At 62.3% G+C, this 51055-nt stretch carries 44 protein-coding genes and 1 tRNA gene (1 of these 45 running past the window's edge); 28 read left to right on the top strand and 17 right to left on the bottom strand.

The window, feature by feature from the left end; translation table 11 throughout:
- The 3 genes from D0T11_RS10320 to D0T11_RS10330 form a co-directional block, all read right to left on the bottom strand.
- On the bottom strand, positions 1 to 2212 hold the 5' portion of the coding sequence (locus D0T11_RS10320; protein ID WP_119655712.1) for an FtsX-like permease family protein. Its footprint begins 149 nt before the window's first position; the window shows 2212 of its 2361 coding nt (coding positions 1–2212); its start codon is at positions 2210 to 2212; its stop codon lies beyond the left edge, outside the window.
- A 112-nt stretch (positions 2213 to 2324) separates the two neighbouring features.
- Entirely contained in the window at positions 2325 to 3008 is a 684-nt protein-coding gene (locus tag D0T11_RS10325) for an ABC transporter ATP-binding protein (RefSeq protein WP_119655713.1), read from the bottom strand.
- A gap of 39 nt (positions 3009 to 3047) precedes the next feature.
- Positions 3048 to 4307, bottom strand: a complete 1260-nt coding sequence (locus D0T11_RS10330) for an efflux RND transporter periplasmic adaptor subunit (protein WP_119655714.1) — start codon at positions 4305 to 4307, stop codon at positions 3048 to 3050.
- Between the two features lie 384 nt (positions 4308 to 4691).
- Here D0T11_RS10330 and D0T11_RS10335 point away from each other — a divergent pair, with 384 nt between their 5' ends.
- The 9 genes from D0T11_RS10335 to D0T11_RS10375 all read left to right on the top strand — a co-directional run bounded on the left by D0T11_RS10335 (position 4692) and on the right by D0T11_RS10375 (position 13857).
- Positions 4692 to 5663, top strand: a complete 972-nt coding sequence (locus D0T11_RS10335) for a S41 family peptidase (RefSeq protein WP_119655715.1) — start codon at positions 4692 to 4694, stop codon at positions 5661 to 5663.
- A 75-nt stretch (positions 5664 to 5738) separates the two neighbouring features.
- The gene (locus D0T11_RS10340; RefSeq protein ID WP_119655716.1) at positions 5739 to 7112 is read left to right on the top strand and encodes a sigma-54-dependent transcriptional regulator; all 1374 of its coding nucleotides are present in this window, start codon (positions 5739 to 5741) and stop codon (positions 7110 to 7112) included.
- Complete coding sequence (locus tag D0T11_RS10345; RefSeq protein WP_119655717.1) at positions 7102 to 8514, top strand: sensor histidine kinase; 1413 nt, start codon at positions 7102 to 7104, stop codon at positions 8512 to 8514. Before D0T11_RS10340 ends, D0T11_RS10345 begins: the two co-directional genes overlap by 11 nt.
- 400 nt (positions 8515 to 8914) lie before the next feature.
- Positions 8915 to 9556, top strand: coding sequence for a glycerol-3-phosphate 1-O-acyltransferase PlsY (gene plsY / locus D0T11_RS10350; RefSeq protein ID WP_119655718.1), 642 nt, complete (start codon positions 8915 to 8917; stop codon positions 9554 to 9556).
- A 27-nt stretch (positions 9557 to 9583) separates the two neighbouring features.
- Entirely contained in the window at positions 9584 to 10528 is a 945-nt protein-coding gene (locus tag D0T11_RS10355; protein WP_119655719.1) for an energy transducer TonB, read from the top strand.
- 213 nt (positions 10529 to 10741) lie between these two features.
- The gene (locus D0T11_RS10360; protein ID WP_119655720.1) at positions 10742 to 11305 is read left to right on the top strand and encodes a hypothetical protein; all 564 of its coding nucleotides are present in this window, start codon (positions 10742 to 10744) and stop codon (positions 11303 to 11305) included.
- A gap of 159 nt (positions 11306 to 11464) precedes the next feature.
- Positions 11465 to 11908, top strand: coding sequence for a hypothetical protein (locus tag D0T11_RS10365; protein ID WP_119655721.1), 444 nt, complete (start codon positions 11465 to 11467; stop codon positions 11906 to 11908).
- Positions 11909 to 11939: 31 nt separating this feature from the next.
- Positions 11940 to 12356: an STAS/SEC14 domain-containing protein gene (locus D0T11_RS10370; protein ID WP_119655722.1), complete on the top strand. Its 417-nt coding sequence runs from the start codon at positions 11940 to 11942 to the stop codon at positions 12354 to 12356.
- Positions 12357 to 12492: 136 nt separating this feature from the next.
- A complete protein-coding gene (locus tag D0T11_RS10375; RefSeq protein WP_119655723.1) occupies positions 12493 to 13857 on the top strand; it encodes a dipeptidase in 1365 nt (454 codons plus the stop codon).
- Between the two features lie 102 nt (positions 13858 to 13959).
- On the opposite strand, the gene D0T11_RS10380 is transcribed toward D0T11_RS10375, so the two are convergent.
- The 4 genes from D0T11_RS10380 to D0T11_RS10395 all read right to left on the bottom strand — a co-directional run bounded on the left by D0T11_RS10380 (position 13960) and on the right by D0T11_RS10395 (position 17111).
- Entirely contained in the window at positions 13960 to 14760 is an 801-nt protein-coding gene (locus tag D0T11_RS10380) for an outer membrane beta-barrel protein (protein WP_119655724.1), read from the bottom strand.
- A 56-nt stretch (positions 14761 to 14816) separates the two neighbouring features.
- A complete protein-coding gene (locus D0T11_RS10385) occupies positions 14817 to 15407 on the bottom strand; it encodes a porin family protein (RefSeq protein WP_119655725.1) in 591 nt (196 codons plus the stop codon).
- Positions 15408 to 15526: 119 nt separating this feature from the next.
- A complete protein-coding gene (locus tag D0T11_RS10390) occupies positions 15527 to 16192 on the bottom strand; it encodes a porin family protein (protein WP_119655726.1) in 666 nt (221 codons plus the stop codon).
- A 172-nt stretch (positions 16193 to 16364) separates the two neighbouring features.
- Positions 16365 to 17111, bottom strand: coding sequence for a porin family protein (locus D0T11_RS10395; protein ID WP_147374609.1), 747 nt, complete (start codon positions 17109 to 17111; stop codon positions 16365 to 16367).
- A 282-nt stretch (positions 17112 to 17393) separates the two neighbouring features.
- Between D0T11_RS10395 and D0T11_RS10400 the strand changes: the two genes are divergently transcribed.
- Complete coding sequence (locus tag D0T11_RS10400; RefSeq protein WP_182888334.1) at positions 17394 to 18527, top strand: acyloxyacyl hydrolase; 1134 nt, start codon at positions 17394 to 17396, stop codon at positions 18525 to 18527.
- 158 nt (positions 18528 to 18685) lie between these two features.
- Positions 18686 to 19348: a DUF2306 domain-containing protein gene (locus D0T11_RS10405; protein WP_119655729.1), complete on the top strand. Its 663-nt coding sequence runs from the start codon at positions 18686 to 18688 to the stop codon at positions 19346 to 19348.
- A gap of 186 nt (positions 19349 to 19534) precedes the next feature.
- Here the strand turns inward: D0T11_RS10405 and D0T11_RS10410 are convergent, their stop codons facing one another.
- The 6 genes from D0T11_RS10410 to D0T11_RS10435 all read right to left on the bottom strand — a co-directional run bounded on the left by D0T11_RS10410 (position 19535) and on the right by D0T11_RS10435 (position 26335).
- Positions 19535 to 19945: a DUF4332 domain-containing protein gene (locus tag D0T11_RS10410; RefSeq protein WP_119655730.1), complete on the bottom strand. Its 411-nt coding sequence runs from the start codon at positions 19943 to 19945 to the stop codon at positions 19535 to 19537.
- A gap of 429 nt (positions 19946 to 20374) precedes the next feature.
- Positions 20375 to 21451 carry a quinone-dependent dihydroorotate dehydrogenase gene (locus D0T11_RS10415; protein ID WP_119655731.1) on the bottom strand — a complete coding sequence of 359 codons (1077 nt, stop codon included), beginning with the start codon at positions 21449 to 21451 and terminating at the stop codon, positions 20375 to 20377.
- 169 nt (positions 21452 to 21620) lie between these two features.
- Positions 21621 to 23159, bottom strand: coding sequence for a YifB family Mg chelatase-like AAA ATPase (locus tag D0T11_RS10420; RefSeq protein WP_119655732.1), 1539 nt, complete (start codon positions 23157 to 23159; stop codon positions 21621 to 21623).
- A gap of 159 nt (positions 23160 to 23318) precedes the next feature.
- Positions 23319 to 23921: a D-sedoheptulose 7-phosphate isomerase gene (gene lpcA, locus D0T11_RS10425; protein ID WP_119655733.1), complete on the bottom strand. Its 603-nt coding sequence runs from the start codon at positions 23919 to 23921 to the stop codon at positions 23319 to 23321.
- 12 nt (positions 23922 to 23933) lie between these two features.
- Positions 23934 to 24371 carry a hypothetical protein gene (locus D0T11_RS10430; protein ID WP_119655734.1) on the bottom strand — a complete coding sequence of 146 codons (438 nt, stop codon included), beginning with the start codon at positions 24369 to 24371 and terminating at the stop codon, positions 23934 to 23936.
- A gap of 125 nt (positions 24372 to 24496) precedes the next feature.
- The gene (locus D0T11_RS10435) at positions 24497 to 26335 is read right to left on the bottom strand and encodes an ABC transporter ATP-binding protein (RefSeq protein WP_119655735.1); all 1839 of its coding nucleotides are present in this window, start codon (positions 26333 to 26335) and stop codon (positions 24497 to 24499) included.
- Positions 26336 to 26533: 198 nt separating this feature from the next.
- On the opposite strand from D0T11_RS10435, the gene D0T11_RS10440 reads away from it, so the two are divergent.
- The 3 genes from D0T11_RS10440 to D0T11_RS10450 all read left to right on the top strand — a co-directional run bounded on the left by D0T11_RS10440 (position 26534) and on the right by D0T11_RS10450 (position 31038).
- The gene (locus D0T11_RS10440) at positions 26534 to 26962 is read left to right on the top strand and encodes a Rieske (2Fe-2S) protein (protein WP_119655736.1); all 429 of its coding nucleotides are present in this window, start codon (positions 26534 to 26536) and stop codon (positions 26960 to 26962) included.
- 515 nt (positions 26963 to 27477) lie between these two features.
- Positions 27478 to 30765 (top strand): FG-GAP-like repeat-containing protein, encoded by a 3288-nt coding sequence (locus D0T11_RS10445; RefSeq protein WP_182888335.1) that lies wholly within the window; start codon positions 27478 to 27480, stop codon positions 30763 to 30765.
- A gap of 75 nt (positions 30766 to 30840) precedes the next feature.
- Positions 30841 to 31038, top strand: coding sequence for a PID-CTERM protein-sorting domain-containing protein (locus D0T11_RS10450; RefSeq protein WP_119655738.1), 198 nt, complete (start codon positions 30841 to 30843; stop codon positions 31036 to 31038).
- Between the two features lie 196 nt (positions 31039 to 31234).
- Here the strand turns inward: D0T11_RS10450 and D0T11_RS10455 are convergent, their stop codons facing one another.
- Positions 31235 to 33118, bottom strand: coding sequence for a hypothetical protein (locus D0T11_RS10455; protein ID WP_147374610.1), 1884 nt, complete (start codon positions 33116 to 33118; stop codon positions 31235 to 31237).
- Positions 33119 to 33261: 143 nt separating this feature from the next.
- On the opposite strand from D0T11_RS10455, the gene D0T11_RS10460 reads away from it, so the two are divergent.
- The 3 genes from D0T11_RS10460 to D0T11_RS10470 all read left to right on the top strand — a co-directional run bounded on the left by D0T11_RS10460 (position 33262) and on the right by D0T11_RS10470 (position 35558).
- On the top strand, positions 33262 to 34236 hold the full coding sequence (locus tag D0T11_RS10460; protein ID WP_119655740.1) for a GNAT family N-acetyltransferase: 975 nt from the start codon (positions 33262 to 33264) through the stop codon (positions 34234 to 34236).
- A complete protein-coding gene (gene upp / locus D0T11_RS10465; protein ID WP_119655741.1) occupies positions 34224 to 34922 on the top strand; it encodes a uracil phosphoribosyltransferase in 699 nt (232 codons plus the stop codon). The genes D0T11_RS10460 and upp overlap by 13 nt, the downstream gene beginning before the upstream one ends.
- Before the next feature lie 177 nt (positions 34923 to 35099).
- Entirely contained in the window at positions 35100 to 35558 is a 459-nt protein-coding gene (locus D0T11_RS10470) for a hypothetical protein (protein WP_119655742.1), read from the top strand.
- Positions 35559 to 35858: 300 nt separating this feature from the next.
- Here D0T11_RS10470 and D0T11_RS10475 read toward each other — a convergent pair whose 3' ends face one another.
- Positions 35859 to 37292: a DEAD/DEAH box helicase gene (locus D0T11_RS10475; RefSeq protein ID WP_119655743.1), complete on the bottom strand. Its 1434-nt coding sequence runs from the start codon at positions 37290 to 37292 to the stop codon at positions 35859 to 35861.
- 224 nt (positions 37293 to 37516) lie between these two features.
- Between D0T11_RS10475 and D0T11_RS10480 the strand changes: the two genes are divergently transcribed.
- The 3 genes from D0T11_RS10480 to D0T11_RS10490 all read left to right on the top strand — a co-directional run bounded on the left by D0T11_RS10480 (position 37517) and on the right by D0T11_RS10490 (position 39148).
- Positions 37517 to 37590: transfer RNA gene (locus D0T11_RS10480), tRNA-His, on the top strand.
- A gap of 155 nt (positions 37591 to 37745) precedes the next feature.
- Positions 37746 to 38681 carry a PfkB family carbohydrate kinase gene (locus tag D0T11_RS10485; protein ID WP_119655744.1) on the top strand — a complete coding sequence of 312 codons (936 nt, stop codon included), beginning with the start codon at positions 37746 to 37748 and terminating at the stop codon, positions 38679 to 38681.
- A 161-nt stretch (positions 38682 to 38842) separates the two neighbouring features.
- A complete protein-coding gene (locus tag D0T11_RS10490) occupies positions 38843 to 39148 on the top strand; it encodes a hypothetical protein (protein WP_119655745.1) in 306 nt (101 codons plus the stop codon).
- A 164-nt stretch (positions 39149 to 39312) separates the two neighbouring features.
- Here the strand turns inward: D0T11_RS10490 and D0T11_RS10495 are convergent, their stop codons facing one another.
- Entirely contained in the window at positions 39313 to 40119 is an 807-nt protein-coding gene (locus D0T11_RS10495) for a hypothetical protein (protein ID WP_147374611.1), read from the bottom strand.
- A 194-nt stretch (positions 40120 to 40313) separates the two neighbouring features.
- Positions 40314 to 42047: a M61 family metallopeptidase gene (locus tag D0T11_RS10500; RefSeq protein WP_119655747.1), complete on the bottom strand. Its 1734-nt coding sequence runs from the start codon at positions 42045 to 42047 to the stop codon at positions 40314 to 40316.
- Positions 42048 to 42298: 251 nt separating this feature from the next.
- Between D0T11_RS10500 and rpmH the strand changes: the two genes are divergently transcribed.
- From rpmH to D0T11_RS10540, 8 genes are all read left to right on the top strand, one after another.
- On the top strand, positions 42299 to 42457 hold the full coding sequence (rpmH, locus tag D0T11_RS10505; protein WP_088465719.1) for a 50S ribosomal protein L34: 159 nt from the start codon (positions 42299 to 42301) through the stop codon (positions 42455 to 42457).
- Positions 42458 to 42494: 37 nt separating this feature from the next.
- Positions 42495 to 42929: a ribonuclease P protein component gene (locus tag D0T11_RS10510; protein ID WP_119655748.1), complete on the top strand. Its 435-nt coding sequence runs from the start codon at positions 42495 to 42497 to the stop codon at positions 42927 to 42929.
- 97 nt (positions 42930 to 43026) lie between these two features.
- On the top strand, positions 43027 to 44739 hold the full coding sequence (locus tag D0T11_RS10515) for a S41 family peptidase (protein WP_182888336.1): 1713 nt from the start codon (positions 43027 to 43029) through the stop codon (positions 44737 to 44739).
- Positions 44740 to 45388: 649 nt separating this feature from the next.
- Positions 45389 to 46087, top strand: a complete 699-nt coding sequence (gene tsaB / locus D0T11_RS10520; protein ID WP_119655749.1) for a tRNA (adenosine(37)-N6)-threonylcarbamoyltransferase complex dimerization subunit type 1 TsaB — start codon at positions 45389 to 45391, stop codon at positions 46085 to 46087.
- Positions 46088 to 46137: 50 nt separating this feature from the next.
- On the top strand, positions 46138 to 46656 hold the full coding sequence (locus D0T11_RS10525; RefSeq protein WP_119655750.1) for a DUF2480 family protein: 519 nt from the start codon (positions 46138 to 46140) through the stop codon (positions 46654 to 46656).
- Positions 46657 to 46816: 160 nt separating this feature from the next.
- Entirely contained in the window at positions 46817 to 48142 is a 1326-nt protein-coding gene (locus D0T11_RS10530) for an APC family permease (RefSeq protein WP_119655751.1), read from the top strand.
- Between the two features lie 50 nt (positions 48143 to 48192).
- Complete coding sequence (locus D0T11_RS10535) at positions 48193 to 49413, top strand: hypothetical protein (RefSeq protein ID WP_119655752.1); 1221 nt, start codon at positions 48193 to 48195, stop codon at positions 49411 to 49413.
- 122 nt (positions 49414 to 49535) lie between these two features.
- The gene (locus D0T11_RS10540; RefSeq protein WP_119655753.1) at positions 49536 to 50831 is read left to right on the top strand and encodes a serine hydrolase; all 1296 of its coding nucleotides are present in this window, start codon (positions 49536 to 49538) and stop codon (positions 50829 to 50831) included.
- Positions 50832 to 51055 lie beyond the last annotated feature (224 nt).

Below are 51055 nucleotides of genomic sequence, written 5' to 3' on the forward strand. Positions count from 1 at the left end.
GCCAGTGCTGCATCAGCAGGTAGCTCAGCGGCAGCGCCAGCACGATGGCCACGACCACCAGCCAGGTCAGGCTGCTGGTCAACAGCCACACAATGCTCAGCTCGCTTGCGCCCAGGGCCTTGCGGATGCCGATTTCCTTGCGCCGCCGCTCGGCGGTGAAGGCGGCCAGCCCCAGCAGGCCCAGGGCGGAAATGAGAATGGCCAGCCCGGCGAAGTAGCGGGCGAGCACCGCCACCCGCCGCTCGGCCACATACTGGGCCTGGTAGTCAGTATCCAGAAACGTGTAGTCGAGCGCAAAGCCGGGGTTGTAGGCGGCGTATAGCTGCTGCAGCCGCGCAATGGTGGCCTGCTCCGCGCCCGGCTGCAGCTTCACGAGCACCGTGTTCACCTGAGGGTCGAGCTGGAGAACAAGAGGTTTGATTTTTTCATGCAGCGACTCGTAGTGGAAGTCGCGGACCACGCCCACGATGCGGGCGCCGTCGAGTTGTTGACCCACAGGGTCCGGCATTCCCAGGCCGGCCACCAGGGCTTGGTTGACGAGAATGGCGGCACTGTCGGCGCGGAACTGCGGCCCAAAGCTGCGGCCGGCCACCAGGCGCAGGCCCATCGTTTCCACCAGGTCGTAGTTGACCAACATCGTCGCTACGGGCAGGCGCTTCCCCTGCCAGCTCCTCTCGGCCACGTAGCGCCCGCCCAGGAAGCCGCCCAACACACTGGACGCCTGCACGACGCCCGGCAGTTTCTTCACCTCGGCCAGAAAGGCCGTCTGCTCGCGCGCCGCCTTGCCGCCCGTATCAAAGCGGAGCACGTGGGCCTTGTCGTAGCCCAACGGCTGGCGCTGCACAAACGCCAACTGGGCGTTGACCACCACCACGGCCACGATGAACAGCACCGAGAGCGTGAACTGCAGCACGACCAGGCCCTGCCGCGTCCACACCTCACCGGCCCGGGTCGGCAGCTTGCCTTTGAGCACGGCCGCCGGCTGGAACCCCGACAGGTAGAAGGCGGGGTAGCTGCCCGCCAGCAGCCCCGTGCCCAGCGCCAGGGCCAGGCCGGCTCCCACCAGCGGCCACTCCCACCGCAGGGCCAAGGGCTTGCCCGTCAGCGCGCTGAACTGCGGGAGCACGAGCTGCACCAGTCCCACGGCCACGACCAGGGCCAGCAAGGCCATCACCACCGATTCGGTCAGGTATTGTCCTATCAGCGCGGCGCGGCTTGCCCCCAGGGCCTTGCGAATGCCCACTTCCTTGACCCGCCGCGAGGCTTTGGCGGTGAACAGGTTCATGAAGTTGATGCTGGCAATCACCAGAATGAGGCCGGCAATCAGGGCCAGCAGCCGCACGTAGACAATGCGTCCCCCGGTGGCGACGCCGTTTTCGTAGGTGCCGTGCAGATACCCCACCGCGAACGGCCGCACGAACAGCGTGCGCCCCTGGGCCTGGGCCTGCGCGCTTTTGGTTTTTAGCAACCCCGCCAGCTTGGCTTGGAACTGCGCGGGGTCGGCCCCCTGCTTCAGGGCCAGGTAGGTACTGAAGGGGCCGTCGTCGTCCCACTGGATGGCCTTGCTCATCTGCATCCGGTCTTTGAACGAGGCAAAGGGCAGCACGAAGTCAAACTGCTCAGACGAGTTGCGGGGCACGTCGGCAAACACTCCGGCCACCAGGCTGGTCTGCGTGCTATCGGCGGCCAGTTGCCATTTCACGGGCTTGCCCAGGCTGTTCTGCGGCGACCCAAAGAGCTTCGTGGCCAGGGCTTCGGAGAGGACTAGGGCGTGTTTGTCCCGCAGCACCGTGGCGGGGGTGCCCACCAGCAAGGGGTAGGAAAACAGCTGAAAGAAGGCCGGGTCCGCGTATTTGGCGACGGCAGTGAGGTGCTGGCCGCCCGCCGTTAGCGTGAACGGAGGAAAAAACGGGACCGGTGTGGTGGTCGCCACGAATTCAATCTCCGGCATTTCCCGCCGCAGGGCCTCGGCCAGCAGCGGCACGGTGCCGGTTTGGGTCTCGATGCCGGCGGCGGTGCGGCGGTTTTCCAGCACCTGGTAGAGACGGCTGTCCAGGGCGTGGTAGCGGTCGAAGCTGCGCTCATCGCTTATCCAGAGGTAGATAAGCAGCGCGCAGGCCAGGCCGGTCGAAAGGCCAATCAGGTTGATAAAGAACGTGCTTTTGAACCGCTTAAAGTTGCGGTAGAGGAGCAGCAAGGGGTAGGGAAGCATGGCTATCGGTTAAGTTGTCAGTTGCTCGTTGTCAGTTGTTAGTCAGGAATTTGCGAGTTAACTAACAACTGACAACGAGCAACTGACAACCTGTTTACTTTTGCACGGGTGCTTAGAATTGGCTGCGGCTGTTTTCCAGCACCACCTGCCCGTCGAGCAGGCGGATGACGCGCCGGGCGTAGCGGGCGTCGTGCTCGGAGTGCGTGACCATGAGCACGGTAGTGCCTGCCTCGTTGAGCTCGGTGAGCAGGCCCAGCACGTCGTGGCCGCTGGCCGAGTCGAGGTTGCCGGTGGGCTCGTCGCAGAGCAGCAGTGGCGGGGCATTCACCACGGCGCGGGCCACGGCCACGCGCTGCTGCTGGCCGCCCGAGAGCTGCAGCGGAAAGTGGTTGCGCCGGTGCAGCAGCTGCAGTTTCTCCAGCACCTGTTCCACCCGCTGCCGCCGCTCGGCGGCCCCCACGCCGAGGTAGCGCAGGGGCAGCTCCACGTTCTCAAACACCGTCAGCTCGTCAATCAGGTTGAAGCTCTGAAACACGAAGCCCAGGCTGCGCTTGCGCAGCTCGGCCCGCTGCCGCTCCGAGTAGCGGCTGGTCTCAGTGCCCAGCAATTGCAGGCTACCGCCGTCGGGCTCGTCGAGCAGGCCCAGCAGGTTGAGCAGCGTCGATTTACCGCAGCCCGATGGCCCCATAATGGCCACAAATTCTCCCTGCTCGACACTCAGCGAGACGTGGTTGAGCGCCTTGGTTTGCACCTGCTCGGTGCGGTACACCTTTTCCAGGTTTTCGGTCTTAATCATGCGTACGCGTCATTTAGGGCTAAGTCGAGAGTAAAGTACCTATGGCTGGCGGTTGTCGAGCACCAGCTCCTGCTGGTCGGCGTAGCCTTCGTAGCTGGACGTTACGACCTGGTCGCCGGGTTGCAGGCCAGCCAGCACCTCGTAATAATCGGGGTTCTGCCGGCCCAGCCGGATAGCCACCCGTTGGGCCCGGCTGCCATCGGGTCCCAGCTTGAAGGCCCAGTTGCCCACGGTTTGCTGGTAAAAGCCGCCTTTGGGCAGCAGCACCGCCGGGGCCTTCGCACTCAGCGCCAGCCGGATGGGTAAGGTCTGGCCGCGCCGCAGGCCCGGCGGGGGGGCACCGGTAAAGGCCAGGTCGATTTGCAGACCTTTGGCCACTTGGGCGAAGATTTTGGTCACGCGCAACGGGTAGGCCTGGCCCTCCACCACCACTTCGCCCGCCTGGCCGGCTGCGATGCGGGCAATGTAAAACTCGTCCACCGTGGCGTGTAGTTTTACGCCCGCCAGCGCGTCAATCTGCCCCAGGCGCTGGCCCCGCGTTTTGGCCTCGCCCACTTCCGCGGCCAGCGAGCTGAGCCGCCCGCCCACCGGAGCCCGGAGCAGCAAGTCATCCAGCTTGCGCTGCATCAGGGCCAGGTTGTTGCTCATGCGCCGCACCGATTCCTGCATGGTGCCCAGCTGCTGCTGCATAGCCACCGAATCCTGGCGCAGGGTCTGCTGCGTGAGCTGTCTTCGGCGTAGCTGATAGCGGTAGGCGTTCTGGCTTTGCAGGAAGTCCTGCCGCGCAATTACCTTCTGCTCGTACAGCGCCTGGTTGGTGTCAAACACCCGCCGGGCTTCGGCCAGTTGAAAGTCGATGTCGGCCAGCTGGTTTTGGCGCAGAATTCGGTTTTGCAGCAGTTGGTTGCGGGTGTTGCGCAGGTTGTTCATCAGCTCGTACACGGCCGTTTCGCGGTTCACCATCTCCAGTTGCAGGTCGGGGTTGACCAGCCGGAGCAGGGGCTGGCCCGCCGTCAGGGTCGTGCCTTCTTCCACCAGCACTTGCTGCACCGTGCCGGCTTCTGCCGCGTCCAGGTACACGGTGTGCAGTGGCTGCACCACCCCATCAATGGCCGTGAACTCCTGAAAGTTGCCCCGCGTGACAGGGCTGATGGTCAGCCGGCTGGCCGCAACGTGCAACCGCTGGCCCGGCCGGGGCCAGTAGAGGCCGACCACTCCTATGCCCGCCAGCACCAGTACCACCAGCCACCACCAGCGGGCCACCCACGACCATCTTTTCTTCGGTATCAGAACATCCATTCGGTTCGGCGCAGGCAATAACAGTAAGTAGCTATTGACCGGAAATGCCAAGAACGGTGCCTTGCTCACAAGTTATTGCTAATCAGAAGTATGCTTTTGAATCCTGGTCGCCAGCTGCCGCCAAACGTCCGGTTCTGATACAGTGGACCGTTCGGTTCTGATACAGTTCAAATTGGTCGACGGGCAGAAAAGGGCTTGGCCGACTGAAAGCCAGTATTTTTCGAAGCCTGCACGATTTATGAAGTCCTCTCAGAAAACGGAAAACGGAGCACGTTAAGGGCTGCAAGGGGGCTGCCAGGGCGGCCATTGCCTCGCTGGTTAAATGCAGTGTTTTTCCAGAATGAGCTTCGCATATTGGGCTCTGTTTTACCATACCACGCAAACATGAGGGTCAAGCTCTGCCTGTTATTCTTCGTCTTTGCCTCTTGTAGTGCAGATAGTGCAGAACGCAAGCCCCCCTCGCCTGCGGTGCGGGAATATTTGGAGGAGGTAGTCGGTATTATGCAAGCCAATTTCATTAATCGGGCGACCATCAACTGGGTAGTTTTCAAGCAGAACCTGCTAGCCCAAGCAAGCGGCGCCCAAACAATTGAGCAGGCCTATCCAGCGGTTGAATTTGCCGTTGTGGCCCTAGGCGATAAGCACACACAGTTTTATGGTGCCCGCCCGGTGAAAGGCCTTGAAATGCCCCCTGCCAATCAGCCCCCGCTATACCCCGACGAGCCGGTTCCTGGGGACATCGGCTACATCAGAATTCCGTGGGTTGTCGGCAGTCAGGAAAAGCTGGACGCGTATATAGCCACCGTACAGGCCCACATCAAGGCGCTGGATAAGCCAGCATTAAAAGGCTGGATTGTGGATTTGAGAGGGAATATGGGCGGGAATATGTGGCCGATGCTCGTGGGGGCCGGGCCGATTTTGGGAGATGATACGCTCGGCTATTGCATTGACGCGAATAACACCAAAACCGCGTGGCGATACGAAAAAGGCAAGGCATTGCTGGACGGCGACATACAGGCAGAAACCGCCAATTATTATACGCTGAAGTCTGCCAACCCAGTAGTGGCCGTGCTGACCGATACGCTAACGGCCAGTTCGGGCGAGGCCGTTGCAGTCGCCTTCAAAGCCAGAAAGCACACCAGAAGCTTTGGCACGGGTACGTGCGGGGTATCGACCAGCAGAAGCCACTTTTATTTGTCCGATGGGTCCGTCATCTTGCTGACAACCGCCGTATTCGCTGACCGCCGCCTGGTACGGTATGGCCACTCGCTAGCCCCCGACGTGTCACTCAGGCCAATAGACGTAGTGCCGCGAGCCATTCGCTGGATTAGAGAAGAATACAAAGCAGAGAACTAAGTGGCCTGGCCTGGGGCCTGGGTTGGTACGGGTGCCAGATAAGCCCGACTTTTACGTTTTACCAAGTCACTTTTCATGAATCTGAAGCACGCCCGCATCCTGGTAGTAGACGACGAGCCCGACGTGTTGTTCGCCCTCAAGCTGCTGCTCAAAACCGAGGTGCGGGAAGTCGTGACGGAGAAAAACCCGGAACTGCTGCTCTCCCTGCTCCGTCAGCAGCCCTTCGACGCCGTGCTGCTCGACATGAACTACCACAGCGGCCAGGCCACCGGCAACGAGGGATTCTACTGGCTGGGCCGCATCCGGGAGCACGCCCCCGCCACGGCCGTTATCCTGCTCACGGCCTACGGCGACGTGCGCACGGCGGTGCGAGCCCTCAAGGCCGGCGCCACTGACTTCCTGCTCAAGCCCTGGCACAACGACCAACTGCTGCAAACACTGGCCGCCGCTCTTCAACCCAAAACCGGGAGCAAAAATGGGGACAAACTGAAAAAACCAGCCGGGCCGGCCGCGACTACTGTTCTACTGGGCGAGTCAGTCGCCATGCAGGAAGTGCGCGCTATTATTGAAAAGGTCGCCCCGACTGAAGCCAACGTGCTGCTACTCGGCGAGAACGGTACCGGCAAAGAGCTGGTCGCGCGGGCGCTGCACGAGCAGTCGCGCCGCGCCGCCCGGCCCTTCGTGGCCGCCGATGTGGCCGCGCTCAGCGAGGGGTTGTTTGAAAGCGAGCTGTTCGGGCACACCAAGGGCGCGTTCACGGATGCCCAGGCCAGTCGCGTGGGTCGGTTTGAGGCGGCCACCGGGGGCACGTTGTTTCTGGACGAGATTGGCAACATTGGCCTGCCCCAGCAAGCCAAGCTGCTCACGGCCCTGCAAAACCGTCAGGTGGTACCCGTGGGCAGCAACACCCCCGTGCCGGTGGATATCCGGCTGCTGTCGGCCACCAACGCCCCGCTGCACGCGCTGGTGGCCCGCGGGGCATTCCGCCAGGATTTGATGTACCGCCTCAACACGGTCGAAATCACGCTGCCGCCCCTGCGCGAACGGGCCGACGACGTGCACCTACTGGCCCGGCACTTCGCGCAGGTGTACGCAGAGCGCAACCGGCAACCCGTGCCGGAATTCAGTGCCGCGGCCCTGCGCAAGCTCCAGGAGCACGCCTGGCCCGGCAACGTGCGGGAACTGCAACACGCCGTGGAGCGGGCCATTATTCTGGGGACTGGCCCCGTGCTGCTTCCGGCCGATTTCTCGTTTCGGACTCCCGAATCAGCGGTTATTTCCGCAGTAGCTGCGACCGTGGCGGAGCAGCCGCTGCCGTTGCTGGAAGTGGAAAAAAATACCATTCAGCAGGCCATTGCGCGCCACCAGGGCAACCTTACCAAAGCCGCCAGGGAACTGGGCCTCACCCGCACCGCCCTCTACCGTCGGCTCGACAAGCATGCTATTTAATCGCCTGGATGTGCGCCTGCTGGGGCGGTTGCTGCTGCTGGTGGCCGCGTTGGCCGGGAGCGGGTATGCCGCGCAGCACCACGCCTACGGGCCAGCCTTTGGGGCACTGGTGCTGCTGCTAGTTCTGGCGCTGGAGTTGGCCCGCTACCTGACGCGCGGCCAGCAGGCCCTGGCCGATTTCACGCTGGCCCTGCAATACCGCGACTTTTCGCGGCAGTATCCGGCGCAGTCCGGCCCGGCAGCGCTGCGGTCCTTGCACGCGGCCTTCAACCAGGTAAACGCCACGTTCCGGGAGTTGCGGGCCGGGCAGGAAGGGCAGTTTCAGTACCTGCAAACTATCCTGGCGCTGCTCGATACCGGCATTGTGTCCTACAACGCGGCGGGCACCGTAGGCTGGGTGAACGAGGCGTTCAAGCAGACGCTGCACCTGCCGTACCTGAAAAACATCCGGGCGCTGCAAGCCCGGCAGCCGGTTTTATACGAGGCTATCTGCCGGGCCGTGCCCGGTCAGCCCGCAGTGGTGAAACTAACGGTGGGCCTCCAAACGGTGCAGCTGCTCGTGTCGGCCACCCAGTTTAAGCTTCAGGGCGAAGCGTTTACCCTCCTGGCCTTTAAAAACGTGAGTCAGGCCCTGGCGGATACCGAAACGGCCGCCTGGCAGCAACTGCTCCGGGTGATGACGCACGAAATTATGAACTCGGTGGCCCCCATTGCGTCGCTGGCCGATTCGTTGGGCCGCCACGTGCAGCGCGCCCGGCAGCAGGATGCTTCGGATGAGTTGCTCGACGATGTGGGCACTGGCATCCGCATTATCCAGCAGCGCAGCGAAGGGCTGCTGCGCTTCGCCCAGGTGTACCGCAACTTTAGCACCCTGGCCGCGCCGCAGCGCACCACCCTGCACGTGCAGGAAGTACTGCAAGCCACCCGGCAGCTACTGGCGGAGCAGCTGGCCGCGCAGGGCATCGAACTCACCCTCAGCGTGCGGCCCGCCCACCTCACCCTGCACGCCGATGGCCACCTGCTGGAGCAGGTGCTCATTAACCTGGTGCTCAATGCGGCGCAGGCCCTCACCCAGACTCCCCACTCGCGCATCAGCCTGCGGGCCTGGTCCAATGAACAGCAGCGGGTGGTTCTGGAGGTGAGAGACAACGGGACCGGTATTGCCGCCGACGTGCTCGACAGCATCTTCATTCCCTTTTTCACCACCCGTCCAAGTGGTTCCGGGATTGGACTAAGTTTAGCCAAGCAAATCATGCAGCTGCACCAGGGCAGCATTCAGGTCCATTCCGTAGAGGGGGCCGGCAGTGCGTTTCAGCTGTGGTTTCCTCGCCCGGTTCCCTTTGAGGGAAATGGGCGTAGCCTCCTTTTACCAAACGGCGCGCATTCACCAACGGACTGTTAAAATGAACGCGCTTCCGCGCTTGTCTGGGCATACAAGCTCTTCCAGGTCGCATCAAAAGGGAAATTGTTTCGGGAGGTAAACTCTTCGGACGAAAAGACACGGTCGGAATTCGTCCACAGGCCATACTTACGGTTGGTGGGCGCGAACAGAACCGGCGGGTGCGCGGCATTAATGAGCTGGTCGAAGCGTCTTTACCGCTTCGTTGCGGCAACACGTTCGGTAGAGATGCTTCGACCAGCGCAGCATGACCTGGTTGATAGAGGTGAAGCCTCCATCAACCAGGTGTCCATACGCTCCAGGGCAACCCTTCTTACTACGTCGGGCAACCCGCTGAAGTCCGGGCCACCGGCTGCCGGCCGTTATCTTTGCCTTCCTGACTGAACTGCTACCCTCCCTCCCCATGAACCTTCCCCTCGTGCTCGGCCTGCTGGTGGCCGCCTACCTCATCGGCTCCATCCCTACGGCTTTGTGGGTGGGCAAGGCGTTTTTCGGGCTCGATATCCGGGAGCACGGCTCGGGCAACTCCGGGGCCACCAACACGTTCCGGGTGCTGGGCAAAAAGCCGGGCTCCTTCGTAATGGCCGTGGATGTGTTCAAGGGCTGGGCCGCTACTTCGCTGGCCATGCTCATGCTCGGGCAGGGAGCCATTCTGCCCGCCCAGCTGCTGTATTACCAGCTGGCCTGCGGGGTGCTGGCCGTGGTGGGCCATATCTTCCCCATCTGGGCCGGCTTCCGGGGCGGCAAGGGCGTGGCTACGGTGCTGGGCATGATGCTGGCCATTGCTCCGGCTACCGTGGGCGTGTGCATTCTGGTATTTATCACGGTGCTGCTCGTGTCGCGCTACGTGTCGTTGAGTAGCATGACGGCCGGCCTCACGTTTGCCCTGCTCCAGCTGCTGCCCGCCTTCCGGCCCGCCAACAGCCTGCTGCTCTGGTTCGGCTTCGTGCTGGCCGCGTTGCTCATCTACACCCACCGCGCCAACATCGGCCGCCTGCGCGCCGGCACCGAAAGCCGCGTGCCCATGCCCTGGGATAAGAAGTAAGGAGGTATATCTAGTGTAAGTGCCGCCATGACTAACAAGATCCGGGTACGTGTCATTTGGCTGGTAGCAACGCTGTGCTATCTGCCACTCTTTGCATATGCCTTGGATATAGAGTCTGTTCTCAGAGACTTGGGGAAGGGATTATTGTTACTCGCCGTAATCCTGAGCGGATTGATTCTGTTTATAATTGGCTTTTTCAAAAGCCTTGCAGCCCTTACGAAAGGAGTCACTTCCGATTTCGGTACGAGCCCAGCCAGTGAAAATAATGCTGAGACAAGCTCCTTGCCTGCCTCAGCGGCTGGCAACGAACTGCCTCCCGTTGCAGCCGTAACATGGGCCATAGCAGGCAGGATATTCTTCCTGTTTTTACCCGTATTGGTAGCATGGTCTGTCGTTTCCGCCTTTATAGCAGGAGCGTGGCACTATGTAGTGTTTGGGTTACCCGTACTGGCGGCAGGGCTCTACCTCTGGCGTACAAACCGGCCGAATTCAGCGGTTGGGCTTGCCGTAAGCTATGCACTGGTAGGGCTTGTATCGGCGGCAATCTGGGAAGCCCGGCAAAATAATCAGCCATCATCCCCCCGGCTGTATACTTCCCGCATATCGGATCTGTCGCTACCCGACAGCGTGAAGCCGTACACCTATGTAGAGCACATGCCGCAATTTGCCGGAGGCGATGATGCCTTGCCGCACTATGTTCAGCAAGAACTGCGGTACCCAGCGGAGGCCCGCGCCAACCAAGCCCACGGCGTAGTGAAAGTGGGCTATGCAGTGGGCACCGACGGACGAGTGCTAGCGGCCCAACTGATGCAGGGCTTTGATGCTGGCTGTGACAGCGCAGCGTTGCAGTTTGTCAGGAACCTTACTTTTTCTCCTGGTATTCAGAATAATAAGCCGGTAGTAGTAGCTAAAACGCTGACGGTAGAATTCTCTTTCGCGAGCGGTACCCCGGAGGTGAGAGTCCTTCCATAGCAAGCCATGCAGGGCATGCCTCCGCCAGCAGCAGGGGTAAAGAAGTTCGTGCCGGTCCAGCAGCCCCAGATCCACTGAGCCAGTTCTCAGGGCATCAGTAACCAGCTACCTGGGCCTCTGCTTTTTGGTGACTAAGCGGAGCGTGACAATTTAAAGTGTCACACTTCGTTTAGTCACAAAAAGATAAGAAGCAACTTGTTAACCTGCTACGTGATGGATACGACCCGACAGCATTTTGCGCTCACCCAGGCCCGCTACGCCGCGTGGCTCGGCGAAAACCGCAGTACGGTGGCTATGGTGGAAGCCGGCCACCGGAACGCGCCCCTGCGCATAGGGAACAGGCAGGCAATGCGGCTGGACCTGGCCACGCTGGGCAAAACGTTCACCCCCCAGAACGAGCTACTGACGTTTCCGGCACTGCCGGAGCCTGCGCCGGAGCGCGGCCCGCTGAATTACCGCCTGCGGCAAGTGCGGCACCAGTTGGCAAACCTGCGCTATCGGCTGGAAAGCCTGCGGCGGCAGGCGCAGCCTTACCACAACCGGCTGCTGGCCGTGCCAGCCCTACGCGCCTGGCCCGGGCCAAGTGCCAACCCCGAGCGGGAGCAGCGGTGGCTGGACTCGTTTGAGCAGGAAGCCCGCCACGAGCTGCTGAACGTGTGCGGGGCCGGGCCGCAGCAGCTGTTGCAGGCCCGGCTGGCGGGGTTGGAGCGGGAAACGCAGTGGCTCGAAGAAGTACTGAACGCCCTGCCACCCGCCGATTTGCCGCCCGCCGGCTAACCAACCCGGGGACCAGGGCGGCGGCGGGCGGTCCCAACAGGATTCCGGCCCAGCTTGGGCATCCGGCCCGGGATAGGTATGTTTGTAGGAAAGCTTCCGGCAGGGCCTCCGTCGCCGCTAGGGCCGCTTTCGGTTCGTTCCGGCTCATTTTTCCCGCTAATGCCCGATACCACTCTTATCGCAGAACCCTACGGCAGCATGCTGCTGGCCGCCGAAGTGCCCTGCCTGATCGTGCAGTGGCATGGTTTCGCCAACCGCCAGCAGTTTCAGTCGCTCATGGACCGCGGCCTGGCCCTCTACATGGAGGAAAGCCGCCGCACCCGTCCGCTGGGCTGGCTGGCCGATACCCGCCTTGTTAGTGCCGTTACGCCCGACGATCAGCAGTGGCTGCGCACCAACTGGAACCCGCGGGCCCACGCCGCCGGCATCCGGCACGTAAGCTTCGTGTCGCCCGAGAGCGTGTTTGGCCAGATGTCGGTGCAGGGCTACACGGCCAACACGGCCGCCGCCGATGCCTACGCCATCGACGTAGCCCACCACCGCACCCTGCCCGAGGCCAAGCGCTGGCTGCGCCAGGCCTTGCAGGAACTGGCCGCCGGTTAATTTCCCCGCTTTCTCCCCCGCTGCTGCTACCATGAAACAAGAACTTAAAAGCTCCCTGGGCCGGCCCTACATTACGGTGGAAGACGATCAGGTGAACCGCTGGATTGCCGTCGACTGGATGGGCTACCTCACGGCCGAAAGCATCAAGGCCGGGGCCCAGGCCTACACCACGGCCCTGGCCGAGTCGGGCTTCTCGTGCGTGCTCAACGACACGCGCAAGGTGCTCGGCCCCTGGGACCATTCCATGGACTGGGTGATTAACGTGTGGGCGCCCAACGCCGCCGCCGCCGGCCTGCGCCACTTTGCCATGATTAGCACCCCCGATTCGCTGGCCGACGGCTCGGCCGCTACGTTCTACGCCCAACTGGAAGCCTTTGAGGCCAAAGTGTTCAGCGACGAGCACACGGCCATGGCCTGGCTGCGCGAGTGCAGCCAACCGGCCGCTTAAATGAGAGCTGCTTAAATGAGAGCTGTTAGCTGATGGCTGTTAGCTATTAGCTTTCGTTTCTTCAGCTAACAGCTAACAGCTAACAGCTAACAGCTAACAGCTAACAGCTAACACCATCTTTCCCAAACCACCCTTTATGGCTTCTACTTACCTCCAGAACAACCAGGACCGTTTTCTGACCGAGCTCATCGACTGGCTCCGCATCCCCAGCGTGTCGGCCGACCCCAAGTTTGCGGGCGACATTACCAAGGCCGCCGAGTACCTGAAGGCCCGCTTTGAAGAAGTGGGCCTCGACAATGTGGAACTGTGCCCCACGGCCGGCAACCCCATCGTGTACGGCGAGAAAATGGTGGATGCCAGCCTGCCCACCGTGCTCGTGTACGGCCACTACGACGTGCAGCCCGCCGACCCCTACGAGCTCTGGGATTCGCCGCCCTTCGAGCCGGTTATCAAGGATGAGAAGATTTACGCCCGTGGGGCCTGCGACGACAAGGGCCAGGTGTACATGCACGTGAAGGCCCTGGAAGTGATGCAGCAGGATGGCGCGTTCCCCTGCAACATCAAGGTGATGATTGAGGGCGAGGAGGAAATCGGCTCGAACAACCTGGCTATTTTCGTGCGCGAAAACAAGGCCAAGCTGAAGGCCGACGTCATCCTGATTTCCGATACCGGCATGCTGGCCAACGACGCGCCCAGCATTGAGGTGGGCCTGCGCGGCCTGAGCTACCACGAGGTGGAAGTAACCGGCCCCAACCGCGACCTGCACTCGGGCCTCTACGGCGGCGCGGTGGCCAACCCCATCAACGTGCTCTGCAAAATGATTGCGAGCCTGCACGACGAAAACAACCACATCACCATCCCCGAGTTCTACCAGAACGTGGCCGAGCTCACGGGTGAGGAACGCGCCGAGCTCAACCGCGTCCCCCACTCCGACGACGAGTTCAAGCAGAGCATCGGCCTGCCCGACGTGTACGGCGAAAAGGGCTACACCACCGTGGAGCGCGTGGGCATCCGGCCTACGCTCGATGTGAACGGCATCTGGGGTGGCTATACCGGCGAGGGCGCCAAAACCGTTATTGCTTCCAAGGCCTACGCTAAAATCTCGATGCGCCTGGTGCCCAACCAGACCTCCGAGGAAATCACGGCCCTGTTCCAGAAGCACTTTGCCAGCATCGCGCCCAGCGGCGTTACGGTGAAGGTGAAGCCCCACCACGGCGGCGAGCCCGTGGTAACGCCCACCGACTCGGTGGCCTATAAAGCGGCAGCCGATGCCATGGAAACCACCTTCGGCAAGCGCCCGATCCCGACCCGCGGCGGCGGCTCCATTCCCATCGTGGCCATGTTCAAGAGCGAGCTGGGCCTGGATACCGTGCTGCTCGGCTTCGGCCTCGATTCCGACGCCATCCACTCGCCCAACGAGCACTATGGCGTGTTCAACTTCCTGAAAGGCATCGAAACCATCCCCCACTTCTACCGCAACTACGCGGCCGCCATGAAGTAGCGGTTAGTTGCCAGTTGCCAGTTGCCAGTTGCCAGTTGCCAGTGGGCAATGGGCAACTGGCAAAAGCGCCCCTTCCAAACTGTTTGGAAGGGGCGCTTTACGTTAGGGAATGGAGGGCGGCGCGGACTCCGGCGCGGACTCCGGCGCGGGTGGCCGCCGGAGTCTGCGGATAACCGCGGCGGGGCCGGTGTAGAAGACAAACCGCGCGCCCTGGTAGAGCACCACGGGGAGTTTTGCGGCCCGGCGCGCCGTGGCCACGGCCAGCCAGCCGGTACCCTGGCCGGTGCGCACGGCGGCTTGTACTACCTGCCGGGGCTCGAAGAGGTAGTTCAGGTAAAATTGCAGGCTGCCGTTACGAATCTGCCGCTGGCCGGAGCCGCTGAGTTCGCCCGGCCGGAACACGTTGTGCAGCCCGCCCACGTAGCGCCAGCCCACCGACAGCCCCACGGTATCCTGGTAGCCAAAGCCCACCACAAAACTGACTTCGCGCGGCCGCACTGCCAGCGCGTTCAGCCGGAATACGGGGGGCTCGTTGGCCGACTGCGCCAGCAGCCAGCTATACTGGCCCCCCGCTTCCACGAACAGGTCCTGCTGATGATACTGCGCCAGCAGCGGCACGTCCAGATAGGTGAGGCGTTGGCCGATAGTGGAGCCGTAGGCCGTGGCATTATCGCCCCGCTGGGAGTAAAGCGCCTCGGTTTGGAGGGCGAAGCCGGCGGGCAAGCGCAGGCGCGTCAGCAGGCCGCCGTGGCCGCCCAGCCGCAGCGTACTGCCCTGGGCATCGGCCCCGATTCCGTTGGAGAGCGTGGCCCCTCCCTTCACGCCCAGCAGCAAGCGCTGCCCTGTCGCGGGAATAATGGGGATGATAAAGAGGATACATAGGAGTCGGATAACGGGTGGCATCAGCTAGCAGGAGGAGGGAATAGCGGTAAAGGATAACAGCGCATAGCGGGCGGGCTTTAGTTGAACGAATAGGTCAGGTAGAGCTGGAAGGCACTGTTGCGGATGTTGTTCTGGATTTTGGAGCTGCCCAGGGTCAGGGCTTTTTCCACGTTGGTGAAGCCGCCGTTGTAGCGCAACCCAATGCCGGGGCCGGCTTTGCGCTGGTAGCCCAACCCGAAAACGTAGCCCGCATCCACGGTATTGTATACCGGTTTCACATCGGTGCTGACGGTGCCCAGCTTGTTGCGGGCCGATACCAGAAAAGCCACCTGCGGCCCGGCCTCGAAAAACAGGCCATCGGCATTCACGTGAAAGAGCAGGGGCACATCCACGTAGTCGAGGCGGGTGGTCAGGTCGGGGGGGGAGAGCTTGGCCCCTTTGCGGGAAAACAGCAGCTCGGGCTGAAACGCGAACAGGCGGGTGAAGCCGATGTTGGCAAATACGCCGGCCTGAAAGCCCCCCAGGTTCTGGTAAGCATCGGCCTGCTGGCCCGCGAAGTTCGAGAGCGAAGCCCCGGCTTTCAGGCCCAGTGATACGTCGCTTTGGGCGTGTACGGTTCCGGCTCCGGCCAGCAGGCAGGCAACGGAAAAGAGTGCTTTCTTCATCATGCGGAAAAGGGAAATCGGAAGGGCAAAACTACGCGCAAATGCCCGAAGGGTGCTGGCCGGTAAACAAAAACAGCCTCAATCCGGGCAGATTGAGGCTGTTTTTGCACATGCGCAGCGCCTTACCGGCCCGGCAGCAGGAAGCCTACCGAAGCCTGGAACACCTGGTTGCGGGCGTTGCGCACGTCGGAGTCCTGGTAGCCGTCCTTGGCGAAGTCGGTGAACGAGCCGTTGTAGCGGATGCCGATCATCAGGCCGGCATCGGTCTGGTAGCCCAGGCCGGCCGCGTACCCGATTTCGTTGCGGTTCACGTTTTTCAGGTCCTGGGTGCCGGTGCGCTGCGTGGCGGTGGTCCCGTTAACGGAAAACTTGCTGTCGTCTTTTACCTTCAGCAGGTAGCTGTACTGAGGGCCGGCCTCGAAGTAGAACCCATCGGCATTGACTTTCAGCAGCACTGGCACGTCGATGTAGTTATAGGTCCGGTCGCCTTCGTACTTGAATTTATTGGAACCGATGGCAAACTCATTGGTGGCGTATTTGAAGCCTTTCTGCGAGAACAGCACTTCAGGCTGCACCGAGAGGAAACCGTCATCGAGCAGGCCAATGTTGAGCATGGCCCCGCCGTGGAAGCCAAACTTGTTTTCGTAGCGGTCCTCGTCGGTCAGGTCGCCGGAGAGGTTGGAGAGGTTGCCGCCGGCTTTGAGGCCGAAACGGACGCCCTGGGCCTTGGATTCGGTAACGGCGACGGTAGCCAGCAGGGCCGCAGCGGCCAGGAGTGACTTTTTCATGGGAAGGGGGTAGTAAAAAAAGGTGGAAGAAAAGGGAACTTTCGGGCGGCTGACGAAAAATGTGCCAGAATCGTAGCCTCTAACGAAAAATCCGGCCGGCCGATATACGGACCCGACAAAAAAACTGGCTGCCCCCCGCAAGAGGAGCAGCCAGCTTGTTGGGTTGGGCCGGTTAGCGGGTCGGAATCAGGTAGCCGAGTTGCAGGGTGAAGGCGTTGTTGAATGCCTTGGGCTCGTTGTCCTGGTTTTTGGTGTCGATGAGCGAGTTGAAGCCCCGGGCATAGCGCAGGCCCAGGCTGATGCCGCCCTCCGTCATGTAGCCCACGCCGGCCACACCGCTGATATCAAACTGGGCCAAATCCGACTTGTAGGCCTCGTCGCGGCTGATGCCGGTGTAGTCGCGGAAACCGCCGTTGCTTTCCGTTTTGTCCTTGGTGCCGTCGGAGTACTTGATGGTGGTCTGCTGCTTGTTCTTGGAGCCGAACAGGTAGCTTACCTGGGGTCCGAGCTCAAAAAACAGTCCGCCCGCGTTGATTCTGGCCAGCAGCGGCACGTCGAGGTAGTGCAGCACGCGCTGCTGCTCATCTTCCACTGACGTGATGTTGGGGTTGCTGAAGCCGCCGGTCTGCTTGGATTTTATTTCGTAGCCCTTGCGGTTATAGAGCAGTTCGGGCGCGAAGGAGAGGAACCCGTCGCTCGTCAGCGGAATGCTCGCGCCAACGCCGGCGTTGTAGCCCAGCTTGTAGTCGCCCAGGTCGGTGCTGTAGTTGGCCCCGGTAATCTGACCGACGTTGTCGCCCGAGATATTGGAGTAGGTGCCCCCTACTTTCACCCCGATGCGGAAGCCGCCGGCATCCTGGGCGTGTACGGCAGAAAAGGAGGCAACGCCCATGGCGGCCAGGAGAGCAATTTTTTTCATGAGGAAAGGAAAGAGGAGGGAGTTAGAACACGTATCAGCCAGCACTTCACCAGCCACGAGCCAGTGGTCGTGCGGGGTTTTCAGGGCCTCATAGCGCAAAGCCGGGGGGCAGGGTTGCGCATAAATCCAGATTTCCTTCAGACTTCACATCCCCATAATCCGTTCGTTTCCAGCTAACGCGCAAATGGGCAGGTATTTACTCGTGCCAGCAAATCGATGGGTTTCCCGCTGGTCGGCCAAGCGGTTTTCGCTACTTTTGAGCAACGTGCAAGCCCCGGACTTATGAGAATTTGGTATGCAGGCCTGCTGCTGGAGTTGCTGGCCGGGGCCGCCCTGCGCCCGGCGCGCGCCCAAACCCCCGACCAACCCAACGGGCCGCTGGTGGTGGGGGCTTACGGGCTGGGAAGTTTTATTCTGCCCCACACGCCGTCCGTGCGCCATCTGGCCGTATCGCACCCCACGGGCGTGGAGCTGAACGTGCAGCGCCAGACCAACGGCGCGGCCCCCTGGCATAGCTGGTACCGCTACCCCAAAGTGGGGCTGGCCCTTACGTACTACGACTACCACAACCCCGTACTGGGCCGCTCCTACGCGGCCAGCGTGTACATGAACAAGGCTTTCTGGCGCACGGCCCGGCAGGAGGTGAGCTTCCGCATCGGGACCGGCGTGGGCTACTTCCCGGTGCGCTTTCAGGCTACCAACCACAAGAACACCATCGTCAGCTCCCGGCTCAACGCCACCATCCAGGCGCGGGTGGAGTACGATGTGGCCCTGACGGAACACCTGGGGCTGCTGCTGGGGGTGGGGCTCAACCACTATTCCAACGGGGCCACCACCAAGCCCAACTTCGGCATCAACCTGCCCACCGTGCTGCTGGGCCTCAACTACCACCAGCAGCGGCCCTTCGTGCCCCTGAGTACCGACCCCGCCCCGGAGCCCGCCGAGCTGGGCCGTAATTTCCTGGATCTGAGCACGTCGGTGGGCTGGAAGCAGCGCAGTGATAGTGACCCGGCGCACTACCTGGTGAACTCCGTGACCCTGGCAGCGGGCCGGCGCGTGAACCGCAAAAGCAACCTGGTGGCCGGCCTCGAAGGCTTCTACGATCGGAGCCTTATCGCCCAGCAGCGCGCCGATGAGAGGCAGGCTCAGAGCGAGGACCCCAGCTACGTCAGCGGCCCCCTGGATGATGTGAAGAAGGCCGGGGCCTACGTGGGCCACGAGCTGCTGTTCGGGCGGCTGGCCTTCGTCTCGCACCTGGGCTTCTACCTCTACAATCCTTACAAGTCCAACAAGTTCTACTACGAGCGTCTGGGCCTCAAATACCACTTCACCAACCGCCTGTTCGGCAACGTAGACCTGAAGGTGCACCGGGGCGCGGCCGACGTGATTGAGTGGCGGCTGGGGATGACGCTGTAGGAACAGGGGGGCTGACCAGCGTGCAACTGCTGAAGGGCCACCTGCTTCAGCTACTTGGCGCGACGTTCCATCCGGGGCAGCATACATATGGGGCAAAAAACCGGGCAAATGTGGTGGGCAATGCCTTGCTTGGGGTGTTCACCTAACCGGCTGCTTCCATGGAAACATTTCTGCTCTACAACCGCTGGCTGCACATTGCCGCCGGATTTACCGGGTTTTTCGTGGCCCCAGTGGCCCTGCTGGTGCGCAAGGGCAGCAGGACCCACCGCCTGTGGGGCCGGGTATTTTTCTGGTCGATGATGGTGGCCGGGACCACGGCCATTGCGGCGGCCAGCTTCAAGGGCCTCACGTTTCTGCTTCTGACGGGCATTTTCAGCCTCTACCTGGCCCAGTTCGGCTACCGCTCCTTGCAGCACAAGGGCCTGGGCGGCGGGCAGCAGCCCGGTCTTTACGACTGGGGCAGCGTGCTGCTGGGGCTGGGCGTTTTTTTGGGCACGCTGGGCTATGGTCTGCTGCACCGGCCGTTCAATCTGGCCGTGGTGGTGTTTGGGGCCATCGGGGTATTCGTTACGGTGCGGCAGGTGCGGAGCTTCCGCCGGCCCGGGCCGTGGCCGGCGGGGCAGTGGCTGCGCAACCACATTTCGGGGTTCGTGGGGGCCTACATTGCGGCCGTTTCGGCTTTCTCGGCCACCAGCCTCCCGTTTATTTCGTTTCCGCTCAATTTCCTGTGGCCCACGCTGGTATTTGTGCCGCTGCTGCTCTGGCTGCAACGCCACTACGTGCCCAGAACCGGCGTCAGCCCGCGCGTACTCCCCCGCTGAGCTTCTTCCACCCGCTGGCCCGAACGCAAAAAGAGCCGCTCCAACGAAGGAGCAGCTCTTTTCTGGGGGAGCCTGCAAATCAGGCAGGGCTAGGAAACTCGGCTACCGGCAGCAGGGGAGAGGAGTACAAAAAGGAAGCGGGTGGGAAGGGTGGGAACCAACCGCTCGGTGCCGGTACGCCGGCAGTTACCGGTAGGATACCTCGGGCTCCATTGACTTGGCATGACTCACAATGTCGGCCACGTGCAGCATATCGGGTACCTCATCTACGAGGTTACGCTTCTGGTTCGTGGAAACCAACTTGCTGTGCAGGCTGAACGGCGAACGGCCGCGCAGATCCAGCATGGTGGTAATGCCTACTTCTTCGAGCAGCGTAGTGAGTTCCGGATCCAGTCCGTCAATGCGGGACAGGTCGGCGTAATTAACCCACTTGAATAATTTAATTTCTTCGATGCCGGTGGCCGAAGCCAGGGCCCGACGGTCGGCCGGGGTACGGGCCGCACTCAATAGGGCGTCGGCGGTCTGAATGCCTTGCTCCTTGAGCTTCGTTACTTGATTGGAGGGGATACTGGTAATTTCATTGATCAAATACTGCATTTAATATGGTTTAGTGAAAGATTTCGTTTTGCTATGATACAAATATACGAAAAATTAATTAATTACCAAAATTAAATGGCTTTTTAGGTAAATATGAAGTGGGTTCAGGGTTGTTTATTTTAGTGTATATTGTTGATGTGTAATCAGTTACTTGAATAAAAATAGTGAATGAAAAATAAATAATAAAATGCCGGAAAAATACGAAAAATATTTACCAGAATAAAATAGCGCGTATGGTTATCTGGTTTTATGCGGTAGCTCCAACGGAGCGGTATAGCGGTAGTGCCGACAACCAAAAAGCGCTCTAAAGCCCCAGCGGGGCGACACCAGCCGTTGAACGATTGGGGTCGCCCCGCTGGGGCTTTAGAGTCGTGTTGCGTCCGGTTGCTACCGGTTTGTCGCTCCGTTGGAGCTACTGCGTAAGGTCAGTCAATGTACTTGCGAATGCGCCATTGCGTGGGGCGGGGTGATGGGCGTTACGGCCAGCGCCTGATTGATAGCCTTTACCAGACCCGGCCCCTCGAAAATGAAGCCGGAGTAAAGCTGAAGCAGCGCGGCCCCGGCCTCCAGCTTCTCCCGCGCATCCTGGGCCGAATGGATGCCGCCCACCCCGATAATGGGCAGCTGCCCCCGGCTGTGGCGGCTCAGGTAGCGGATTACCTCGGTGGCGCGCTGGCGCAGCGGTTTGCCGCTCAGGCCACCCGCACCCAGGCGGGCCACGTGCTCGGGGGAGGTCGTAAGGCCGGTGCGGGCAATGGTGGTATTGGTGGCCACCAGCCCGCTCAGGTTGGTTTCGCGAGCGATGAGCAGGATGTCGTCGAGCTGCGGATCCGTGAGGTCGGGGGCAATTTTGAGCAGCAGGGGTCGGGGCGTGGGCAGGGCCTGGTTGCGCTCCTGCACCTGCTGAAGCAGGGCAATGAGCGGCTCCCGCTCCTGGAGCTGCCGCAGGTTGGGCGTGTTCGGCGACGATACGTTCACCACGAAATAGTCCACTACCTCGTGCAGGGCCTCCACGCAGGCCACGTAATCGTGGGCGGCCAGCTCGTTGGGCGTGTCCTTGTTCTTACCGATGTTGCCCCCGATAAGCAGCTCCCGGTTGCGGCGCTGGCGCAGGCGGGCGGCGGCGGCTTCGGCCCCGGCGTTGTTGAAGCCCATGCGGTTGATCAGGGCCGCATCCTGGGGCAGGCGGAACAGGCGGGGCGCGGGGTTGCCCGGCTGGGGCCGGGGCGTTACGGTCCCGATTTCCACGAACCCGAACCCCAGCGCGCCCAGTTCGTCGGTCAGCTCGGCGTTCTTATCGAACCCCGCCGCCAGCCCCACCGGGTTCCGAAATTGCAGCCCAAACACCTCCCGCTCCAGATTCGGGTGCCGGAAATCGTAGAGCCCCCGCAGCAGCGCCGCGGCCCCCGGCATCCGGTAGGCCCGCTTCAGGTTATCAAAAACCAGGTGGTGGGCTCGCTCCGCATCCAACCGAAACAACAGGGGCTTGACGAGGGCGTGGTACATCGGTGAATGAGTGAGTGGGTGACTCGGTGAATGAGGGAAACCGGCCACAAAGAACGTCATTCAGAGCGCAGCGAAGAACCTCGCGTGCGGTCATTGGGGTGATAACTCAACGACTGCACGCGGGATTCTTCGCTGCGCTCTGAATGACGTTCCTTTTTTCCTCCTTCACTCATCCCGCCCAGCCTTCGCGGTCGAGGCTGCGGTACTGGATGGCTTCGGCCAGGTGGGGCAGCTCGATTTCGTCGGTGGCGGCCAGGTCGGCAATAGTGCGGGCTACTTTGAGGATGCGGTCGTAGGCCCGGGCCGAGAGGCCGAGGCGCTCCATGGCCGTTTTGAGCAGGGCGAGGCCGGCCGCATCAATGCGGCAGAGGTCCTTCACCATCTGGGAGGGCATCAGGGCGTTGGAATGGATGTCGGGGAACTCGGCGAACCGGGCCGTCTGGCGCTGGCGGGCGGCGGCCACGCGCTGCTGAATAGTGCGGCTATCCTCGGAGCGGCGCGTTTCCGTCATCTGGTCAAACGTGACGGGCGTTACTTCCACGTGCAGGTCGATGCGGTCGAGCAGCGGCCCCGACACCTTGTTCAGGTAGCGCTGCACCACGCCGGGGCCGCACACGCACTCTTTTTCGGGGTGGTTGTAGTAGCCGCAGGGGCAGGGGTTCATGCTGGCGATGAGCATGAAGTTGGCCGGAAACTCGATGCTGAGCTTGGCCCGGGCAATGGTCACGCGGCGCTCTTCCAACGGCTGGCGCATCACCTCCAGCACCGTCCGCTTGAACTCGGGCAGCTCATCGAGGAACAGTACCCCGTTGTGGGCCAGGGAAATTTCGCCCGGCTGCGGATTGCTCCCCCCACCTACCAATGCCACGTCGGAAATGGTGTGATGAGGCGACCTGAAAGGTCGGGTATGAATGAGGGAGGCATGGGAACCGAGCTTGCCGGCCACCGAATGAATCTTGGTGGTTTCCAGGGCCTCCTGCATGTTGAGCATGGGCAAAATGCCGGGCAGGCGCTTGGCCAGCATGGTTTTGCCCGCGCCGGGTGGCCCGATCATAATCACGTTGTGGCCCCCGGCGGCGGCAATTTCCAGGGCCCGCTTGATGTTCTCCTGACCCTGCACATCGGCAAAATCGGCCTCGTACTGGTTGGCCGCCTGCCGGAATACGTCGCGGGTGTCCATTACCACCGGGGCAATGGCAAGGCGGCCTTCCAGAAAGTCCACGGCTTCCTGCATGGTGCCCACCGGAATCACGTCGAGGCTGTTCACGATGGCAGCTTCCTGGGCATTTTCGCGGGGCAAAATCAGGCCTTTGAACCCTTCGCGCCGGGCCTGAATGGCAATGGGCAACACCCCCTTGATGGGCCGCAGCGCCCCGTCGAGGGCCAGTTCGCCCATAATCACGTAGTCGCCGAGCAGTTCGGTGGCCAGTTGCTGGGAGGCGTGCAGAATGCCCAGACCGATGGGCAGATCGTAGGCCGAGCCCTCCTTGCGGATGTCGGCCGGGGCCATGTTCACCACTACTTTGGTGCGCGGCATCCGGTAGCCCCGAAACTTGAGGGCCGCTTCTACCCGCTGCTGGCTTTCCTTGATGGCGTTATCGGGCAGCCCCACCACGAAAAACCCGGTGCCCTGCGACACGACCACTTCAATCGTAATAGTGTAGGCATTGACTCCCTGCACGGCCGAGCCGAAGGTTTTGGTAAGCATAGGTAAGGGGAGTTAAAAATTAAGAATGAAGAATTAAAAATTGCAGTGCCTTCAGGATTAGGCAGGTATCTCGGTTGCAAGAACGCTAATCTGCTGCTGATGGCAAAGCGGTTTTCGGGGGCACCGCCAGCGCAATTTTTAATTTTTCACCTTTAATTTTCACCTCCCTTCGTCATCCTCCACCAACTGCTCGATGAGCATAATCATAATATGGATGGCTTTGATGTGGATTTCCTGAATCCGGTCGGCGTAGCCGGTGTGCGGGGCCCGGATTTCCACGTCGCTCAGGGCGGCGAGCAGGCCGCCGTCCTGGCCGGTGAGGCTGACCACCTGCATGCCCTGGGCGCGGGCGGCTTCGGCGGCGCGCAGCACGTTAGGCGAGTTGCCGCTGGTGCTCAGGCCCAGCAGCACGTCGCCGGGGCGGCCCAGGGCTTCCACGTAGCGGCTGAACACATACTCGTAGCCAAAATCATTGGCCACGCAGCTCAGGTGCGAGGCCTCGGTGAGGGCAATGGCCCCGAGGGCGCGGCGGTTCTGGCGGTAGCGGCCGGTGAGCTCCTCGGCGAAATGCTGGGCGTCGCAGAGGGAGCCGCCGTTGCCGCAGGTCAGGATTTTGCCGCCCTGCTTGAGGGACGCGGCCATAAGGCGGGCGGCCTGCTCAATGGCCCGGAGGCTGGCCAGATTCTGCACAAACTGCTCCAGCACGGACTGGGCCTGGAGGAGTTCGGCGCGGATTTGCTCGGTAAGCGAAAGCTGGGTCACGAAAAGCGGGTGTTATACCGCCCGGGGGCTGTCGGCGGGCGGGAGGGGGGKGGCGGAGTCCGGCAGGGAGGCGTTGCTCAGGTTGGGGTCCGGCTGCGGGTAGAGGGCTTCCTCGGGGTAGGTGGTGACGCCGGTACGCGGGCTGATGGGCGGGCGCTCGGCGGCGCGCTGCTGCTCCATCTGGTGGTCGTAGAGGCGGGCCTTGAGCTCGTTCACTTTGCGCTCCTGCACGGCTACTTCGCGGCGTAGCAGCACGCTATCCAGGTTTTCGGTGAGCAGATGCAGGGCCAGCAGCACCACGGCCGCAATCAGCAAGCTGTAATACAGGGCCTGGGGCGAGCCGGCCATGCCCACGAAACTGGTCTGGACCGACGGCACCAACAGCACCAGCAACGCCAGTAGCAGAAAAACCATGACCAGAATCGTAACCAGGCGTTTGAGGGCGAGCATAAGCGGAGAAGGAGAAAGTGGGGGTAATAAATGGCCTATTCATACGGCAGGATTGAATAAGCGGACTAAATATAGCGCTTTACAAATAGCCGTTGCCGGTTTATGGTCGAGCTTGCGCCGGCGGGTCAGACCAACCCGCCCGTAGTCTGCATCATGCTCAGGCGCTGATACAGACCGCCCGGCTGGCGCACCAGCTCTTCGTGGGTGCCGCGCTCCACAATGCGGCCGTGCTGGAGCACGATGATTTCATCGGCGTGCTGCACGGTGCTCAGGCGGTGGGCAATAACGAGGCTGGTGCGGTTCTGCATCAGGCGCGTCAGGGCTTCCTGCACCAGCTTCTCGCTCTCGGTATCGAGGGCGGAAGTGGCTTCGTCCAGAATCAGGATGGGCGGGTTGCGCAGGATGGCCCGGGCAATGCTCAGGCGCTGGCGCTGGCCCCCCGAGAGGCGGGAGCCCCGGTCGCCAATCATGGTCTGGTAGCCCTCGGGCGCGGCCACGATGAACTCGTGGGCGTTGGCAATGCGAGCGGCCTCCATCACCTCGGCTTCGGTGGCCTGGGTGTTGAAGCGGATGTTGTTGAAAATGGTGTCGTTGAACAGGATGCTTTCCTGGGTGACAATGCCCATCTGGTCACGGACCGAGTGAATGGTGCAGGCGCGCACATCGTGGCCATCAATAAGGAGCTGGCCGCCGGTGGGGTCGTAGAAGCGGGGCAGCAGGTCGGCCAGGGTGCTTTTGCCGCCGCCGCTGGGGCCTACCAGGGCCACCGTTTTGCCCTTCTCAATGGTCAGGTTGATGTTTTGGAGCACCGGCGTATCGCCGTAGCCGAATTGCAGGTCGCGCAGCTCAATCTGGTGCTCGAAGGCGGGCAGCACCCGGGCGTCGGCCCGGTCCCGGATCAGCGGCTCGGTATCGATAATGCTGAGCACCCGCTCGCCGGCCACCAGCCCGCGCTGAATGTTGCCAAACGACGCCGACAGGGCCTTGGCCGGCGTGAGCACCTGCGAAAACAGAATCACGTAGCCGATAAACGTTTCCCCGTCCAGGGCCGAATCGCCACCCAGAATGAGCGAGCCGCCGAAGTAAAGCAGCCCGGCTACCACCGATACGCCCGCGAATTCCGAAAACGGCGACGCCAGGTCGCGGGTGTTGTCGATGCGGCGGGAAGTGCGGGCGTACAGGTCGTTCTGGTCCGCGAACTTGCCCTTGATATAGTCCTGGGCGTTGAACGCCTTGATGACGCGGATGCCGCCCAGCGTTTCATCAATCACCGACAGCATGGAGCCCAGGGTGCTCTGGCTCTGCTTGGCCTGGGTGCGCAGGCGCTTGGCAATGGTGGCAATAATGCCGCCCGAAATGGGCAGCAGCACCAGCGTAAAGAAGGTGAGCGGGGCCGAAATGTGGAACAGGACCACGAAATAAGCCACAATGGTGAGGGGCTCCTTGATAACGGCCGTCATGGTGTTCACCACCGACGTTTCCACTTCCTGCACGTCGGAGGTGAAGCGCGACATCAAATCGCCCTTCCGCTCGCCCCCGAAAAAGCTTAGTTGCAGGTTCAGAATGCGGTGGTAGAGGTCGTGGCGCAGGTTGCGGATGACGCGGGCGCGCACCGTGGCCAGCAGGCGCAGACTCAGGTAGCGGAACACGTTGCTCAGCAGCACCGACACCACCACCACCCCGCACACGAAGGCCAGCGCCCCCAGCTTGCCGCGCTGGGCCAGCATCTGCCCGAAGAAAAAGTAGAACGTGTCGTGCACCCAATCAATGGTGGGCGCGAAGCGGGTGAGGTGGTCGGGCATGGCCGTCTTGTCCGCTTTGTCGAACAGCACGCTCAGCAGCGGAATCACGAGCGTGAAGTTGCCAAGGCTGAAAATGATGGTCAGAATCGTGAACAGCAGGTACTGGGGCAGGAAAACGGCCCAGGGGCGGGCGTATTGTAGAATGCGGAGGTAGGTCTTCATGGGCGGGGGCAAAGGTAGGGCATCCGGCGGGCCGGGCCGCTGATGGGCAAAAGCGGCCGGGCCGCGCGGCGGCGGCCACGCTGGCCGGCCCGGGTGCGGCAAGCCGGTGGCCGGTGCGTATCTTCCCAAACGGCTTCCGCCAATCCGGCACGTGGGCGGGGAACGTTTGTTTGATTTTCCACATCTTCTCTTTCGCGCATGGACCGCCAGAACTTCCTCCAACTCTTCGTGCTGGGCTCCGCCGCCGCCGCTACGGGCTGCCTCGGTGGCTGCGGTTCCGACAGCAAAGCCAACGACCCCGCGCCGCCCGCCACGGGCATCGATTTCACTCTCGACCTGACTGCCCCAGCCAATGCCCAGCTGGCGGCCGGCACCGGTTTCGTTTATGGAGCCAGCAACAGCGTACTGGTCGCCAAAACGGATACCGGGGCCTACGTGGCCCTGCAAGCCTCCTGTACCCACGAAGGCGTGACGCTCAGCTTCGACAGCAATACCAACCGCGTCGTCTGCCCCCGCCACGGCGGCACCTACAGCAACACCGGAGCCGTGCTGGCGGGGCCGCCGCCCGCCGCCCTCAAGCAGTATAGCGTAGTGCAAACGGGCACCTCGCTCCGCATCACGGGCTAAGCGGCACGGTGGTCGTGGGCCGCAGCGAAAGCCCCGCCGGTAGCGCACCAGCGGGGTTTTCTGCGGGAGGACAAAAGGGGAGCCGCCCTGGAAAAGGATTGCCACTCTCATGCGGCCCCCTAGCCGGTGGTTGCATCCGGCCACTTCCGGCTCAAAGTGCCGCTCTATCCGGGCGGCCTCCGGGCTATGCACCATGAACTCGCTACGCTCACCGCGTAACGGTAATAATTAATGACTAATGTTACGTACCACCTTAGCGGGGCGCTTGGAAAGGCCCTTTTCGGAAGCAGCTGAAGTGGTTTTCTGAAGCACTGACGCAATGGGTGCGTAACGTTAGTTATAAAGTGGAATTATGCAAAAAAAGATAGGATAAGGTAGTATATTCACGCCTCAGTATTCTGGCAGGCATTCGTCCTGTTTTACTCTTTTTTCCCTACTGTATGATCCCCTTTTTACCAAAGAGGTTTTGTGAAACGTCTGGGCATCGGCTAGGGCCGGTGCTGGCCGGTTTGGCTATGCTGCTGGCCCCGGCGGCATTTGGCCAGAGCTTCGCCTCCAAAACGGATTACCCTACTGGCCTCAGCCAACCCCGTTCCATCGTATCCGGGGATCTGGACGGGGACGGCCGGCTGGACCTGGTGTTGGGCGGTGTCGGCGCAATCAGCGTGCTGAAGGCCCAGGGTGCGGCGGGGGCCTTTGGCAGCCCCGTTGCATACAGCGTGGGAGGTACGGAGAGTGATGTAGTGGCGGTGGCCGATCTGAACGGCGATGGCCGGCTCGATATCGTCACCACCAACTTCACTGGCAATCAGACAATCGTGTTCCTGAACCCGGCTGCTACACCCGGTACGTTTGGGGCGGGCGTAGCTTACACCACCGGCGGAACCAACCCGCTGCCCGTGGGCGTGGCCGACATGAACGGGGACGGCCTGCCCGACATTGTGGTGGCCAACCGCAACGAGGCGACGGTTGGTATCCTGCTGAACTCTATGACCACCCCCGGCACGTTTGGTGCCGCCACCACCTACTCGTACGGCTTCGGGGTCACTTACGGGCTCCGGCTCGGCGACCTCAACAACGATGGCCGGCCGGATGTGGCCGTTACGCTGCAATCCTCCAACCAGGTGGGTGTGCTGCTCAATTCCGCGACCACCCCGGGCACCCTCGGGACGGCCGTGGCCTACCCGGTGAATGGGAGCGTGCCGGATGAAGTACGTCTGGCCGACGTGAACGGCGACGGCCGGCTCGACATCATAACCGCCAATACCGGTGGCAGCGGCAGCGTGAGCGTGCTGCTGGCTTCGGGAGCCCCCGGCAGCTTTACGGCGGGAGTAAACTACCCCGGCGGCGGCGGCAATGTGGCCGTAACGCTGGGCGACGTGACCGGCGACGGCCTGACCGATATCGTGACACCTACCGGGCAGAGCGGGACCAGCGTGAACGTGCTGCCTGGACAGGGCAACGGTACGTTTGGTGCCGCCGTGTCGTTTCCCATCGGGGCCGCCTTCCACTACGGCGTGGAGTTAGGCGACCTGAACGGCGACGGCCGGCTCGACATCGCAGTTCCCAATGGCGGAGCCAATACAGTGAGCATACTGCTCAATAGCGGGACCTACGCGGCCCTCGCGCTGACCAGCGTGAACCCCAACAGCGGCCCGGTGGGCACCGTGGTCACCCTCACGGGTACTGCCCTGACGGGCGCGACGGCAGTGAGCTTCAACGGTACGGCCGCGACCAGCTTCACGGTTAATTCGAGCACGCAGATTACGGCCACGGTACCGACCGGGGCCACCACTGGCCTGCTCACCGTGACCACATCCGCAGGCACCAGCAATGGCTTGGTCTTCACCGTGACCGTGGCCCCGGCTGATCTGGTCATCAATACTCCCGGCCAAAGCATCCCGGCTGGTACGTACAACACCATTACCGTGAATAGCGGCGGTACGGGCACGCTGGCCGGCAACGTAACCGTGAACACGCGCGTGACGGTGAACAGCGGCGGCACGCTCAACGACGGCTGCAACAACATCGTTGGGGCCGGCAGCTTCACGCTGGCCGCCGGCGGTACGCTGGGCATCTGCAACGCGGCTGGTATCACGCTCAGCGGCGCCCAGGGCGCTATCCAGAGCACGGGGCCGCGCAGCTTCAGCACCGATGCCAGCTACGTGTACAACGGCACGGCTGCCCAAACCACGGGCAACGGCCTGCCAGGCCAGGTGCGCAACCTGAGCACTACCAACGCCAACGCCGTAACCCTGTCGGCCGCTACCAGCGTGGCGCAGGTGCTTACCGTAGCCGGCGCGGGCAACCTGGCTACGGCCGGCAACGCTCTTACCTTGCTGAGCCGCAACACGGGCACCGCGGTGGTGGTGAACAGCAGCACGGGCGTCGTGGTGGGCAACGCAACGGTGCAGCGCTACATCGACCCCAGCCTGAACCCAGGCCTGGGCTACCGCCACTATTCGGCCCCGGTGGCCAACACTACCGTAGCCGACCTGGCCACCACGGGCTTCACCCCCGAAGTGAGCCAGGCCAGCACCTACAACACCTCGGCCACGCCGGGCACTACCACGCCCTTCCCCACCGTGTTCGGTTACGACCAGAGCCGGGTGACGCTGCCCAACGCCTACGACCCGTTTAACCGGGGCTTCGTGGTGCCCGCCTCCCCCGCCACGCCCCTGGCCGTGGGCCAGGGCTACTCCGTCAGCATTGCCGCCGACCAGCTCGTGGACTTCGTGGGCACGCTTAACAACGGCACCCAGAGCCTGGCGCTGAACCGGGTGGCCGGCAACGCCGATGCTGGCTGGCAGCTGCTGGGCAACCCGTATCCCGCTCCGCTCGACTACTCGCGCGTGGCCCCCGCCGACCGTGCGAATCTGGATGCCGCCATTTATGTGTACAGCAGCACCGGCCAGTACGCCGGGCAGTACCGCAGCTACGCCAACGGCGTGGGCGGCAACCCCGTGCTGCCCGTGGGGCAGGGCTTCTTCGCCCGCGTGAGCAGCGGCCAGACCAGTGGCTCGCTCACCTTCCGCAACAGCCAGCGTCTGACCTCGCCCGACTCCACTGCCTTCCAGCGCCCCGCCGCCGACCCGCGCCCGCTTGTGCAGCTCGACCTGCGTGGTAGCAATGGGCTGGCCGACGGGTTCTACCTCTATGCCGAAACCGGGGCCACGGCCGCCTTCGACTCCCAGCTTGATGCCGTTAAGCTGCCCAACCCCACGGGCCTGAACCTGAGCAGCCGCGCTGCCTCGGGGGAGGAGCTGGCCATTGATGGCCGCCCGGCCTTCACGGCTGCCACCGCCCTGGCCCTCAGCGTAGGCGTACCCACTGCCGGTTCCTACACCCTCACCGCCGCCACGCTCCGCAACCTGCCCGCCGGCCTCGACGCCTACCTGAGCGACGCGCAGACCGGCCAGACGGTGAACCTGCGCACGCAGCCCGCCTACACCTTCAGCGTAACGGCGGCCCAGGCCACGGCCCTGCTGACGGGCCGCTTCACGCTCCGCTTCTCGGCTACGGTGCTGGCCAGCAAGGCTGCTCTGGCGGCGGCGCAGGTGAGCCTGTACCCCAACCCGGCCCACAATACCTTCAGCGTGCAGGTGCCCGCCATAGCGGGTGCTTCGGCCGTGCAGGTCGAGCTGCTGAACCCGCTGGGCCAGGTAGTGCGCCGCCAGTCGGCCGCACTGCCCGCCGCCGGTACTACCCTGCAAGTGGAGGCCACCGGCCTGGCTGCCGGAGTCTACACGCTGCGTTTGCAGGCCGGCACAAGCATCCTGGCCAAGCGCGTGGTGCTCTACTAATCGATCAATCAATCTTTCGATGGAAAGCCGCTGGTAACAAGCCAGCGGCTATTTTCCACTAACCGCATCCTGCATATGAAATCTGTTTTGCTGACGACGGCCCTGGTACTGGGGTGCTGCACCTTCTCCCTGGCTCAGGGTCCGGGCTCGGGCGGCCCAATTCCGGCCCCGGCCGACCCCACCGCCGTGCCTATCGACGGCGGGGCTTCGCTGCTGCTGGCCGGCGGCGTGGGCTACGCCCTGCGTCACCTGCGCCGCCGCCGCCGGGCGTAGTCGCTACGCCCCGGTTCGCTGACCGCATGCAAAAGCGCCCCTGCCGGAATCCGGCAGGGGCGCTTTTGCATGCGGTCAGCGAACCGGGCGACGGACCCTGCTTCCGGCAGTTGGCTGTAGCAGCCTTCGTTAACCCGGGTTGCGGAACTGTCCTGACTTTAGTCGCCACTGTACCAGCCGGCAGTGCGTGCTGGCTTTAAAACTCGTGGAGGCGCTGGGCGATATTCCAGCGCAGGGCTACGGAAGCCAGGACCCCGTTGGAGGCGGTGAAGTAGGGCGGCGGGGGCTGGCTACCCGAGAAGGTGCGGTGCCGGTACACGAGCTTGCCATCAAGGAACAGGTTGTGGGCCGCCTGGTAGCTGGCCGTGAAGTCGCCGTGCAGCAGGTAGGACGTGAGGCCGCTGCCCACCGAGAAACCGAAGTCGCCGGGGCGGGTGGTGTAGGGCAGCAGCACATTGGAGCCGTAGTTCTGACCGGGCGCGTCGAGGCCCTGCTTCACCAAAAAGCCCTTGGCTACCACGTTGAGGCGGGGCAGGGGCTGGTAGCTGGCAATACCGATCAGCTCCCAGAGGTTGGCACCCATCGGGTGGGCCAGGGGCTGGGCCGCCTGCTGGTAGTCGCGGTACTTGTCCTGGGCCTGGTAGGTGAAGGGGCGGATGAAGTTGAATTCGCCCTGCAAGTCGAAGTTTTTGATGCCGGCCACGTTGATATACTTGGCGCCCAGCTGGGCGGCCTGCTTGTTGGCCCACCAGCCGTTGCCGGCCCGGATCTGGCTCAGCACGAACTCATCGAGCACCAGCTGCCCGTAGAGCTGCACCCGCTGCTGCACGTTCCACTTGAAATCGAGGCCCAGCAGGGCGTTGCCATCCCGCGAGCCCACGCTTTGCTCAATGGCCCGGTAAAAAATGATGGGATTGAGGTATTGCAGCTCAAAGGTGTTGCGGTTCTGCACCTCCACGCGGCCGTTCACGATAACCGAATCGCGCCGCCGCGAGCCCGACAGAATGCTCTCAAACAGGCCCACGTTCAGGTTGGGCAGCACATCGAGACTCAGGTGGTGCATGGCCAAAAACTTACGCCCGTAGGTGTCGTCCTTGTCGGAGGGGTCGGTGGTGAGCTGGGCGAACAGGTTCTGGTACTTAAACTTCCAGATCCGGGTCTGCACCTTCAGAAACAGGTAGGGTGAGGCATAATCCGACAGAATCAGGCTGCGGTAACCGTTGCCGATCTGGTTGCGGTCGTGGCCCAGTTGCAGGCTCACGTGGCGGCCGGCGGCGTACGTCAGGTAGCCCCGCGCCGACAGGAAATCGTACTGGCCGCCGGTGGTTTTGAACGGCTTCCAGAACCCCTCGTGGGGCACGGCCCGGTCGCGCTCCACGCGCTCCTGCACGTAGAATGGCACGGCCATTTGGTTGTCGGCCAGAAAGGCGTAAAAACCCAGCCGCTCATCAATCGTGCCTTCCACCTGCACGCCGCGGGTATTGAGGAAGGTGTAGCTTTTAGCCCCGTCGGAGTTGCCCAGGCTCAAGCCCGCCACCGGGTTTACGCGCAGCGAAAAGCTGGGCGTCTCCACGCTGTACAGGTCGGTGGGGCGCTGGTAGAAGTAGGAGAAAAAGGGCTTTTCGCGCTGGTTGATAGCCGAGTCCTGGCGGGTGTCGTGCCAGTTGTCGCGCAGCAGGTAGCGCACGTTAAAGCGGTCCTGGCGGGAAAGGCCTGCGGCCGAATCAGCCAGCATCCGCTCCGCCAGCCGGGCCACGGCCGCCCGGGTATAGGGGCGCACGGAGGTGTGGATTTCGCCCAGCGAGTCGGACCCGCGCAGAATGGCGTACCGGTCGATGAGGCGGTAGATATCGTTGTCGAGGGGCACGTAAGTGGTGCCCATGGTGGTTTTGGCGTGCGAAGTGGCCTGGGGCAGCGGGGCTACCTGGGCCGTTTTGGGATAGGGCGCGGGCTTGGGCGGCTGGTCGTACATGAGCCAGTTGCCCTGGCCATCGGTGGGCCGGGTGGGCGTGTTCTGGGCGGCGGCCGGCGCGGCCAGCAGGCCCAGCAGGCCGGCTAAAAACAGGTAGGATTTTTTCATAAGCTGAGCCGTGTACGCCAGGGCCGGCATACGGGTGAACAAACCTACGGAGTTTCGGTGGTGAATGGGTGCGGTGGGTGGATGACACTTCGCTCATCCGTCCGCTGCACCCATTGCCCCGTTCAACTCTCTACCTTTGCGCCATGCCCGTTCGCCTGCTGCGCTTCTCGGAACTCAACCTGGCTGCCTGGGATGCCTGCGTGGCTGAGGCCCGGCCGGCGGTGCCCTACGCCCACAGCTGGTGGCTGGCGGCCACGGCCGGCCGGTGGGAGGCGCTGGTAGACGTGGACGAAGCCACTGGCCGCTACCGCGCCCTATGGCCTCTGCCCGTGAAGCGGCGGCCAGGTGGGCGGCAGGTGTATCAGCCGCCGTTCACCCAGCAGCTGGGCCACCTGACGCACCCGGCCGCCCCGGCCGCTTCGTGGGCGGATGAGACGCTGCTAAGCTTGCTGACGGCCCGCTATACCCGATTCTACACCCAGCTCAACGAAGCCAATAGTCTGCCCGGCCCCGGGCAGGCACTGGCCCCACCCGCCCCGGCTGCCCTCACGTTGCAGGCGCGCCAGACGTATCACCTGGACCTGAGTAGCCCCTGCGAGCAGCTGCGGGCCGGTTACTGCGCCGATTACCGCCGCCGCCTGCGCCTGAACGAAGCGGCCACCGCGCCGTTGCGCGCGGTGGAGCTGCCCGCCGTGGAGCCGTTGATGGCGCTGTTTCAGCAAACCAAAGGACCCGCTGCCGGCCTGCGGCCGCGCCATTACCGGCAATTGCGGCGTTTGGTGGCCGCGCTGCAAACCCGGCACCTACTGGAAATGCGCGCCGTGTACCACCCGCTCAGCGGCGAGCTGCTGGCCGGGGCCTTGCTGGTGCATTACCGCACCCGCCTGATTTATTTGTTTGCCGCCGCCTCGCCGGAAGGCAAAAAGGCCGCCGCCCCGTTAGTGCTACTGGATGAGGCCATTCGCCGGCACGCCGGCACCGCAGAGCTGATCCTCGATTTTGAAGGCGGGATGCTACCCGCCATTGCCCGTTTTTTCGCCAACTTCGGGGCCGTGCCCGTCCCGTACGCGGCCCTCTCATTCACCCAACGCCCCTGGTACCTGAAATGGATGCGCTAACCCCCAACTCCACCGATTCTCTCGCCGCCGCCGCCGCCAACCCCCGCGTGCGCGTCGTGTGTGCCCAGCCGTCTATTGCCAACCACTTCCTGGCCGAGCTGCGCGACGTGGAAGTGCAGAAGGATTCCCTGCGTTTCCGCCGCAACCTCCAGCGCCTGGGCGAAATCATGGCCTACAACATCAGCTCCCAGCTCAGCTACACCGATAAAACCGTGCGCACCCCGCTGGGCGAGTCGAGCAGCCAGCACCTGCGCGATTTTCCGGTGCTGGCCACTGTGCTGCGGGCTGGCCTGCCCTTCCACCAGGGCTTCCTGAATTATTTCGACCAGTCGCCCTCCGCCTTCGTAGCCGCCTACCGCATCGAGGGCACGGCCCAGGTGCAGGTGCAGGTCGATTACCTCTCGGCCCCCAGCCTCGACGGGCGGGTGCTGATTCTGGTGGACCCTATGCTGGCCTCGGGCAAGAGCCTGGTGCAGACTTACCGGGCTATGCTGCGCTTCGGTACGCCCCGGCAGGTGCACATTGCGGCCGTTATTGCCAGCCCGCAAGGCGTGGAGTACGTGACCCGCGAAGTGCCCGAAGCCACCCTCTGGCTGGCGGCCATCGACGACGACCTCAACGCCCAGGCCTATATCGTGCCCGGCCTCGGCGACGCCGGCGACTTATCTTATGGCAGTAAACTGTAGGGTTTTGGAGCTGTTGGCCGATAGCGGTTAGCGGACAGGTTTTGTTCTGGTAGCCGAGGCCATTAAATTATTTGCAGCCGGATGGTGTTCTGCCCCGCACCGCCCCTTCCTGTTGCCCATTTACCTCCAAAAACAACAGCTAACGGCTAACAGCTGTCAGCTAATAGCCCCAAAAAATTGCTGCCTGCCCTGCTCAAATACGCTTCCGTTTTCGCCATTGGCATGTTCAAGTTCGTGGCCGCTCCCATTGCCGGAGTGGCGGCGGGCCTGCCCATGCCGGTGGTCTGGGCCTTGTCGGTGGCCGGCATGATGACCACGGTCATTCTGATTTCGGGCGTGGGCCAGGTTTGGGCGCTGCATCTGCGGCGGCGGCGGCAGCTCAAGGGCAAGCCGTTGTTCAGCCGCCGCAGCCGCACGGTGGTGCGCATTTACCGCCGCTTCGGTATGGTGGGTATTGCCTTTCTCACGCCCATCCTGTTCAGTCCGGTGGGCGGCACCGTTATAGCCACTCAGTTGCACGTGCCCCGCTGGCGCATTCTGGTCCACATGACCTGGAGCGCCGTGCTCTGGGGTTTCGCCTTCACCCTGCTGGCCATCAAGTTCAGCCACCTGCCCATCTTCGACCACTATCGGTGAGTGAGTGAGTGAGTGAGTGAGTGAGTGAGTGAGTGAGTGAGTGAGTGAGTGAGTGAGTGAGTGAGTGAGTGAGCCGGCACTTGTGGCAAGGGTGGCAGCCGAAGCAGGCTGTCCGCTAAGCGGCTCAAGGTTCTGATAAACGCAAAACCCCTGACGTGTTAACGTCAGGGGTTTTTTCGAATAGGTCGGAGTTGGGAGGCGGGTGACGGACGGATTGCCGCGGCTGCCGGCCGCCCCACGACCGAACAACTCACTCATTCACCGACTCACTCACTCACTCACTCACTCACTCACTCACCGTTACCGCTTCTTGCGCTTGTACTCCACGCGGCCCTGGGCGGCTTTGAGGGCTTTGGCGGCGGGGGTGGAGTTCTTGCCCTTGCCGGGGTTGTTCTTGTTGCCCTTCTGGCTGCGGGCGGGCTTGGCCTCGTACTCGCGGCCGGTGCGCTTATCGATGGTCACGCCGGCCTTTAACCACTCCCTGCGTTCGTGGAAAGCTCCCTGGAAGCTGGGGTCTTCGCGCTTGCGGCGCTCGTCCTTCTCCCGGTCCATTCCCTGCTGCTCCTCGAACGAAGTGGGCACCACCTTCACCTCGGGGGGCAGCGGCAGCAGCGGAATCGGGCGGCGAATCAGCTCCTCGATGCGCTGCATATGGTGCATTTCGGCCTCGTTGGCAAACGTAATGGCCGCGCCGGTGTGCTGGGCCCGGCCCGTGCGCCCGATGCGGTGCACGTAGTCGTCGTAAATCAGCGGCACGTCGAAGTTGATGACGTGGCTGACCTCGGGCACGTCAATCCCGCGCGAGGCTACGTCGGTCGCCACCAGGAAGCGCACGTCGCCGGCCTTGAACGAGTCCATGGCGTTGATGCGCGTGTTCTGGCCCTTGTTGCCGTGGATGGCGCGCACTTCGCCGTGGCCCTTGCGCGCCAGGAAGCTGGCCACGTTTTCGGCGTTGGCCTTCGAGCGCGTGAAAATCATCACCCGGTGAAACGCGTCCCAGTCGAGGAACAGGTACTCCAGTAGGTTGATTTTGGTGATGAGGTTGGGCACTTCGTACAGGCTCTGCGTCACGTTCTGGGCCGAAGTAGCGGCCGGCGTTACCTCCACCCGCACCGGAAACTCCAGGAATTCCTCGCTCAGCGTGGTCACCTTATCGGGCATGGTGGCCGAGAACAGCACGTTCTGGCGCTTGCGCGGAATCACTTCCAGCAGCCGCCGGATCTGGGGCATGAAGCCCATGTCCATCATCTTGTCGGCCTCGTCGAGCACCAGCGTTTTCAGCTCCTTGAGCACCAGCGCCCCTTTCAGGTACAGCTCCATCAGGCGGCCGGGCGTGGCAATGAGAATATCGACGCCCTGGGCGATGGTTTCGATCTGGGTTTTGGGTCCCAGGCCACCGTAGATGGCGAAAATGCGCAGGTCGGTGTGCACGGCCAGCTTCTGGAGATGCTTTTCCAGCTGCATGGCCAGCTCCCGGGTCGGGGCCAGCACCAGGGCCCGCGGATGGTCGCCCTGGGCATACTTCACCTTCATGAGCAGCGGCAGGCCGAAGGCCGCCGTTTTGCCGGTGCCCGTCTGGGCGATGCCCAGCACATCGTGGCCGGCCAGCAGCAGCGGAATAGTTTGCTCCTGCACGGGCGTGGGCTCCGTGAAACCCGCCTCCGCCACGGCCGTCAGGAGTTGTTTGTTGAGCTTGAAATCGGCAAAGGTGAGCGGCTGCGGCGTATCGGACATGACAAAAACGGGAAGTAAACCACAAAGATACGGCGAATAGCGGCGGCACTTACCATGCGCCGCCCGGAAGGATGAGCGTCCGGTATTCTGGTCTTAGTGCTTTTCAATCAGCCGGTTCCGGCTCCGCAGGGGCGGGCATGGCGGGAGAGTCAGTAAAAAAAAAGCGTCAAACTTTTGTAAATGCCCGCTGGCCCGCTACTTTTGTGGCATCAATACCCAACACGGTAGATATAGCTCAGCTGGTTAGAGCGTCGGATTGTGATTCCGAAGGTCGTGGGTTCGAGCCCCATTATTTACCCCCTAAAAAAGGTCTCTCCGCTCCGGTAGAGACCTTTTTTGTTTGTCTGCCCAGCGGTGGCCCGTCTTTTCCTGGCTTCAGGGAAGGATTCGGACACGGCCGCTGTTGCAGGGCCTTACTACGTTTGAGTTGAACACTTTTCCCCCGTTTGTTTTATGAGTCTGGTTGTTATCGGTACCGTGGCCTTCGACGCCCTGGAAACTCCCTTCGGCAAAACCGACAAAATCGTGGGCGGCGCGGCCACCTACATCGGTCTGTCGGCTTCGTATTCCGTGAAACCCGTGAAAATCGTGGCCGTAGTCGGCGACGACTTTCCGCAGTCGGACATCCTGCGTTTGCAGGAGCACGGTGTGGATACCGAGGGCCTCCAGATCAAGGCCGGCGAAAAGTCGTTCTTCTGGTCGGGCAAGTACTCCAACGACCTGAACTCGCGCGAGACGCTGGTGACGGAGCTCAACGTGCTGGCCGATTTCGACCCCGTTCTGCCCGATTCCTACCAGGATTGCAAGTATCTGATGCTGGGCAACCTCTCGCCCCAGGTGCAGCGCCTCGTGATCCAGCGCCTCGTCAACCGCCCCAAGCTCATCGTAATGGACACGATGAACTTCTGGATGGACATTGCCCTGGAAGAGCTCAAAACGACCATCGAAATGGTGGACGTGCTCAGCATCAACGACGAGGAAGCCCGCCAGCTTTCGGGCCAGCACTCCCTGGTGAAGGCCGCCAAACTCATCATGGCGATGGGGCCGAAGTACCTCATCATCAAGAAAGGCGAGCACGGCGCACTGCTGTTCCACAAAAACCAGATTTTCTTCGCCCCGGCTCTGCCCCTGGAGGAAGTATTCGACCCCACCGGCGCCGGCGACACGTTTGCGGGCGGTTTCATCGGCCACCTGGCCGCTACCGACGACATCAGCTTCGAGAACATGAAGCGCGCCGTGATTCACGGTTCGGCCATGGCCTCGTTCTGCGTGGAAAAGTTCGGCACCGAGCGCCTGCTCAACCTGACGACTGCGGAAATCGAAGCCCGCGAGCAGCAGTTTGCCGAGCTGGTAGCCGTGCAGCCCCTGGAGGCCGTTGCCCAGAGCTAAGCAGGCCACCAATCCGGTAAAAAACAGCATCCCGCCCCGGCCGTCTGGTCGGGGCGGAATTTTTTGTGGCCAAAATCCTGTGAGCTCCGAATACAACCTTTGGTGGCGGGCCGGGGTAAAATAAAGGGTAGTTTATCTTCTCATCCGTAAATCCCACTGTCATGAGCAAGGACACCCAATATAAAGAGAACCCCGAGGTACCCAACCTGCAAAACCCCGATGGCGGAGCCGAAAACACGCACCCCGCCAATACCGACAGCAATAATTCGGTGGTGCAGAACCCGAGCCGCAACTCCATCACCCAGGACGGTAACCCCACCAAGGGCAACACGGCCGGCGGCAACCTCAACGAAACCACGCAGGCGCCCTACAATAAGCCCCGCAGCAACCCCCAGAACAATAAGCCGGCCTCCGTTGACGGCAATGCCAAAGCCGGCAAAGGCAGCGACAACAGCAAAGACCACTAGTATCAGCTGTTAGCTGAGAGCTATTAGCTGTTGGCTTTCGTTCCAGAAACGCACTTTTTGCACACAACAAAGGCCGCCGCACTCAACTGAGTGCGGCGGCCTTTTCGTTTTTCAGCTACCAGCTACCAGCTACCAGCTACCAGCTACCAGCTACCAGCTACCAGCTAAGGCACTACCTGCAACCGTACAACGCGCGTATCCACGTCGCCTTTGTCGAAGAAATCCTGCTCGAAGAGGATGGTTTTGTTGTCGAGCCAGCGGGGTTGGGTGCAGCCCCACTCGGTTTGCCGCTCCCAGAGCAGGCGCGGGGCCGCGTCATCGAGACTCCAGAGCTGGAGGCCGCTGGGCTCGAAGCGGGCCAGCACGTCGGAGTTGCCGCAGACGAAATGGCGGCCGTCGGGGGCAATAACGGGCAGGGCCATGAGCTGGGTCCGGCGGCCGGTGCGCTGATCCACCAGCAGGTAGTAGCCGCCCTCATACAGATGCACCGAGAGCAGCCACTGCCGGATATCGGGCAAAGCGGTCAGGTACTCGTAGGCGACGTTGTTTTCGTCCTCGGCCGGGTTGTTGAGCAGGCGCACCTCCCTGGCCGCCGTGGGGCGCAGGTGCAGGGTGCGGCCCGTGCGCTGTACGCGCACGCTGGCTTTGGCCAGCTGCCGGCGCTCCTCGGCCGTGAAATCCAGGAACGAATCCTCTTCCTCGGCCGAGGCCGGCTTGGCTACCACCCAGGCGGGAGCGGGCAGGCGCTCGTACACGGGCCGGGCCGCCGGGTAAATGCGCAACACCCGGCCGGGCAGCTGCACCAGCGTATCGAGGTGTTCGAGGCGGTAGATGCGGGGCGGCTTGGGAGCGGGCAGGGCCACCACCGGTACATTGGGCCGGGGTTTTTCGGCGGGCTGCATCCGCAACGAACAGGCCGGTAGCACCACCGCCAGCGGCAGGACAGTAGCTACGGTACGAAACCGAAACATGAGCGGGAGGGTAGACTTTGGTCGGAAGGCGCGCAGTGGTCGGGTGGACAGAGAGCGGGGATGAAAGCGCGAAAAGAATGCTTCGGCAAACGAAGCCGAAGTGGCTCAAAACCCTGCAAACGGGCCGTGGGCGCAGTTTAGCTTTTCACGCTCCGTAAAGGTACCAACTGCCCGGCAGGCGGCCCAATCCGGGGCTAGAAATCCTGCTTGAGCCACTGCCGGAAGCTGGTCTGCTGCTCGGCTGTCGGGGCAGTCAGGCGGGCGATGGTGATTTTCTGCCAGAACCGCTGGCCCGCATCCGCCGCCAGTACCACCGTCAGCAGACGGTTCTGCCGGAATACGGTCAGCTGGTGGTGGTCGGCCCCGTCGCTGAGCAGCGTTTGCAGGTTCATCTCCACCCGGCGGCCATTCACGGCCACTATTTCGTCGTCCACCGTCAGGGCCAGGGCGGCGGGCGAGTCGGGCAGAATGTCGAGCACCTCGGTCCGCTCGTTCTTTACCACCGCCCGGAAGCCGTAGGTGCCCTCGGCGGCCGAGGCGTTTTCCTCGACAAGCAGGCGGCAGCCCACGAAGCCCAGCACCCGGTTCAGGGGCTCTTCCAGCGGGGCGGTGCCGTAGATAAACTTGTCGAAGTAAGCCTGCATGTCGCGCCCGGCCACTTCGCTCACTATCCGCCCGTAGTCTTCCTCGGTGTAGCCCACGCCGGTCTGGCCGAATTCGGTCCAGAGCTGGCGCATCACCTCATCGAGGCTGCGCTGGTGGCCCGAGAGCTGGCGCAGCGTCAGGTCGAGCAGCAGGGCTACCAATGCGCCCTTGTGGTACACCGACACCTTGCGGTCGGGCACGCCGGGCTTGTAGCCGTCCAGCCAGAGGTCCATGCTGGCATCGGCCACCGAGAGGTGGTAGCGGCCGTAGTCATCAAAGTGCTTGCGCAGCACCGTGTTCAGCTCCTGGAAGTACTGGTCGGCGGTGCGCACGCCGGCCCGGGCCAGCAGGTACTCGCCGTAGTAAGTGGTCAGGCCCTCGGCAATGAAGCAGGTGCGGAAGTAATTCTCGCGGGCGTAATCGTAGGGCTGTAGTTCGGCGGGCCGGATGCTTTTGATGTTCCAGGCGTGGAATAGCTCGTGGCAGCTCACGCCCAGCAGCTCCTTGTAGAGGCCCTCACTCATGAGCAGTTCGGCCGGCCCCAGCGTAATCACCGTCGAGTTCAGGTGCTCCACGCCGTGGTAGTGCTTGTAGGGCAGAATCTGGTTCAGGAAGTGGTAGTCGCGGGCCGGAAACGAGCCGAACAGGGCCAGCTGCTCTTCGCTGAAGGCCCGGAAATCCTGCACCAGCCGCGCCCAGTCCACCGGGCACTCGCCCTGAATCCAGATGTAGAAGGGGAGGCCCTGCACCTCGTAGTTGCGGTATTGCAGGCTGGGGCTGGCAATCAGGGGCGAGTCGGCGAGGTGGTCGAAACTCTGGGCTTCGAGCGTGTTGGGGCCACGCTGGGGCAGCCCGCAGGCAATCTGCCAGCCCTCCGGAATATCGAGCAGCAGCTGGCACGTCTCCTGCTGGCGGCCCTCAATGTACAGGAGGGCCTGCACCGGGTTGAGGTAGAGCTGGGATTCATCGAGCCAGGAGCCGCCCGCGTCCATCTGGTGGGCGTAGAAGTTGTAGCGCACCCGCACGGTGCGCCCCGCCGCCCCGCTCAGCTGCCACCGGTCCTTGGTAATTTTGCGCGCCGCCAGCGCCTCGCCCGAGGCCGCGTCTTCCAGCACCACGTGTTGCAGCTTCTGGCCGAAGTTCTGAAGCTCGTAGCGCCCCGGCCGCCACGCCGGCAGTTGTAGCTCCAAGGCTTCCTCGGTGCCGGCGGGCACCTCAAACGTCATCTGAATCTGGAGGTAGAAGGTGAGCGGGTTCTCGAAGGAAACGTGGTAATGAATCATGGCAGAAGAGGGGCGAGGCGGCGGTAGTCAGGCAGTTTGCCGCCGCAATTTACCGCATATTCCAGCGTCCGGGAGCATTCTTTTTGAAACGCGGCTGGCCCTTTACCGGGTAGCAAAAGCGGGTTTAATCTCCCGGATTGGGCGTAAATTGTTGGAAATAGGCGGGCTAAACCGGGGGCAATACTTGTCTTTTCCAAATCATCCTCCTACCTTTGCCGGCCCTAGTTGTAACAGAGTCACTTACTCATACCATGAAACGTACTTTTCAGCCCTCGCAGCGTAAGCGCCGCAACAAGCACGGTTTCCGCTCGCGCATGGAATCCGTTAACGGTCGTAGCGTAATTGCTCGTCGCCGTGCCAAAGGCCGCAAGCGCCTGACCGTATCCGACGAAGGTCGTCATAAGCGCTAAACCGCTGCCGACGGCTATTCAGCCGCATTTTCCGCCGATGAACACACCCGTTTCAACGCCGGCAGCGCGCTCCTACTCGTTTCCGAAAGAAGAACATCTGTGCCGCAAAAAGCTCATCGACGAGCTTTTCGGCCGGGGTTCTTCTTTTGGTTTATACCCCCTGCGGCTGATCTGGCTGCCCGTAGAAGAGCCCTCGACAACTCCGCCCCAGGTGCTGGTGAGCGTGAGTAAGCGCAACTTCAAGCGCGCCGTCGACCGCAATTACCTCAAGCGGCTGCTGCGCGAGGCCTACCGCCTCAATAAGTACCGGCTCCTGGAAGCCGAGGGCGGCCACCGCGTGGGCCAGCTGGCCATTATTTATACCGGCAAAGAAAAAAAGCCGTTGGCGGTGGTGGAAAAAAAATTAATTTCAGGGCTGGAGCGTTTGCTTACCGATGCCAATGCAACCCCTGCCGGGAGTACTGGTTCCTAAGTACTGACGCGCGTTGTGTGGGGTGGCTTTTCGTTGAGAACTGAAAACCGGCCGCACGACAACCGTAGGGTCGTTTCGTTGCTTTCAGCCCCCACCTATGCGCAAAAAATCTATTGTCGCCGCTGCCTTCCTGGGTGGTGCTGCCCTGCTCGTATCCTTCCGCCCGGCTTCCGATAACGAGCGGTATTTTGAAATTGCCAAGAACCTCGACATTTTCGCCACCCTGTTCAAGGAGGTGAATACTTATTATGTGGACGAGGTGCCGCCGGCCAAGCTGGTGAAAACGGGCATCGACGCCATGCTCAAGTCGCTCGACCCCTACACCAACTACATTCCCGAGGACGACATCGAGGATTTCCGCACCATGACCACCGGCCAGTACGGCGGTATCGGGGCCGTGGTGGTGAAGCGCAACGGCAAAACGGTAGTGCAGGCCGCCTACGAGGGCTACCCGGCCCAGAAAGCCGGTCTGCTGCCCGGCGACGAAATCCTGAACATCAACGGCGTCATCGTCGACAAAAAATCGAACGCCGATATCAGCAAGCTGCTCAAGGGGCAGGCTAATTCGGTGGTGAAGCTGATGGTGACCCGCTACGGCCAGGATGCGCCCGTCGAAATCAACATCACCCGCGACAAAATCCAGGTCGACAACGTGCCGTATTACGGGATGCTGACGGCTGACATCGGCTACTTCCAGCTAGCCGGCTTCACGGTGGATGCCGGCAAGGAAGTGCGCCTGGCGGTGGCCCGGCTCAAGGAACAGGGCGCCAAAAAGCTCATCTTCGATATCCGCGACAACCCCGGCGGCCTGCTCAACGAGGCCGTGAACATCTCCAACCTGTTCGTGGACAAGGGCCGCGACATCGTGAGTACCAAAGGCAAGGTGTCCGACTGGAATAAAACCTACAAGGCCCTGGATATGCCCCTGGATACCCAGATTCCGATTGTGGTGATTACCAGCAACCGCTCGGCTTCGGCCTCCGAAATCGTGTCGGGCGTGTTGCAGGACTACGACCGGGCCGTGTTGGTGGGGGAGCGGACCTTCGGCAAAGGGCTGGTGCAGGCCACGCGTCCGCTCAGCTACAACTCCCAGCTCAAAGTCACGACGGCCAAGTACTACATCCCGAGCGGGCGCTGCATCCAGGAAATCGATTACTCCCACCGCGCCGACGACGGCACGCTGGGCAAAGTGCCCGACTCGTTGCGCACGGCCTTCAAAACCCAGGCCGGCCGCACCGTATTCGATGGCGGCGGCGTGGCCCCCGACGTGGAGGTGAACGACCGCGAAATTGCCGACATCACCCGCGTGCTACTCCAGAAGAGCTACCTCTTCGACTACGCCACGCGCTACCGCTCCGAGCACCCGACCATTGCTACGGCCCGGCAGTTCAAGCTCACCGACGCCGACTACCAGAAGTTCGTGGACTACCTCAAGGACAAGGACATCAACTACAGCACCGATGCTGAGAAGTCGTTGGCCGACCTCACCAAGAAGGTAAAAGCCGAAAAGCACTACGACGACGTGAAAACCGAGTTGGAAGCCATGCGCCGTAAGGTAACCACCAACAAAGCCAACGACCTGACCCGTTTCAAGCCCGAAATCCGGGAGATGCTGGAGCAGGAAATCGTGTCGCGCTACTACTTCCAGAAGGGCAGCATTGAGGCCAGCTTCGACGACGACCCCAACATCCTGATGGCCCTGAACGTGCTCAACGACCAGCCCCGCTACACGGCCCTGCTGCGCGCCGGCACCGACGAAGCCAAGGCCCGCCCCGAAGCCCGCCGCAACGCGAGTACCAGCCGGCAGTAGCCACCAACGGGGCTGTTACTTCACCGCCATCAGGCATGAAGAATCGATGCCAGCATATGCGGGCATCGGCTGGTTTGCCGGACTGAAAACCAAAAAACAACCTGCTCCCTTACTGCTGCGCTGAAATCAGGTGCTACACCCGGGGACACAGCTCCAGCTTCGGTAGCCCCAGCACCCCGTCTTTGCCCAAGCCTCTTTCAACTCCACAGCGGTAGCGGCAGGAGTGCACTTTGGTGAGCTGACACTACGCACGCAGCGGGTAATTTGAGAAGCAGGCGCATAAAAAAGCCCTTTCGTCCCCGTGGTCGATAGGGCTTTTTAGTTTTGAGCCCATCCGGAAAAGTCCCCGGCGCGGGGGCATTTCTGGATGGGCTATCGTTTTGTAACGTTCGGCGAAAAAAAGTGGAGCAACGCTACACGGTCTGTAGCGTTGCTCCACTTTTTTTCGTTGAACGCTACACCTCGGAGTAGTTTTCAAATTAGCCTCCGCCCCTATCATGATCTGAAGTTCGTACACTGACCTGCAATTCGCTCTGAATAGGCGGGCACACGCGAACGTAGCAAAACAGGCCGCCGCCAGCCCCGGCATGAGGGCCTGAAATCAGCGCGGCTACTTACGCATCCCTGCTTAAGCGCTTACCTTTGCCGTATGTCCACGCTGCTGCTGTCTCTTGAAACGTCCTCGCCCGCTTGTTCCGTGGCCCTGCACCACCTCGAAACGGGGCGGCTGGTGGGGCAGACGGAGCTGCGGCTGGAAAAGTCGCACTCCTCCCATCTGAGCGTGCTCATCAGCCAGCTGCTGGAAAACACCCTGCACACGCTGGCCGACGTGGCGGCCGTGGCCGTGTCGGACGGGCCGGGCTCGTACACGGGTTTGCGCATTGGCGGGGCCGCCGCCAAGGGCCTGTGCTATGCCCTGGAGGTGCCGTTGCTGGCCATCAGTACCCTGCAAAGCCTGGCCCACCAGGTAGCCACGCGCACCGCCCGGCCCGCGCAGTACCTCTACTGCCCCCTGCTGGATGCGCGCCGGATGGAAGTGTACGCCGCCCTTTACCGCGCCGACGGCTCCGAAGTGCTGCCGCCCGCGCCCCTGCTGCTCGACGAAACCACGCTGGCCGAACAATTGGGCGGGCACTCGTTGTTATGCTTTGGCAGTGGGGCCGCCAAGTTTCAACCGCTGGTAGCAGATAATCCGCACGCGGCTTTTCTTTCGGGCATCGAGCCTTCGGCCATTGCGGTAGGCGAGCTGGCACTGGCTGCTTATCAACGGCAGGAATTCCGGGACGTCGCCTACTACGAGCCGTTTTACCTGAAGGAAGTGTACACAACCACGCCTAAAGCGAAGTAAAGGCTGCGCAGAACAACACGCTGCTCCCCTTTTGCTTCTCCCCTCTACCTATGGAAGACTTCATCAACCGCGTAGCGCAAAGTGCCCTCGTCACTCTCAACCTGGAGGAGTTTATTCATCCCGGCGAGCGGGTCGAGTACGACATCAAGGACAATCTGTTTCATGGCCTGATGCTGCGCGAAAAGGATTTTCGCGCCTTTGTAAAAGACCACGACTGGAGCCAATACGACGGTAAAAATGTGGCCATCATCTGTTCTGCCGACGCCATTGTGCCTACCTGGGCCTATATGGTGCTGGCCGGCAAGCTCCAGGGCCACGCCCACCGCTACGTATTCGGCAGCCTGGATGCCCTGGAGCAGGACCTGTTCCACGAAGCCATTGCCGCCCTCAACCCCGAGGACTACCACGACGCCAAACTCGTGGTGAAAGGTTGCGGCGAGAAGCCGGTGCCGACCTACGCCTACGTGGCCATTATGCAGAAACTGCTACCCGTAGCCAGTAGCATTATGTACGGGGAGCCGTGCAGCACGGTGCCGCTCTATAAGCGCCCGAAAGCAGCGTTAGGGTAAGGCCTGGCCGAACCGGACCCTATTGTGGGGGAGGCACTATTCTGAAGCGGGCCGCTGGCCTTTCTGGCCGGCGGCAGGAGGCGGGCGGCCCGTTGTTGGTAAGATGGGAGAGTATTTTTAGCTGCAACATCTGCATCTTTGAGGCCCAAACGCCCCGTTCATGCCCCAAACAGCTGCTTCTCCCTACAAAATCAGTGTGCTGACGGGCGTGGCCATCGTGGTGGCCAATATGGTGGGTACGGGGGTTTTTACCAGCCTGGGGTTTCAGGTGATGGGCATTCAGAGCGGGTTTGTACTGCTGATGCTCTGGGCCGTGGGCGGCATCATTGCCCTGTGCGGGGCGCTGTGCTACGGGGAGTTGGCGGCGGCCCTACCCCGCTCGGGCGGCGAGTACCACTATCTGTCGAAGATTTACCACCCGGCGCTGGGCTTTTTGTCGGGCTGGGTGTCGGCTACGGTGGGCTTTGCCGCGCCCACGGCGGCGGCGGCGCTGGCCCTGGAGCAGTACGCCGGCAGCGTGTGGCCCGGTTTGCCGCCCAAACTGCTGGCCGTATCCGTTGTGGTACTCCTGACGGTGGTGCACGCCCTCAGCAGCCGGGCCGGCAGCCGGTTGCAGGTGATTGTAACGGCGCTGAAGGTGCTGGTGCTGGTGGGATTTATCGGGCTGGGGCTGGCCGTGGCCTCGCCTCAGCCGCTGGCTTTCACGCCCCAGGGGCCGGCCGACTGGCAGCAACTGTTGAGCCCGGCGTTTGCGGTGTCCCTGATTTTCGTGTCGTATGCCTACTCGGGCTGGAACGCCGCCGTGTACCTGACGGGCGAAGTAGATCAGCCCCAGCGCAATCTGCCGCGCATTCTGCTGACGGGCACTGCCCTGGTGCTCGTGCTCTACGTGGCCCTGAACTTCGTCTTCCTCTATTCCACGCCCATCAGCGCCCTCAAAGGGCAGGTAGAAATCGGTTTCGTGGCGGCTACCACCCTATTTGGGCCGGCGGGCGGGCGGCTTATGGGCGGGCTGATTGCGGCTTTGCTGGTGTCCACCATCAGTTCCATGATATTCGCCGGGCCGCGCATTGTGCAGGTGATGGGCGAAGATTTGCCGGCCCTGCATTTTCTGGCCCGGCGTAGCGCGGCCGGCGTGCCGGTACGGGCCATGCTGTTTCAACTGGTGCTTACGCTGGTGTTCGTGCTCGAATCCTCATTCGCCCAGGTGGTCGTATACGCCGGCTTCGTGCTGAACCTGTTCACCTTCCTCACTGTGCTGGGCCTGTTTGTGCTGCGAGTGCGCCAGCCCGACCTGCTCCGGCCCTACCGCGCCTGGGGCTACCCGTTCACCCCCCTGCTGTTTCTGGGGCTCAATGGCTGGACACTCTGGTTCATCGCCCGCGACAAACCCACCGAAACGCTCTACGGCCTGGCCACGCTGCTGCTGGGCCTGCTCGTGTACGCAGTCGGCCAGCGGTTGAGCCGCACCAGCGCGCCGCAGTAGGCGCGGGGCGGTATTACTTTTTGATTTTTCGCTCACTGATGATTCTCCGAATGCGCTTTCCCATTATCAAAGGTCTATTCCCGCTGCTGCTGGTCGTGTTGGCGGCCTGCTCCGATTCGACTTCCACCAAAACCGGGCAGGCGGCCGCCCCGCCCGTTGCGACCCCCGACACGGTAGCGGCCGCCCTACCGGCCGCTCCGGAGCCCGTTGTTCCCGATACCTCGGCCACGCACAACGTGGCCGCCTACCTGGCCGGGCTCCGGGTAAGTGAGCAGAGCGACCTGAAACCCCTCGCGGCCCAACCCGCCTGGCAGGCCTACGCGACGGATGCCGATAAAAGCTGGGACAAGTACCACTCCACCCGCACTGCTAAAATAGAGGGTTGGGCCGCCACCGAGCTGGATTCGGTGCGCGCCGCCAGCCCCACTATCTTCTATCCTTTCAGCGGCCCCGATTTTCTGAACGTGACCACCATGTTTCCCACCAGCCAGACCTACGTGCTGATGGGCCTCGAACCCGTGGGGACCGTGCCGGCCCGCGCCACGCTGGAAAACGCCAAGCTGTTTTCGGCCCTCAAGGCCTCGTTGTGGTCGGTGCTGAACTTCAGTTTTTTCCGCACCAATGCCATGGCCGTGGATCTGAAGTCGGTGGAGCTGGACGGTGCCCTGCCCCTGATGCTGCTGTTCGCCACCCGCACCCATCATCAGGTGGAAGCCATCCGCTACGTGCAGCTCACTTCCGAAGGCCAACTCACCGAGGCCGACTCGGCCACCATCCGCAAGCCCGGCCCGAAACATGTACCCGGTGTCGAGATGAAGTTGCGCACCCAAAACGGCCAGGAAAAAACGGTCCTCTACTTTTCCGTCGATATCAGCGACTGGAAGCTCAGCACCACCCAGGAGGCCGCCCTCAAGTACGTGCGCACCCTCGGCCCGCTCACTACCTACGTGAAATCGGCCACCTACCTCATGCACAAAAGCTACTTCAGCAAGGTGCGGAATCTGGTGCTGGAGCGCAGCAACTACGTTTTGCAGGACGATTCAGGCATTGCCATGAAGTACTTCACGCCCACCAACTGGCAGTTTACCTACTACGGCACCTATAAGCGCCCCATCAACCTGTTTGCCAAGCAGTACCAGCCCGAACTCACCGCCGCCTATACGGATAAGGCCCACCCGCCCCGCCCGCTGCCATTCGGCACCGGCTACAACTGGCGCGAAAACGACTCCAACCTGCTGCTGGCCCACCGTACCACGCCGGTTCAGCAATAGCCCGGTACCACAGTCCTGATTTCCAGAGAGCCGGGTTCCTATTCAGGGGTCCGGCTCTTTCCGTAAGCGGTGGTTAGCAGGTTGCAGCGGGCAGGGAGGAGTTTTTAACGAACTTTGATGACATGATTCGCCCCCTTGTCTTATTTTTCGGTGGCCTGCTGCCCTTGTGGCTGGTTGCTGCCGGTTCTGCGCCACTACCGGCCACTCCGCCGCCGGTTCCGGGAGCCAACAGTCTGCTCCTCGATAGTCTGCTGCGCGCTGATGACCGCCTGCGCTCCGTGGTCGAGCATGCCGACGAGTACGAGTTGCAGGTGATTTACACCCAGATCAACCGCGACGACCAGCAGCGGCCAACGTTCGTGCAGCATAACTTCCGGCTCGATGCCGGCCAGTATTTCAACCCGGCCAGCCTGGTGAAGCTGCCCACCGTGGCGCTGGCCCTCGAAAAGCTGAACCGCCTGCACCAGCCCGGCCTCACGCGCCGCTCGCCCATGCGCACCGGCACCGCCTTCCGCTGCCAGACACCCGCGCCCTTCGGGGCCTCTCCCGATTCCGACCGCGTGAATACCGTCGGTAACTATGCCAAGCGCATGCTGCTTGTCAGCGACAACCAGGCCTATAACCGGCTCTACGAGTTCCTGGGCCAGCGCCCCCTCAACGAGCGGCTGGCCGCGCTGGGCTATCCGGAAACGCGCATCGTTCGGCGCTTTGCTCCCTGCGATACGGCCGCCAACCGCTACACCAACCCCATCGATTTCCAGGACCCGGCCACGGGCGTGCTCAGCTACCAGCAACCGGCTGCCATCAACCGCCAGCCTTTCGGGTTTCCGCTGGGGCACATTGCCAAAGGGCGTGCCCACCAGGCCGGCGGCCGTATCGTGGCAGGCCCCTACGATTTCACCACCGCCAACTACCTGCCGCTCCAATCCGTCACCACCATGCTGCGCGCGGTCCTTTTTCCCGAATCTGTGCCCGCCAGCCAGCGTTTCGACCTCGCGCCGGACGATTACGCTTTCCTGCGCTACTACCTGCACCAAACTCCGCACAGTTCCGGCTACTCCTTATATAAGCCCGAGCGGTATTTCGATGCATACAAGAAGTACCTCTACTACGGCCGTCGTCCAGCGGCCACGGCCGCTCCAGAGTTGCGCATCTATAATATAGTAGGCATGTCGCACGGCTACCTGGCCGACGTTGCCTACTTCGCCGATGCCACCCACCAGGTCGAATTCATGCTGAGTGCGGTCTTATACGTGAATAAAAACGGCGTCATCAACGACGGGACCTATGAATACAGCTCCGTAGGGCTGCCTTTTCTGGAGGCATTGGGTCAGCAGATCTATCGATACGAAGCGTCCGGCGTGCGGCCGGCAGCCCATATTTCCGCTCAGTTTACCGGCACCGAGGGTACCCGTTAGCCTACCGCTAGTTGTCCCGGAAAAGAAAGTAGCTGATACTGTGAGCGGAAGCGGGTGGGGTGTGGCTATTTTATGGTCCGGGTTTGCACAGTTAGCAGAAAGGGCGCACTTTTGCACTCCCAATCCGAAACGCGGAAGGGACCGGCCGCTCAGGCAGCCCGGGCTTGAAAAAATAGTTTTGCTGCGGGCTTGCAAACTTCCCACCGGGTTTGCTACCTTTGCAC

It is taken from the genome of Hymenobacter rubripertinctus, assembly GCF_003583925.1.
GTDB classification, from domain to species: domain Bacteria; phylum Bacteroidota; class Bacteroidia; order Cytophagales; family Hymenobacteraceae; genus Hymenobacter; species Hymenobacter rubripertinctus.

Coding starts and splice junctions, on each gene's coding strand:
- D0T11_RS10325 (WP_119655713.1), bottom strand. CDS start 3,008: ATGATTAAGACCGAAAACCTGGAAAAGGTGTACCGCACCGAGCAGGTG.
- D0T11_RS10330 (WP_119655714.1), bottom strand. CDS start 4,307: ATGGATGTTCTGATACCGAAGAAAAGATGGTCGTGGGTGGCCCGCTGG.
- D0T11_RS10335 (WP_119655715.1), top strand. CDS start 4,692: ATGAGGGTCAAGCTCTGCCTGTTATTCTTCGTCTTTGCCTCTTGTAGT.
- D0T11_RS10340 (WP_119655716.1), top strand. CDS start 5,739: ATGAATCTGAAGCACGCCCGCATCCTGGTAGTAGACGACGAGCCCGAC.
- D0T11_RS10345 (WP_119655717.1), top strand. CDS start 7,102: ATGCTATTTAATCGCCTGGATGTGCGCCTGCTGGGGCGGTTGCTGCTG.
- plsY (WP_119655718.1), top strand. CDS start 8,915: ATGAACCTTCCCCTCGTGCTCGGCCTGCTGGTGGCCGCCTACCTCATC.
- D0T11_RS10355 (WP_119655719.1), top strand. CDS start 9,584: ATGACTAACAAGATCCGGGTACGTGTCATTTGGCTGGTAGCAACGCTG.
- D0T11_RS10360 (WP_119655720.1), top strand. CDS start 10,742: ATGGATACGACCCGACAGCATTTTGCGCTCACCCAGGCCCGCTACGCC.
- D0T11_RS10365 (WP_119655721.1), top strand. CDS start 11,465: ATGCCCGATACCACTCTTATCGCAGAACCCTACGGCAGCATGCTGCTG.
- D0T11_RS10370 (WP_119655722.1), top strand. CDS start 11,940: ATGAAACAAGAACTTAAAAGCTCCCTGGGCCGGCCCTACATTACGGTG.
- D0T11_RS10375 (WP_119655723.1), top strand. CDS start 12,493: ATGGCTTCTACTTACCTCCAGAACAACCAGGACCGTTTTCTGACCGAG.
- D0T11_RS10380 (WP_119655724.1), bottom strand. CDS start 14,760: ATGCCACCCGTTATCCGACTCCTATGTATCCTCTTTATCATCCCCATT.
- D0T11_RS10385 (WP_119655725.1), bottom strand. CDS start 15,407: ATGATGAAGAAAGCACTCTTTTCCGTTGCCTGCCTGCTGGCCGGAGCC.
- D0T11_RS10390 (WP_119655726.1), bottom strand. CDS start 16,192: ATGAAAAAGTCACTCCTGGCCGCTGCGGCCCTGCTGGCTACCGTCGCC.
- D0T11_RS10395 (WP_147374609.1), bottom strand. CDS start 17,111: ATGAAAAAAATTGCTCTCCTGGCCGCCATGGGCGTTGCCTCCTTTTCT.
- D0T11_RS10400 (WP_182888334.1), top strand. CDS start 17,394: ATGAGAATTTGGTATGCAGGCCTGCTGCTGGAGTTGCTGGCCGGGGCC.
- D0T11_RS10405 (WP_119655729.1), top strand. CDS start 18,686: ATGGAAACATTTCTGCTCTACAACCGCTGGCTGCACATTGCCGCCGGA.
- D0T11_RS10410 (WP_119655730.1), bottom strand. CDS start 19,945: ATGCAGTATTTGATCAATGAAATTACCAGTATCCCCTCCAATCAAGTA.
- D0T11_RS10415 (WP_119655731.1), bottom strand. CDS start 21,451: ATGTACCACGCCCTCGTCAAGCCCCTGTTGTTTCGGTTGGATGCGGAG.
- D0T11_RS10420 (WP_119655732.1), bottom strand. CDS start 23,159: ATGCTTACCAAAACCTTCGGCTCGGCCGTGCAGGGAGTCAATGCCTAC.
- D0T11_RS10435 (WP_119655735.1), bottom strand. CDS start 26,335: ATGAAGACCTACCTCCGCATTCTACAATACGCCCGCCCCTGGGCCGTT.
- D0T11_RS10440 (WP_119655736.1), top strand. CDS start 26,534: ATGGACCGCCAGAACTTCCTCCAACTCTTCGTGCTGGGCTCCGCCGCC.
- D0T11_RS10445 (WP_182888335.1), top strand. CDS start 27,478: ATGCTGCTGGCCCCGGCGGCATTTGGCCAGAGCTTCGCCTCCAAAACG.
- D0T11_RS10450 (WP_119655738.1), top strand. CDS start 30,841: ATGAAATCTGTTTTGCTGACGACGGCCCTGGTACTGGGGTGCTGCACC.
- D0T11_RS10455 (WP_147374610.1), bottom strand. CDS start 33,118: ATGAAAAAATCCTACCTGTTTTTAGCCGGCCTGCTGGGCCTGCTGGCC.
- D0T11_RS10460 (WP_119655740.1), top strand. CDS start 33,262: ATGCCCGTTCGCCTGCTGCGCTTCTCGGAACTCAACCTGGCTGCCTGG.
- upp (WP_119655741.1), top strand. CDS start 34,224: ATGGATGCGCTAACCCCCAACTCCACCGATTCTCTCGCCGCCGCCGCC.
- D0T11_RS10475 (WP_119655743.1), bottom strand. CDS start 37,292: ATGTCCGATACGCCGCAGCCGCTCACCTTTGCCGATTTCAAGCTCAAC.
- D0T11_RS10485 (WP_119655744.1), top strand. CDS start 37,746: ATGAGTCTGGTTGTTATCGGTACCGTGGCCTTCGACGCCCTGGAAACT.
- D0T11_RS10490 (WP_119655745.1), top strand. CDS start 38,843: ATGAGCAAGGACACCCAATATAAAGAGAACCCCGAGGTACCCAACCTG.
- D0T11_RS10495 (WP_147374611.1), bottom strand. CDS start 40,119: ATGTTTCGGTTTCGTACCGTAGCTACTGTCCTGCCGCTGGCGGTGGTG.
- D0T11_RS10500 (WP_119655747.1), bottom strand. CDS start 42,047: ATGATTCATTACCACGTTTCCTTCGAGAACCCGCTCACCTTCTACCTC.
- rpmH (WP_088465719.1), top strand. CDS start 42,299: ATGAAACGTACTTTTCAGCCCTCGCAGCGTAAGCGCCGCAACAAGCAC.
- D0T11_RS10510 (WP_119655748.1), top strand. CDS start 42,495: ATGAACACACCCGTTTCAACGCCGGCAGCGCGCTCCTACTCGTTTCCG.
- D0T11_RS10515 (WP_182888336.1), top strand. CDS start 43,027: ATGCGCAAAAAATCTATTGTCGCCGCTGCCTTCCTGGGTGGTGCTGCC.
- tsaB (WP_119655749.1), top strand. CDS start 45,389: ATGTCCACGCTGCTGCTGTCTCTTGAAACGTCCTCGCCCGCTTGTTCC.
- D0T11_RS10525 (WP_119655750.1), top strand. CDS start 46,138: ATGGAAGACTTCATCAACCGCGTAGCGCAAAGTGCCCTCGTCACTCTC.
- D0T11_RS10530 (WP_119655751.1), top strand. CDS start 46,817: ATGCCCCAAACAGCTGCTTCTCCCTACAAAATCAGTGTGCTGACGGGC.
- D0T11_RS10535 (WP_119655752.1), top strand. CDS start 48,193: ATGCGCTTTCCCATTATCAAAGGTCTATTCCCGCTGCTGCTGGTCGTG.
- D0T11_RS10540 (WP_119655753.1), top strand. CDS start 49,536: ATGATTCGCCCCCTTGTCTTATTTTTCGGTGGCCTGCTGCCCTTGTGG.